We start from the raw sequence: 56581 nt of genomic DNA, 5'->3' as shown, positions 1-56581 counted from the left end.
CGCCGACAGCATCAGGACGCGGGCCTCGGCCTGCGCCTCGGCGGACAGCGGCAGGTGGACTGCCATCTGGTCACCGTCGAAGTCGGCGTTGAACGCTTCACAGACCAGCGGGTGCAGCTGGATGGCCTTGCCCTCGACCAGCTGGGGCTCGAAGGCCTGGATGCCGAGGCGGTGCAGCGTAGGTGCACGGTTGAGCAGCACCGGGTGCTCGGTGATGACCTCTTCCAGCACGTCCCACACGGCCGGGCGCGCACGCTCGACCATCCGCTTGGCGGACTTGATGTTCTGCGCGTGGTTGAGGTCCACGAGCCGCTTCATCACGAACGGCTTGAAGAGCTCCAGCGCCATCTGCTTGGGCAGACCGCACTGGTGCAGCTTGAGCTGCGGGCCGACCACGATGACCGAACGGCCGGAGTAGTCGACGCGCTTGCCGAGCAGGTTCTGACGGAACCGGCCCTGCTTGCCCTTCAGCAGGTCGGACAGCGACTTCAGCGGGCGGTTACCAGGACCGGTGACCGGGCGGCCGCGGCGGCCGTTGTCGAACAGCGCGTCGACGGCCTCCTGCAGCATCCGCTTCTCGTTGTTGACGATGATCTCGGGCGCGCCGAGGTCGATCAGTCGCTTCAACCGGTTGTTGCGGTTGATGACGCGGCGGTACAGGTCGTTCAGGTCGGACGTGGCGAAGCGGCCACCGTCGAGCTGCACCATCGGGCGCAGGTCCGGCGGGATGACCGGGACGCAGTCCAGGACCATGCCCTGCGGGTTGTTGCGGGTCGCCTGGAAGGCGGCAACGACCTTGAGGCGCTTGAGCGCACGGAGCTTCTTCTGGCCCTTACCGCTGCGGATCGTCTCGCGCAGGATGTCGGCCTCGGCGTCGACGTCGTAGTCACCCAGCAGCTTCTGGATGGCCTCCGCGCCCATGGCACCGGTGAAGTAGTCGCCGTAGCGGTCGTACAGCTCGCGGTAGAGCAGCTCGTCCGCGATCAGCTGAGCGCGCTCGAGCTTGGTGAAGGTGGACCAGATCTCGTCGAGGCGGTCCAGCTCGCGCTGGGCGCGGTCACGGAGCTGGCGCATCTCACGCTCGCCGCCCTCCTTGACCTTGCGGCGCACGTCGGACTTGGCACCCTCGGCCTCGAGCTCGGCCAGGTCGGCCTCGAGCTTCTGGGCGCGGGCCTCCACGTCGGCGTCACGGCGGTTCTCGACGCGCTTGCGCTCGACCTGCATCTCGCTCTCGAGCGTCGGCAGGTCGTTGTGGCGCAGCTCGGCGTTCACGCCCACGATGACGTAGGCGGCGAAGTAGATGATCTTCTCGAGGTCCTTGGGGGCCAGGTCGAGCAGGTAGCCCAACCGGCTGGGGACGCCCTTGAAGTACCAGATGTGCGTGACCGGAGCGGCGAGCTCGATGTGGCCCATGCGCTCACGACGCACCTTCGCGCGGGTCACCTCGACGCCGCAGCGCTCACAGATGATGCCCTTGAAGCGCACGCGCTTGTACTTGCCGCAGTAGCACTCCCAGTCCCTGGTGGGACCGAAGATCTTCTCGCAGAACAAGCCGTCCTTCTCAGGCTTGAGCGTGCGGTAGTTGATGGTCTCGGGCTTCTTGACCTCGCCAAAAGACCACTGGCGGATGTCGTCCGCGGTCGCGAGACCGATACGGAGCTCATCGAAGAAGTTGACGTCGAGCACGTCTACTCTCTTCCCCTTTTTAGATCGGTGGCAAAGGAGCTGGTCGGAGGGCCGGAGGAGGGCGACGCGGGAGGCATTGCCCTCCCCCGACCGGCGAGGTGACTAGTTGACGACGTCGTCCACGGAGGGCGACTCGGACCTCGACAGGTTGATGCCGAGGTTCGCGGCCGCGCGCTCCAGGTCCTCGTCGTCGCCGTCGCGCATCTCGATCGCGGCACCGTCCGAAGACAGGACCTCGACGTTGAGGCAGAGCGACTGCAGCTCCTTGAGCAGCACCTTGAAGGACTCCGGGATACCGGGTTCCGGGATGTTCTCGCCCTTGACGATGGCCTCGTAGACCTTCACGCGGCCGAGCACGTCGTCGGACTTGATCGTGAGCAGTTCCTGCAGGGTGTATGCGGCGCCGTACGCCTGCATCGCCCAGCACTCCATCTCACCGAAGCGCTGACCACCGAACTGCGCCTTACCACCCAGCGGCTGCTGCGTGATCATCGAGTACGGGCCGGTCGAACGCGCGTGGATCTTGTCGTCCACCAGGTGCAGCAGCTTCAGGATGTACATGTAGCCGACCGAAACCGGGAACGGGTACGGCTCACCAGAGCGACCGTCGAAGAGCTGCGCCTTGCCGTTCTCCTTGACCATCCGCTCACCGTCGCGGTTCGGGATGGTGGAGCCCAGCAGGCCCGTGATCTCTTCTTCCTTCGCACCGTCGAACACCGGGGTGGCGGTCTTGGTGCCGGGCTCGACCTCGTACAGCTCCTCGGACAGGTTCTTCGCCCAGTCCGGGTCGCCGTTGATGCTCCAGCCCTGCTTGGCGATCCACCCGAGGTGGGTCTCCAGCACCTGACCGATGTTCATACGACGCGGAACACCGTGGGTGTTCAGGATGATGTCGACCGGCGTGCCGTCCTCGAGGAACGGCATGTCCTCCGCGGGGAGGATCTTGCCGATGACGCCCTTGTTGCCGTGGCGGCCGGCGAGCTTGTCGCCGTCCTGGATCTTGCGCTTCTGGGCCACGTAGACGCGGACGAGCTCGTTCACGCCCGGAGGCAGCTCGTCGTCGTCCTCACGCGAGAAGACGCGGATGCCGATGACCTTGCCGTACTCACCGTGCGGCACCTTCAGCGACGTGTCGCGAACCTCGCGCGCCTTCTCACCGAAGATCGCGCGGAGCAGGCGCTCCTCGGGGGTCAGCTCGGTCTCGCCCTTGGGCGTGACCTTGCCGACGAGGATGTCGCCGGGCTGGACCTCGGCACCGATGCGGATGATGCCGCGCTCGTCCAGGTCGGCCAGGACCTCTTCGGAGACGTTCGGGATGTCCCGGGTGATCTCCTCGGCGCCGAGCTTCGTGTCGCGGGCGTCGATCTCGTGCTCCTCGATGTGGATCGAGGTGAGAACGTCGTCCTGCACGAGGCGCTGCGACAGGATGATCGCGTCCTCGTAGTTGTGGCCTTCCCACGGCATGATCGCCACGAGCAGGTTCTTGCCGAGCGCCATCTCGGCGTTCTCGGTGCAAGGACCGTCGGCCAGAACCTGACCCGCCTCGATCCGGTCGCCCTCGTTCACGATGGGCTTCTGGTTGATGCAGGTGCCCTGGTTCGAGCGGCGGAACTTGTGCAGCGCGTAGGTGTTGCGCGCACCGTCGTCGGCCATGACGGTGATGTAGTCGGCGGAGACCTCCTCGACCACACCCGTCTTCTTCGCGACGACGACGTCACCGGCGTCGACCGCGGCACGCAGCTCCATGCCGGTGCCGACCAGCGGCGACTCGGAACGCAGCAGCGGCACGGCCTGACGCTGCATGTTCGCACCCATCAGGGCGCGGTTCGCGTCGTCGTGCTCGAGGAACGGGATCATGGCGGTCGCGGCCGACACCATCTGGCGCGGCGAGACGTCCATGTAGTCGACGTCCATCGGGTCGATGAACTCGACCTCGCCGCCCTTCTTGCGGACCAGGACGCGGTCGTCGGTGAAGTTGCCCTCTTCGTCGGTCGGCGAGTTCGCCTGCGCCTTGACGAAGCGGTCTTCCTCGTCCGCGGTCAGGTAGTCGATCTGGTCGGTGACCCGGCCGTCGGTGACCTTGCGGTACGGCGTCTCGATGAAGCCGAACGGGTTGACCCGCGCGTACGACGAGAGCGAACCGATCAGGCCGATGTTCGGGCCTTCCGGCGTCTCGATCGGGCACATGCGGCCGTAGTGCGACGGGTGGACGTCGCGGACCTCCATGCCGGCCCGCTCACGGGACAGACCACCGGGACCCAGCGCCGACAGGCGGCGCTTGTGGGTCAGACCCGCGAGCGGGTTGGTCTGGTCCATGAACTGCGACAGCTGCGAGGTGCCGAAGAACTCCTTGATCGCCGCCACGACGGGACGGATGTTGATCAGGGTCTGCGGCGTGATCGCCTCGACGTCCTGCGTGGTCATGCGCTCGCGGACGACGCGCTCCATGCGGGACAGACCGACGCGGATCTGGTTCTGGATCAGCTCGCCGACCGTGCGGAGACGACGGTTGCCGAAGTGGTCGATGTCGTCGACCTCGACCGGCACGTCGCCGCCCGCGGCAGCGTCCATGACCGTCTCACCGGCGTGCAGACGGACGAGGTACTCGATCGTCGTGACGATGTCGTCCTCGGTCAGGACACCGGTGTTGATCTCGGTGTCCAGGCCCAGCTTCTTGTTGACCTTGTAGCGGCCAACCTTCGCCAGGTCGTAGCGCTTGTCCTTGAAGAACAGGTTCTCCAGCAGCGCCTGCGCCGACTCCTTCGTGGGCGGCTCGCCCGGACGGAGCTTGCGGTAGATGTCGAGCAACGCCTCGTCGGTACCCGCGGTGTGGTCCTTCTCGAGCGTGGTCAGCAACGTCTCGCTGAACGCGAACCGCTCGCGGATCTGCTCCGTGCTCCAGCCCAGAGCCTTCAACAGCACCGTCACCGGCTGGCGACGCTTGCGGTCGATGCGGACACCAACGGTGTCGCGCTTGTCGACGTCGAACTCCAGCCAGGCACCCCGGGACGGGATGATCTTGACGCTGAAGACGTCCTTGTCCGTCGTCTTGTCGACCGCGGTGTCGTAGTAGACACCAGGCGAACGCACGAGCTGCGAAACCACCACGCGCTCGGTGCCGTTGATGATGAACGTGCCCTTGTTCGTCATCATCGGGAAGTCACCCATGAACACCGTCTGGCTCTTGATCTCGCCAGTGGTGTGGTTGGTGAACTCCGCCGTGACGAACAGCGGTGCCGCGTACGTCATGTCCTTGTCCTTGCACTCTTCGGTCGAGGCCTTGACCTCGTCGAAGCGCGGGTCGGAGAAGGACAGTGACATGGAGCCGGAGAAGTCCTCGATCGGCGAGATCTCGTTGAGGACCTCTTCGAGGCCACCCGTCGGGGTCTCATCACCGGCGTCGACGCGGCGCTGGAACCACGCCTCATCGCCGGTCAACCATTCGAAGGACTGAATCTGCAGGTCAAGCAGGTTGGGCGTCGACAGCGGCTCGTGAATCTTCGCGAACGAGACCCGCTTCGGCGCTCCGGGGATCCCCGACGTGGAGTTGGTCGCAGCAGTGGCCTTGGTCGCGCGAGAGATCGCCAAGATGCGTCCTTCCAGGGACAAATAGCTGGCTAGAGCGAACTAGCACGGCTGTCAAGGGTGCGGCGCTGCTCGACTAATCCACGCTCTCGGCGAAGGGCAAGCGGAAAATGGGCAGCGCAAAGGGGCAGTCTAGCCACGCGCACGGCGACTGTCGAGAGGCACCTGGAAGGACCCTCCTCTTGCTCACCGACAGAGTGACCCTGCATGAGCGTGCAGTCAAGATGTCGGCGACCGATCCACCCTCTGGATGGAGCGCTCTTCACCGTCAGTCACCCATTTGACCTGCGTAAACACGCGTGCGGCCGATTTGGTGGGAAGTTGGCGGCTTCAAGCGGACTTACAGAGCGCCACGAGATTCGGTGTGACCGAGATCACGCGTGTCGGGGCTGGCGGAGGGCGTCTCGGCGGTGCTTTCGGGGCACTTCGAGGACCTCACGGCGGAGTTGATCTTAGGGCACGAAGATCGGGTTCCCGCCACCGGCCCGGGCCAAACGACTGAGCCGCAGCCACCTCCGCCGAGTGCACGCGGGGAGCTTTCGTTCGCCGGGAGCGAGCGGGAGGCCCCCGCGTGCGGTCAGCAGCCCTGCAGCTGGCGGTTCTGCTCCGCCGTCGCCCCGAACATCTCCATGTTGTCGATCTTCCAGCGGCCACCGTCGTCGACCGCGCTCACGCGGAGCATGGCGGTGCCGCCGCCGGACTGGTTGTCCGTGGTGCGGGTGGTGACCTGGTCGGCGAAGACCAGGACGGTGGCGTGGCCGTCTTTCAGGGACGACACGGCGGACGACACCACACGAACGGTCACGACCAGCTTCTGCTGGGGTGCCACTTCCTTGACCGGCCCGAACACGGCGTTGTACTGGCACAGGGCCTTGCCGGTGAGCAGCTCCTTGGCCGCCTTCTCGGTGGACTCGACGTCGGCGAAGTTGTACGAGAACGACTTCTCCACGGCCTCGCGGACCTGGCCGTTCACCGCCGAGGTGGTCGCTGAGTCGACCAGGGCCGCGTCGTAGGACACGGCGCGCGACCTGACCAGGAAGAACGTGCCCAGGCCGCCCAGCAGCACGGCGACCAGCAGCAACGCCGTCGGCAGCAGCCAGGCCTGCTTCGAGGCGGGGGCGGGCTTGGCCTTCTCAGCGGCCGGCTGCTTGGTGCCCGACTGCTTCGTACCGGACGGCTTGGTGTCTGACTGCTTCGTGGCCGACTGCTTGGCGGCCGGCTGCTTGGCGGCCGACTCCTTCGTGGTGGGCGGCGTCCACTCGTCCGGCGTCGGCGCCTTGAGCTCGTCCTGCTCCTCCACCTGCTCCGGAACGACCGGCGCGACGTCCTCCACCTCCGGCGCGCCGGGCTCGGCGGCGCGGCGGTGCAGGCCGGCGACCTTGGGACGGCCTCCGGCGGGTGTCGTGGGGATGGGGCGGCGGCGGGATGGGGGCACGGACACTCGTTCCAATCAGCTCAGACGCCAGCCCGCAGCGGGCCCAGCTGGCTCAGCTTCCAGCCGTCCTCGGTGCGGGTGAGCTTGGTCAGGTACCGGTTGATCTTGGTGACCTTCTGGCCGGTCTCCGGGGTCACGGTGCTCTCGACGACGGCGATCATCGACGCGGTGCCGGCGCGGTCGTCCAGCTCGGTGATCGCCGAGTCCAGGACCTTCGACGACGTCACGGACTTGGCGTCGACCAGCTGCTTCTTGCGCGAGTCCTTGTCCTTGTCGATCTCGGCGCGCAGGTCCCCGGTCGACGAGTTGAGCCAGCGCTGCAGGTCCTCGTCGACCTTCTTGTAGTCGAGCGTCAGGAAGTTCGTGATGCCGACCTGACCGGACCGCAGGGCGTCGTCGCGAGTGGCGGCGAACGACGACTCCGAGGAGTGCGACGCCGAGTACCAGGCCACGCCGAAGTACGCGGCGTACCCGAACGTCAGGACGGCCAGCACCGCGGCGACCACCGTGAAGATCCGCACTACTTCTTCTCCTCCGAAGGCAGACCGAGCAGCTGGCCCAGCGACGTCAGCAACGGCAGCTCGGCGGCTGCCTGCTGCCCGGTCGGCTCCTGGCCCGGCTGCGTCGTCGCGTTGCCGACCGGCGTCGTCGGCGTTCCACCGTACGGCGCATTCTGTGAGCCTCGCACCGAGGTCGCCGATCCGCGCGCGAGAGCGCAGTACGCCTGCGTGTTGAGCGGCGCAGCAGAGGTGTCAGAACCTGGTCGCACGGTCGTGCCCTCATAACCGACCGTGCACGGCATCGGGTCGAACACGTTCAGCGCGAGTCCGAAGTGCGCGGAACCGTCACCCGGCGCCACGCTGAAACCGCCACCGACGGCGATGGGGTACGTCACCGCGATCTGTTCCAAACCATCGCGCCTGGTCACGAGGATGTTCGAGGTCGTCAGCAGGTTCGCGAAGACCACCCCGAGGTTCGGCCCGCTCTCCTTCAGCAACGCCGACACCTGCTCGGACGCCGGCGGCACCGCGACGATCAACCGCCGCAGGTCGCCGTCGGACGCCTTCAGCTGTTCCGCGAGCAACCGCAGGTCACCGCTGAACGACCGAATGGCACCGCCCTGCGCGGCCTGCGTCGCCAGCACGATGCGGCCGTCCTTCAACAGCTGCGTCGTCTGCGGCAGGTGCTCCTGGGCGGCCTGGGTGAACGCCGCGGTGTTGTCGATCAACACCTGCAGGTCGCCACCGGTGCCGCTGAACGCGGTGTGCAGCTCGTCGACGACGGTCTTCAGGGAGTCGGTCGGCACCGACGACGCGAACGCGTCCAGGTTCGACAGCAGGCCGTCGACCGGCGGCGGCGTCTTGGTCGCCGAGCGCGGGATGACCGACCCGGCCTCCAGGTACGGCGCCCCGTCGCTCTTCGGCCGCAGGTCCACGTACTGCTCGCCCACCGCCGACCGGTTGGCCACCACGGCCTCGGTCGACGCGGGCACGCGCGGCGCGTCCGCGTCCAGCTCCAGGTCCACCTCGACGCCGTCGGAGGTCAGCCGCAGCTGCCCGACCCGGCCGATCGTGACACCGCGGTACGTGACCTCGGCGTTGGAGAAGATGCCGCCCGAGTCGGCGAGCTGCATCGTCACGACCGTCGACGACGACTTGAACAGACCGACGTAATTGGCACTCACGTACGAAATGCCCAGCAACGCGACCAGCACGAACGCGCCGATCTTGACCTTCGTTCCCCGCGTGATCACTTGCGGCCACCTCCCAGCAGCCCGCCGAGCAGGTCACCCAGCCCGGACCCGGTGCCCTGCCCGAGGTTCGGCAGCGGGATGTTCGGCATCGGCAACGGCGTGCCCTGGGTCGGCAGCAACGAGTCCAGCGGGGACTGCCGCGACCGCCCGAGGTTGTCGAGAATCGTGCCGAGGTTCAGGTCCAGGTCGATGAACGCGTTGGTGTAGTCGCCCTTGATGCCGTCGACCGCCTCGTCCGGGAACGGGTAGGTCAGCAGCAGCTCCAGCGACTTCGGCAGGTTCTGCCCCGACTCCGCGAGCTTGGTCAGCGTCGGCTGCAACGCCTTCAGGTCCGCCACGATGTCGTCCCGGCTCTTGTTCACGGTGTCGGTCGCGACGTCGGACAGGGCGTTCAGCGACTTCAGCAACGTCACCAGCTGCGTGCGCTGTTCCGCGAGCACCTTCAGGCCGGGCTCCAGGTCCGTGAGCGCGACCGCGATCTTCTCGCGCTGCTGGGCCAACGTTCCCGCGAGCCGGTTGATCGAGTCGAGCGCGCGGACGATCTCCGCCTTGTGCTTGTCGAGCTCCCCGACGAACGTGTTCAGGTTGCCCAGCAGCGAGCGGATCTCCTGCTCGTTGCCCTCCATCGCGGCGTTGAGCTCCTTGGTGATGTTCTGCAGCTGCGCGACACCACCACCGTTGAGCAACATCGACAACGCCCCGAAGACCTCTTCGACCTCGGGGTTGCGGTTCGTCTTCGCCAACGGGATCACCGCGTTGTCCGCGAGCTTTCCAGCGGCGTCCTTCGGCTTGCCCAGCTCGACGAACTTCTCGCCCAGCAGCGCGGACTGCCGCAGGTTCGCGAACGCGTTGGCCGGCAGCTGCACGTCACCGTTGACCAGCATGGTGACCTCGGCGGTCCACCCGTCGGAGCCGAGGTCGATCTTCTCGACCCGGCCGACCGGCACGTCGTTGACCTTCACGCCCGCCTGCGGCACCAGGTCCAGCACGTCCTTGAACTGCGCCTTGACCCGGTACGGGTGATCACCGACGTCGGCGCCACCCGGCAGCGGCATGTTGTAGACGCCGTCGAACCCACCGGACCCGCAACCCGAGACCAGCAAACCCATCGACAAAACGCCGATCAGAAGCTTCTTCACTGCGCCTGTCTTCACTGGGGCACCCCCGCGAGCGGCAGGGGCAGCGGCAGCTTGCCCGCGTTCAGGTCACCGAGCACCTCGGCGGGCGACTTCAGCGGAATCGCCCCGGTCAGGATCGGTTCCAGCGACTTGCAGGTCTGCGTGAGCACCGGCGGCACGTTGTTCGGCGTCGCCTGCTGGATCAGCTTGCAGATCAGCACGATCGGCGGCTGGTTCAGCTCGTTGATGTTCGCGCGGGTGTCGAGCGTGCCGGACGCCGCGTTGTAGGAGTTCTGCAGGTTGCCCAGCGCCAGCGGTGCGACGTCGAGCGTCTCCGCCAGCGCGGCCCGCTGGTTCACCAGCACCTGCGTGATCGAGGCGAGTTTGTCCACATTGGACTTGAGCACCTCGCGGTTGTCCTTGATGAAGCCCTGCACCTGTCCCAGCGCGGTCGCCAGTTCCGACAGCGCGGCACCGAGGTCGCCGCGTTCGTCGGCGAGCATCTTCGACACGTCCGCGAGCTGCTTGTTGAAGTCGCGCACCTGGCTGTCGTTCGCCGCCAGCATCGCGGTGAACTTCTGCAGGTTGTCGACAGTGGCGAACAGGTCCTCTTTGGACCCGGACAACGTGCGGGTGGCCTGGCCGAGGTTCTTCAACGTGTCGTTGAGCGCCTGGCCGTTGCCTTCGAGGTTCTTCGCGGCCGCGTTCAGCAGATCCGCCAGGGCTCCGTCGGCGTTCGCACCGTTGGGACCCAACGCGGTCGTGAGCTTGTCCAGTGACGAATACAGGTCGTCCAGTTCAACGGGCGTTGCCGTGCGCTCGCGCGGGATCACGGCGTCGTCGCCCAGCGTCGGCCCACCGGTGTAGGCGGGTGCGAGCTGCACGTACCGGTCGCTGACCACGCTCGGCGCGACCACGACGGCCTGCGCGTTCTCGGGCACCCGCACATCGCGGTCGACGGTGAAGACGACCTTGACGGTCTTGCCCTCTGGCGTGACCTCGTCGATGGTGCCGACCTTCACGCCCAGCACCCGCACGTCACCGCCGGGGTAGACACCGACGGCCGCGGCGAAGTGCGCGGTGACCTTGCGTCCGTTCATGGTGCCGAAGACCCACCACAACGCGGCGGTCAGGACCAGCGCCAGCACACACGCGATCGCGATGAAACGGCCGGTCTTGCTCTGAACAGCTGAGGTCATCGCTGCACCCCCGGAGGCAGGCAGCCTTCCTCGTTGAACCCGACGACGCCGAGGTTCACCGAGGGCGGCAGCAGACCGCAGATGTAGGTGTCGAACCAACGGCCGTTGCCCAGGGTGTTCGCGAACACCCGGTAGAACGGGGCCATCAGCGCGAGGCTGCGGTCGAGGTTGTCCTGGTTGCGCTGCAGGATCGTGGTGACCCTGCCGAGCTGTTCCAGCGCGGGCTTGAGCTGGTTCTGGTTGTCCTGCACCAGACCGCTCAGCTCCCTGGCGAGATCACGGGTCCCGGTCAGCAACGCGCTGATCGACTCGCGGCGCTTGCGCAGCTCGCCGAGCAGCAGGTTGCCGTCCGAGAGCAGCTTCTCGAACTCCGCGTTGCGGTCGGCCAGCGTCTTGGACAGCGTCCTGGTGTTGTCCAGGAGCTTGGCCAGCTGCTCGTCGCGCGAGGAGATCGTCTTGGACAGCGCGGACAGGCCGTCCAGCGCGCCCCGCACGTGCTCCGGCGAGTTCTTGAAGGTGTCCGACAGGACCGTGAAGCTGTCCGCGAGCTGCTTGGTGTCGATCTGGCCGACGGTCGTCGCGAGCCCGTTGAACGCCTCGTTCACGTCGTACGGCGCGAGCGTGCGTTCCTTCGGGATCGGGTCACCGGGCGACAGCGGCGCGCTGCCCTGCGGGTCGAGCGCCAGGAACTTCTGGCCCAGCAACGTCTTGATGCGGATCATCGCGGTCGTCCGGTCGCCCACCCAGGCGTCCTTGACCTTGAACGTCACCCGCACCCGGTCGCCGTTGAGCTTGACCTTGGTGACCTTGCCGACCTTCACGCCGGCGACGCGGACCTCGTTGCCCGGCACCAGCCCCGCGGCCTCGCTGAAGTCCGCGGCATAGCTCGTACCGCCACCGACGATCGGCAGGTCGTCGGAGTAGAACGCGGCCAGCAACAGCAGGGCGATCAGTGTCAGGCTGATCGCGCCGGTCCTGATCGGGTTGCTCGTCTTCATCGGCGGCACCTCTGCTGTGTCACCGGCAACGCCGTGATCGGAATCGGGTTGGAGATGACCGGCGGCACGGCGATCTGACCGCTGGCCTCGCACAGGTAGAAGTTGAACCACGAGCCGTAGGTCGCGGTCCGCGTGATCGTCTCCAGCTTGTTCGGCAGGCGCTGCAGCATGCGGTCGACGAGCACCTCGTTGTCCGCCAGGTTCTTCGACACGAGACCGAGCTGCGCGATGTCGTTCTTCAACGGCTCGCGGCCCTGCTCCAGCAGCCCGGACGTGGCCTGCGTCAGGTCGCCGAGCGCGGTGATCGCGTCACCGATCGGCTGGCGGTCCTGCGCGAGCCCGGAGACCAGCGACTGCAACGTGATCACGAGGTTGTTGAAGTCCTCGTCGCGCGAGTTCACGGTGTCCAGCGCGGTGTTGAGGTTGTCGACGACCTCGCCGATCACCTTGTCCTTGCTCGCCAGCGTGCTGGTCAGCGAAGCCGTGTGCTGCAGCAGGCTGTCGATCGTGCTGCCTTCTCCCTGCAGCACCTGGATGATCTCGAACGACAGCTTGTTGACGTCCTCCGGCGACAGCGCCTGGAAGAGCGGCTTGAAGCCGTTGAACAGGACGGTGAGGTCGAGCGCGGCCTTGGTGCGCTCCAACGGGATGGTGCCGCCCTCGGGCAGCACCGCCTTGGTGTCACCCGTGCCGGCTTCCAGCGCGATGTACCGCTGTCCCACCAGGTTGCGGTACTTGATCGTCGCGGTGACGGCCTCCGGCAGCTTGCGGTCACCGTCGATCGAGAACTCGACCTCGGCGGTCTTGCGGTCGACGACCTTGATGCCGTCCACCTGCCCGACGCGGACGCCGGCGATGCGAATGTCGTCGCCCTCGTTCAGCGCGGTGACGTCGGTGAACCGCGCCTTGTACTCGGTGGCGCTGGCCAGGTTCACGTTGGCGATGGTGACCGCGAGCAGCGAGGTGGCGAGGATCGTGACCACCGCGAAGGCGATCAGCTTGAGCAGCGGGGCGAGCACGCCTTTCACTTGACCGTCACCTCCGTCCCCCGCACGAGCGGTCCGAGCAGCAGGCTCGACCAGCCGGGCATGTCCTGCGGATCCACGCCGATGCGCGGGCCGAACAGCGCCGCGATCAACCTGGCCTCCTCCGGCGAGTTGGCGAGCCTGAGCACGTTGTCCTGCGCCGACGACGTCGAGGTGTTGCCGGCGTTGGCGGGCGGCAGGGTCCCGTCGTTGGCGACGCGGGCGGGCGGCGGCGAACTGGAACCGTCCTGCACCGGACCCTCCGGCGGGTACTGCGGGAACGGGTTCGGCCGCGGCACGATGTCGTAGCAGCGGGGCCCGCGCTTGTCCTTGTACTCGGGCTCGTCGAGGTTCGGCTTGTACTTGCCGCGGTTCTGCGTGATCTCCAGCGTGATGTGCAGGCCGGGCTCGTTCGTGCCCTCGCCGAACGCCTTGCTGATGATCGGTTCGAACTCCGCGAGTCCCTTGAGCAGGCAGGGGTACTCGGGGGCGTACTTGGCCAGCAGGTCCAGCGTCGGGCGGCTGGTGTCGGCGAGCCCGATGATGTTGTTCTTGTTGACCGTGACGAAGCTGGTGACGTCCTGCGAGGTCGTGGTCAGCGACCCGTACAGCGCGAGGAGGTTGTCGCGCTGCTCGACGACGGTCTTGGTCGTCGTGGTCATGTCGTTGAGGGCCTGCAACAGGTCCGGCGCGGCGTCCGCGTAGACGTTCGAGACGTCCGCAAGCTTGGAGATGTCGTCCTTCAGCGCCGGCAGCTGCGGGTTGAGCTCGCCGAGGTACTTGTCCAGCGACACCAGGGTTTCGCCGAGCGGCTTGCCGCGGCCGTCGAGCGCCTGCGACAACGCGGTGAGCGTGGTGGCGAGCTTCTCCGGCTGGATCGCCTGCAGCACCGGCATCAGGTTGTCGAGCACGCGTTCCAGCTCGATCGCGCTGCTGGTCCGGTCCTGCTCGATGACGGCACCGGCCTTGATCGCGCCGCTCTTCTGCTGCGGCAGCACGAGGTTCACGTACCGCTCACCGAACAACGTCTTGGGCAGCAGGCGCGCGCTGACGTTGCCGGGGATCTGCTCGACCTTGTCCGGCAGCAGCGCGAGCTCCAGCTCGGCGCCGTCCCCGCTGGTGCGCACGGCCTTCACCGAGCCGACGATCAGGCCGCGGACCTTGACGTCGCTGGCCGTCTGCAGCTGGTTGCCGATGTGGTCGGTCTTGAGCGTGACCTTCACGTACTCGCCGAAGGCGTCCTTGTACAACGCCACCGTGAGCGACAGGAACATGGCGATCGCGAGAAGAAAGGCGATGCCCAGCACGCGTTTCTTCATCCCGCGATCCTCACCGTCGTCGTCGCTCCCCAGATCGCGAGGCTCAGGAAGAAGTCGAGCAGCGCCGTCGTGACGATCGCGGTCCGCACCGCGCGTCCGACCGCCACACCGACACCCGCGGGGCCGCCGCTCGCGCGGTAGCCGTAGTAGCAGTGGGTCATGATGATCACGACCGCGAAGACCAGCACCTTGCCGAACGACCAGAGCACGTCGATCGGAGGTAGGAACAGGTTGAAGTAGTGGTCATATGTGCCCGCCGACTGCCCGTAGAACTCGACCGTGATCGTTCTGGCGGCCAGATAGCTCGTCAGCAGACCGATCACGTACAGCGGGATGATCGCGACGAAGCCCGCGATGATCCGCGTGGTGACCAGGAACGGCAGGCTGGGAATGCCCATGACCTCCAGCGCGTCGATCTCCTCGGAGATCCGCATGGCGCCGAGCTGTGCCGTGAAGCCGGACCCGACCGTCGCACTCAGTGCGAGACCGGCGACCAACGGCGCGATCTCGCGGGTGTTGAAGTAGGCGGACACGAAGCCGGCGAACGCACTTGTGCCGATCTGGTTGAGGGCGGTGAAGCCCTGCAGACCGACGACCGTGCCCGTGAAAACACTGAGCCCGACCATCACACCGATCGTGCCGCCGATGACCGCGAGCGCGCCGGAACCGAAGCTGACCTCGGCCAGCAGCCGCATCGTCTCCTTCGAGTACCGCTTGAGCGCACGAGGCGTCCAGGCCAGCGCCTTGATGTAGAACGCCAACTGGTCGCCGAATCCGTCCAGAGTGGACAGGGCCTTGTTCGCCATCAGCTCCCCTTCGCGGGCACGACCTGCAGGTAGATCGTGGTGAGGACGAAGTTGACGAAGAACAGCAGCAGGAACGTGATGACCACGGCCTGGTTCACCGCGTCACCCACGCCCTTCGGCCCACCGGCCGGGTTGAGCCCCCGGTAGGCGGCGACGATGCCCGCGATGAACCCGAAGATCAGCGCCTTGAGCTCGCTGATCCACAGGTCCGGCAGCTGAGCCAACGCGCTGAAGCTGGCCAGGTAAGCACCGGGCGTGCCGTCCTGCATGATCACGTTGAAGAAGTACCCGCCGAGCACACCGACAACGCTCACCATGCCGTTGAGCAGCACGGACACCAGCATCGTGGCGAGCACGCGGGGCACGACCAGGCGATGGATCGGACTGACGCCGAGCACTTCCATGGCGTCGATCTCTTCGCGGATCTTGCGAGAACCGATGTCCGCACAGATCGCGCTACCGCCCGCACCCGCGATCAGCAGCGCCGTCACGATCGGACTGGCCTGCTGGATGATCGCGAGCACGCTGGCCGCACCGGTGAACGACTGCGCACCGATCTGCCGGGTGAGACTCCCCAGCTGCAACGCGATGACCGCGCCGAACGGGATGGAGACCAGCGCCGTCGGCAACACCGTCACGCTGACGATGAACCAGCTCTGCTGAATGAACTCGCGCAGCTGGAACGGCCGCCGGAACGAGGTCCGCACAACGTCGATACCGAGCTGGCACAACTTCCCGGTCTCCCGCAGCGCACCAGCGCCGGGGAACGTCGTCTGCGTGGTCACAGCACACCACCCTGCCGAGGCCACGGGCTGGGCGTAGGCGCGGCAGCATGCACCCGATACCGAGCCTGCTCCTCAGGCGTGAGGCTGGCGATGATCCCCTGCTGCGCCTCGTGCGGCAGCTGGTGAATGATCGACATGACCCGGTCCTTCCGCCGCCGCACCGCATCGCGGAACGGCAACCCGGGCGTCGGCTCCAACTGCGGCACGATCCCCCGCACATCACCCTCAGGCGACCCGTCCGAATGCCCGGCATCAGCGTGCGCCTGCTCGGCCGCCATCGTCGCCGTGTCCTTCTCCTCGGACATGCCGATGGGCCCAAGCCGACGCCCGTTCAAAAACTGCTCGACAACGGGCTCGTCACTGGTCAACAACACCTCACGCGGCCCGAACATGATCAGCTCGCGCCGGAACAACATCCCGAGGTTGTCCGGCACGGTCCGGGCAATGTTGATGTTGTGCGTGACAATGAGAATCGTCGCGTCGATCTGCGCGTTCAAGTCGATCAACAACTGGCTCAGATACGCCGTGCGCACCGGGTCGAGCCCGGAGTCCGGCTCGTCGCACAAAATGATCTCGGGGTCCAGCACCAGCGCCCGAGCAAGCCCAGCCCGCTTGCGCATACCACCGGAGATCTCACCGGGGAGCTTCTTCTCCGCGCCGACGAGACCGACCATCTCCATCTTCTCGAGGACGATGCGCCTGACCTCGGCCTCGGTCTTGCGAGTGTGCTCCCGCAACGGGAAGGCGATGTTGTCGTACAGGTTCATCGACCCGAACAACGCACCGTCCTGGAACAGCACCCCGAACATCTTCCGGATCTCGTACAACCGGTGCTCGGAGCACTTCACCAAATCAGTGCCATTAATGATGATCTTGCCTTTTTCCGGCTTGAGCAGCCCCACCAACGACTTCAGGAACACGCTCTTGCCGGTACCGGAAGGCCCGAGCATCACGCTGACCTCACCAGGCGGCAACGTGAGCGTCACGTCCTGCCAGATGGTCTGCTTGCCGAAGGACTTGGTCAGACCTTCGACGACCACCTCGACGCCCATCCGCACCTCCGCACACGCCCGACGACGCCGTGGCGATCGGCGTCACACCTGGGCAACGAGTTCGTTCGCGGCAGGTTACTCACCAGTTGGCCTAACGGCGGTTGCGTTCCGATAACGCCGCCGGTTCGTAAAGCACAAAACACCCACTTCCGTGCGTTTCAGACGGCACGCGGGGACCCTGCGTACCCACATGCGGTACGCGGGGTCCCCGCGTACCGCTCGCAAACACGTTTGGGTGATGTGTGCCACACGTCGGGCGGGTACGCAAAAACGGGCGTGCACCCCCGTTGAAAGGTGCACGCCCGTTTCAGGCACTGCGAGGCAAAGCGCAGACCCCCGAAGGGGCCCAGATCACTTGAGGGTGATCTTGGCGCCGGCAGCCTCGAGCTTCTCCTTGGCGGCGTCGGCGACGTCCTTCGCCACGTTCTCGAGGAGCGGCTTCGGAGCGGACTCGACCAGCTCCTTGGCCTCCTTCAGGCCCAGGCCCGAGACGACCTCGCGGACGACCTTGATGACCTGGATCTTCTTGTCGCCAGCGCCCTCGAGGACGACGGTGAACTCGTCCTTCTCCTCGGGAGCCTCAGCGGCGGCACCGGGGCCCGCAACAGCGGCAACGGCGACGGGCGCGGCGGCGGTGACCTCGAAGGTCTCCTCGAACTGCTTCACGAACTCGGACAGCTCCAGGAGGGTCATCTCCTTGAAAGCGTCGAGCAGCTCGTCGGTGCTGAGCTTCGCCATGATCGGCGTTCCTTTCTATGTCCCGCGCGAAAGCGTCGGGTGTGTCTTCGGGTGATCAGCTTTCGGCGGGAGCGTCGGCCTCGGCGGCGGGAGCCGCGGCAGCCTTCTTCTCCTGCAGGGCAGCAGCCAGGCGAGCGACCTGGGAAGCCGGGGCGTTGAACAGACCCGCGGCCTTGGCCAGGTTGCCCTTCATCGCGCCCGCGAGCTTCGCGAGCAGCACCTCACGGCTTTCGAGGTCCGCGATAGCGGTGACCTCGTCGACCGAGAGCGGACGGCCATCCATGTAGCCGCCCTTGATGACCAGGGCCTTGTTGTCCTTCGCGAAGTCACGGATCGCCTTGGCGGCGTCGACGGGCTCGCCCTCGACAAACGCGATGGCGGTCGGACCGGACAGGAGAGCCTCGAGGCCCTCGACGCCGGCGTCCGCAGCGGCCAGCTTGACCAGCGTGTTCTTCGCGACGGTGTACTTGGTGCCCGCGCCGAGAGCGCGACGCAGCGTGGTGAGCTGCGCCATGGAGAGGCCACGGTACTCAGTGACAACCGCTGCCGAGCTGGTGCGGAACTGATCCGCAAGCTCAGCGACCGCCGTAACCTTCGTGGGCTTCGCCATGATCGCCTCCTCTCTGGGCTGGGTTAGACCGCCAGCCGAGAAGGCTCCGAAACAACAAAAACGCCCACGCGCACAAGCAGCACGGGGCGTTGCAAGAGCTAGCCTCGTCCTCCCTGCGCGGGCCGCCCGTGTTGCAACGGGGCCTTCGTTCTCCTCGCGGAGAAAACCAGCGGTCTTCGGTAGAACCGTTGAAAACAGTACTCGACTGTGTACTGCCGGACCAAATCGGCATGATGTGACCTGTGACAGACGAGCCCGGCAAGGACCTCGCGCCCCGCCAGCCGCAGCCTCCGGCCCCGCAGATGGACCCGGAGCAGCTCAGGCAGTTCCAGGAGTTCCAGCGCTTCCAGGAGTACCAGCGCTACCAGGAAGCGACGGGCCAGGCACCCCAGCCGCCCAGGCAGCAGGGCAACCGCTGGTGGCTCGTCGTCCTGGGCAGCCGGATCTTCTGGCGCGCGCTGTTCTTCGTCCTGGTCGTCGGCTCCGTGATCTGGGCCTACAACCACTTCTTCGGCGTGGACGACCCCGGCGACATCGCGCAGGACAGCGGCGGCGTCACCGGTCCGGCGCAGGGCCTCGCCGCCCCGGCCGGCCTGCAGGGCACCGTGGGCATGTTCTACAAGCACGTCTCGTTCGCCGACACCACCCGCGCCTGCACCCTGTTCCTCCGCGACGACACGCGCCAGAAGTTCGCGAACGCCTACGGCGCAAGCGATTGCGCTGCCGCGGTCAAGGACCTCAAGACCAAGGTGACCAGCGTCGACAAGTACCAGCAGGTCATGTTCCCGCCGGAGATGCTCAAGACGCCGACCAGCGACAAGGTCACCATCGACTCCTGCTCGCTGACCGTGGAGGGCGGCCCGCGCCTGGGCACGTTCGTCGTGGAAAAGGTCAAGAACGGCTGGGTCATCACCGACTGGTCCCCCAGCACCTGTGGTTGATTGGGGTGCATGGCAGATGCACTGGGGGTGCCGAGCCCCGACAAGGCCGCGTACATGGACAACGTCGCCGCCGTCGCCGTCGACTACAAACGGCAGCTGCTCGACCTGCTCCAGCTCGAACCCGGCCTGAAGGTCCTCGATCTGGGTTGCGGCCCCGGCGCGGATCTCACGGCGATGGCCGACGAGGTCGGGACGTCCGGCCGGGTCGTCGGCGTCGACATCGACCCGAAGATGGTCGAGGCCGCGAACACCCGGTTCCACGACCAGCCGCACGTCGAGATCCGCCTCGGTGACGGCCACGCGCTGCCGTTCGAGGAGGCCACCTTCGACCGCGCGAGGATGGACCGCGCGCTGCAGCACGTGGCAGATCCCGCCGCCGTCCTCGCCGAACTCCTCCGGGTGCTGAAGCCCGGCGGTCTGCTGCGGATCGGCGAACCCGACTGGGATTCGCTGGTGGTCGACGGCGACCTGGAGATGAACCGCGCGTTCAACCGTTTCACCTGTTCGACGATGGTCCGCAACGCCACCGTCGGCCGTCAGCTCGCGCGGCTGGCGCGGGTGGCCGGCTTCGAAATCGACGAAGTCCGCACCGCGTCGCAGGTGTTCCACGACTTCGCCCAGGCGGACAAGATCTTCGCCTTCACCCGCAACACCGAACGGGCGATCCGAGCCGGCGCGATCGAGCGCGCGGACGGTGAACGATGGCTGACGGAACTGCGGACCGGCGACTTCCTGGCCGCACCACTGATGTTCCTGCTAGCCGCGCGCAAACCCTTGTGACACAAAGGACTCGACCGCACGGGCGAGGCTCAGCGCACCGTGCCCTTCGTCGACCTGCCGGTCCACCAGCGCCTTGAGCGAGCCGAGCGCCGCGAAGGGAACACCCTGTGCCTCGCTCGCCCGGATGAGCGTGGCCAGTCCCGACTGGTTCATGGCGAGGCTCGACTCCGCGTTGTCGTAGTTCCCGCCGTCGATCTCCTCGGCGAACGTGACCAGCGCCGGGTGCATGTCCGTCAGCCAGGACAACAGCATCGGCGTCAGCTCGGTGGCCTTGATGCCATCGGCTCGCGCCAGCGCGGCCGCGTGCAGGAAGCCGCCGATCAGGCCGTACATCCCGGAGAGGATCGCCACGTCGAGCGCCGAGGCTCGGCCGGCGTCCGCACCGACGAAAACGACCTTTCCCAGTAATGCCAACTGGTTCTGCCAGCGTTCGACCACGGCCGAGGAGCCGCTGTAGTTGATGGAGGACTCGGCCGTGCCGATCGTCTGGGGCACCGCGTACACCGCGCCGTGCAGATACTCGGCTCCGGCGGCCGCCGCCCAGCGTGCGAGCTCGCGGGCCTCGGCGGGAGTGCCGGAGGTGAGGTTCACCAAGGCCCGGCCGCGCACGTCCACACCGCGCAGAACCTGTTGTGCCGCTTGGTGGTCGAGCACGGCGACCACGACGAGCTCACTCGCCGCGACGGCCTCGGCCGCCGTGGTCGCGACGGTCGCCACAAGCCCCGCGGCCTTTGCGGCAGAACGGTTCCAGACCGTGGTGGGGTGGCCTGCTCGCACGAACGTCTCGGCCAGCGCGCGTCCGAGGTTGCCGAGGCCCAGCACGGTGATCGCTTCAGGTGTCATGCGTCCAGCTTCGCCGCGGTTGATCAACTCAACCAGTGACCGGAATGACCCCTGTCACCAAATTCCTGCCATAGGCTGGATCCCATGAGCGCTGGATCCGTCGCCCTGATCGTTCCCAGCGACTTCGGTGTCCTGGACCTCTACGAGCTGGGCATCCCCGCAGCCATCTTCGGCACGCCGCAACCCGACCTCGCCGACCCCTGGTACGAGTTGTGGTTGTGCGGCACCGAGACCCGCACGCGCGGCACCGATCCGGGATTCTCCCTGCGCAGCACTCGCGGACTCGATGACATCGTGAACGCGGACACCGTCATGGTGTCGTGGGTGCCGGACGAGGTCATCGAGGAGAACGCACCTGTCCCGCCCGAGCTGGTCTCGGCGCTGCGCAAGGCTCACGACAACGGCGCGCGGATCGTGTCGGCGTGCGTGGGGGCGTACGCGCTGGCCGAAGCCGGTCTGCTCGACGGACGAAGGGCCACCGCGCACTGGATGCACACCGCCCTGCTCGCCGAGCGCTACCCGAAGGTCCAGGTCGACGACTCCCAGCTGTACATCGACGAGGGCGACGTGCTGACCAGCGCCGGCATGTCCGCCGGACTCGACATCTGCCTGCACCTGGTCCGCCGCGACCTGGGCGCCCACGTCGCGAACCAGCTCGCTCGCCGGATGGTGGTGCCGGGACATCGCCCCGGCCACCTCGGCCAGTACGTCGACCTCCCGCTCCCCGCCGGCGACGACGAGGGCCTGGAGCCGGTCCTGGACTGGGCTCGTGCCCGTCTCGACGAGCCGCTCACCATCGACGACCTGGCTCGTCGCGCCGCCGTGAGCCCGCGGACGTTCTACCGCCGGCTCCACGCCGCCACCGGTACGACGCCGTTGCAGTGGCTGCTCGGCGAACGCATCGCCAGGGCACAGGCCCTGCTGGAGACCACGAACCTTCCGGTGGAGAGGATCGCGGGGTTGAGCGGCATCGGCACGGCGAACAACCTCCGCCACCACTTCCTCAAGCAGGTGGGCGTTTCGCCGAGCGACTACCGGCAGCAAAAGGCCCCGGTGCCGAAGCACCGGGGCCTTTCAGAAAGCTAGAACCGCGAGGCTCAGGCCTCGTCCACCAGCATGTTGCGGGTGCGGTTCGGGTCGACCGGGATGCCAGGGCCCATCGTCGTGGAGACGGTGACCTTCTTGACGTACCGGCCCTTGGCGGCGGACGGCTTCGCACGAAGAACCTCGTCCAGAGCGGCCGCGTAGTTCTCGACCAGCTTCTCCGAGTCGAACGACACCTTGCCGATGACGAAGTGCAGGTTGGCCTGCTTGTCAACGCGGAAGTTGATCTTTCCGCCCTTGATGTCGTTCACGGCCTTCGAGACCTCGGGGGTCACGGTGCCGGTCTTCGGGTTCGGCATCAGGCCACGCGGGCCCAGGATGCGGGCGATGCGGCCGACCTTCGCCATCTGGTCGGGGGTCGCGATCGCGGCGTCGAAGTCGAGCCAGCCACCCTGGATGCGCTCGATCAGGTCCTCGGAGCCAACGGCGTCCGCACCGGCGGCCTCGGCCTCAGCGGCCTTGTCACCGGTTGCGAAGACGATCACGCGGGCGGTCTTGCCCGTACCGTGCGGCAGGTTCACGGTGCCGCGGACCATCTGGTCGGCCTTGCGAGGGTCGACGCCGAGGCGGATTGCAACCTCGACGGTGGCGTCCAGCTTCACCTTGGACGTTTCCTTGGCGAGCTTGGCGGCCTCCAGCGGCGAGTACAGCCGCTCCCGGTCCACCAGCTCGGCGGCGGCCTTGTAGGCCTTGCTGCGCTTCATAACTTCTGTCCTTACCGTGGATCAGTTCGTGGTGAATGAGCCGCGCTCGGCTCTCCCACGCTTGCTAGTAAAGGGTGCGATCAGCCTTCGACCGTGATGCCCATGGAACGGGCGGTGCCTGCGATGATCTTCGCGGCCTGGTCGATGTCGTTCGCGTTCAGGTCGACCATCTTGACCTGGGCGATGCTGCGCACCTGCTCCATGGTCACCTTGGCGACCTTGACGCGGTGCGGCTCGCCCGATCCCTTGTCGACACCAGCGGCGGCGAGGATGAGTCGCGCGGCCGGCGGGGTCTTCAGCTTGAAGTCGAACGAGCGGTCTTCGTACACGGAGATCTCAACCGGCACGACCTGACCACGCTGCGACTCGGTCGCGGCGTTGTAGGCCTTGCAGAACTCCATGATGTTGACGCCGTGCTGACCAAGCGCGGGACCGACGGGCGGCGCCGGGTTGGCGGCACCAGCCTTGATCTGCAGCTTGATGATCGCTGACAGCTTCTTCTTCTTGGGTGGCATTGTCCGTACTTCCTGTTATTGCGGTGTCCGCGCGCGGCCCTGCCAGCCGCAGCGTGGCCGATCGGTCCCCTCGCGAGAGGGAACCGCTCAGATCTTGGAGACCTGGCTGAACGACAGCTCGACCGGCGTCTCCCGGCCGAAGATCGACACCAGGACCTTCAGCTTCTGGCCGTCCGCGTTGACCTCGCTGATCGTTGCGGGCAGCGTGGCGAACGGGCCATCCATGACGGTGACCGACTCGCCGACCTCGAAGTCGACCTCGATGGTCGGCTTCGGCGCACTGGTGGAGGCGGCCTTCTTGCCCTCGGCCGGCTTCTGCTCGCCCTGGGGGAGCAGGAACTTCAGCACCTCGTCGATCGTGAGGGGCGAGGGCTTCGAGGTGGCTCCGACGAACCCGGTCACGCCCGGCGTGTTGCGGACGGCGCTCCAGGACGCGTCGGTGAGCTCCATGCGGACCAGGATGTAGCCGGGCAGCACCTTGCGCTGCACCAGCTTGCGCTGGCCGTTCTTGATCTCGGTGACCTCTTCGGTCGGCACCTCGACCTGGAAGATGTAGTCCTCCATGTCGAGCGTGTGGATACGCGTCTCGAGGTTCGCCTTGACCTTGTTCTCGTAACCGGCGTACGAGTGCACGACGTACCAGTCGCCGGGCGCGTGGCGCAGGGCCTGACGCAGCTCTTCGGCGGGGTCGGCGATCTCTTCGTCGATCGGGGTCTCGTCGATGGCGAGAACGTCAACGTCCTCGTCGGCCTCGACGGCGTCCTCTTCGGAGTCCACAGCCTCCGACTCGACCGTCTCGTCCGTCGCGGTGTCTTCCGACACCTCGTCGTCGATGAGGTCGGTCTTCTCCTGGGCGTCGACGCCGTTATCGGAGGTCACTGTGGATCTCGCTTCCTGATTGCAGCGGCAGCTGTCCGGCTCAGCCGAACAACTCGAAAACAGCCGCGCCGAAGCCGAGGTCGAGAGCCCACACCAGCGCAACCATGAACACCACGAACACCAGGACGACGCCGGTGTACGTGACGAGCTGCTTGCGCGTCGGCCAGATCACCTTGCGGAGCTCGCCGACGACCTCGCGGATGTAGCGGAAGAACCGCCCGATCAGCGAGGGACGCTTCTCCTGTCCTTCACGGGTCTTGGTCGGGCGACCCTTCTTCGCGTCCTCGTCCGACTCGTCGGACTTGACGACGCTCTTCTTCGACTCAGCGCTGCTGCCGTCCTTGCGGGCGGCCGGGCGTGAGGAGGCACGACGTTCACGTCGCGCCGCAGCAGTGGACGGCCGGACAGCGCCTTCGCGCTCCTCCGGCTGGTCCTGCTCGCGGCCCTCGCTCATGCCGTGCCTCCACTCCACCCATGACGCGCTTCGACAGCAGGGGCGACAGGACTTGAACCTGCAACCTGCGGTTTTGGAGACCGCTGCTCTGCCAGTTGAGCTACACCCCTTTGAGATCCACGCGAGATCCCCTGGCCAAGCAGGAAGTGTACGGGAGCCTGTCCCGTCCATTCCAACCAGACCGCTCAAGCACTTGCCGAGCGGCCTGTCGCACAGCCTACCCACACGCGAGCCGAGAAGACGAATCAGGGTCGGGCAACTGAGCCCGACCCCGTGTGTCAAGAAACACGTACGCGCGCAAAAGCGCCGGTCAGGACCGACTTGCCGGCAAAAGCCGCGTTGATGTTGACCTTCACAGTTCCGTCTTCGAAGTCCTTGGTGACCTTCGCGGTCACCTCGACCAGCGCGCCCTCGCCGTCGTTGGGCACCACGACGGGCCGGCCGAACCGGCAGCCGTACTCGACGATCGCGCCGGGGTCGCCGATCCACTCCGCGACGATCCGCGAGGCCACGGCCATGGTCAGCATGCCGTGCGCGATGACGTCCGGCAGGCCGACGTCCTTCGCGGTCTTCTCGTTCCAGTGGATGGGGTTGAAGTCCAGCGAGGCGCCCGCGTAGCGCACCAGGTCGTCACGCGTGAGGCGGACGGACAGCGCCGGCAGCTCGGTACCAACTTCGACGGTCACGCGTCTTCTCCCCTCACGACGAGCATCGACTTGGCGGTGGTGACGAGCTCGCCGTCGACCGTGCTGATCTCGGTCCGCACGGTCACCATGTCGTTGCCCATGCGGGCCGTGATGGCGTCGATGTGCGCCACGCTGACGAGCTGGTCGCCCGCGGTGATGGGGCGGTGGTGGGTGAAGTTCTGGTCGCCGTGCACGACGCGGCTGTAGTCGAGCTTCAGCTCCGGGTCGAACATGACCGTCTCGTTGGTCTTCATCGACACCACGATCGCGAACGTCGGTGGCGCGATGACGTCCCTGTGCCCCAACGCCTTGGCGGCTTCGGCGTCGCGGTAGGCCGGGCTGGTCGCACCGATGGCGTCGGCGAACTCGCGGATCTTCTCGCGGCTCACGTCGTACGGCTGCGACGGCGGATAACTACGTCCGATGAAGCTGGGGTCGAGAGGCACCCGAAGAGCCTATATGCGACGAGGCCCGCCCCAGGTGTGGGACGGGCCTCGTGCGGAAGCTGCTACGCGCTCAGCGGGTTTCCTTGTGCGCGCGGTGCGTCTTGCAGTTCGGGCAGAACTTCTTGATCTCCAGGCGGTCCGGGTCGTTGCGCCGGTTCTTCCTGGTGATGTAGTTCCGGTGCTTGCACTCCTCGCACGCGAGGGTGATCTTCGGGCGTACGTCGGTTGCAGCCACGGTCCTTGCCTTCCTGAGAGCGCACTTGCCCCGGCCCCAGAGTGAGGCACCCGGTGCGGGCTTACCGCCCGGCGGGGATCTTGCTGAGTAGCGGTGGCCGGACTTGAACCGGCGACACAGCGATTATGAGCCGCTTGCTCTACCAACTGAGCTACACCGCTTTACACAACTCAAGCCGCAGCGCTCAGCACTGCGGCCAGTTGTAGAGCCCCTTTACGGAATCGAACCGTAGACCTTCTCCTTACCATGGAGACGCTCTGCCGACTGAGCTAAAGGGGCCAGCTCTTCGTTCCTGCTGACACGCAGAACTCTACAACACGCCTCAACCAAGAACGAAATCCGGGGGTGCCATTAGTGCACCAGCGTGAGCACCGTCTCATCGCGAGCACCCCTGACCTGCACCGTTCGGGCGCGCAGCCACGCCTCGAAGCGGTCCTCGGACAGCGGCCTGGAGATCAGGTACCCCTGGGCGACATCGCAGCCCATGCCCACGAGTTGATCGCGAGCGGCGTCGTCCTCGACGCCCTCCGCGACGACCACGAGACCGAGCGAATGGCCGAGCTCCACGATCGACCGGACCACGGCCATGTCGCCGAGATCCGTGCCCATCCCGAGCACGAACGACTTGTCGATCTTCACCTCGTCGACCGGCAGCTGCCGCAGGTACGCGAGCGACGAGTAGCCGGTGCCGAAGTCGTCGACCGCCAGCACGACACCGATCGCGTGCAGGCGCCGCAGCACCGGCAGAGCGCGCTCGGGATCGGCCATGACGCCCGACTCGGTGAGCTCGAAGGTCAGCAGCCCGGACGGCACGTCGTGGCGTTCAAGAGCGGCCGACACGCGATTCGGGAAGTCCTCGTCGCCCAGCGTCCGCACGGACAGGTTGACCGCGATGGACATCCGCAGCCCGCGGTCGAGCCAGCGGCGCACGCGTTCCAACGCCCGGTCCATCACGAAGTCCGTCAGCACGTCCACCAGCCCGGTGGCCTCGACGGCCGGCACGAACTCGTCCGGATCGACGCGGCCGAACTCCGGATGTGTCCAGCGCACCAACGCTTCCGCGCCCACCACCTGGCGGGACGGCAGCGCCACCTTCGGCTGGTAGTGCACGGAGATCTGCCCGGTCTCGACGGCCTGGCGGAACTGCGTCACGAGCTGGAAGCGGCGCAGGAACAGGTGCCCCATCGAAGGCGCGTAGGCCTTCACCGGCGTGCCTTCCGACGTCGCGCGCACGGCGACGTCCGCCCGCTGCAGCAACGCGTCCGGGTCCGGGTCCTCGGTCTCGGAGTCCGCTTTGGACGCGTATCCGACGACCGCGGAGGCCTCGACCGTGAGCCGATCAACGGGATAGGGCACGGAAAGCCCGGCGCGCAGTCGTTCGGCGATCGTGTGGGCCTCACCGACACGCGAGTCGTCGAGGAACGCGGCGAACGCGCCACCCTCCAGGCGTGCCAGCGGCACGTCGGCTCCGAGGGCATCGCGCAGCCGGCGTCCGGCCGCGACGACCATGCGGTTTCCCCAGGCCTGGCCGAGCGCGTCAGAAACCGTCGACAAGATGTCGAGGTCGATTCGCAGCACCACTCCCTTCTGGGAGTCGCGCAACGGCTCGGCGCACGCTTCGCGCAGGCCAGGGCGGTTCAGCAGACCGGTCAGCGGGTCGTGGTAGGCGTCGTGGCGCAGGCGGGCCAGCAGACGCCGGTTGTCGACGGCCGTCGCGAGGTGTGAGGCCAGCGTGCGCAGGAGCTGGATGTCCGCCTTGCCGAAACCACGCCAGCGCGAGAGCCGGTCGTGCGCCTCGACCGCGCCGAGCAGCTGGGTCGCGCCGCGCAACGGGACGACCAGCGCTTCTTGCGCATCACGGCGCAGCAAGGCCTCCGTGACGTCCTCGGTCGCGTCGGCCACGCGGTAGTAGCGGACGTGCGTGCCGGGCAGCTGCAGGACCGGGTCCTCGCGCACGGCCCGCGGGTCGGTCGCGGTCATCTCGTCGGGCAGCGGTTCGCCGGCGACGAGGGTGATCATGGCTTCCTGCGGGTCGGTGCGCAGGCGCAGCACGACCCTGTTCGCGTTGAGCTGCTCGCGGATGCGTTCCGCGATGAGCTGCCACTCGTCCTCTTCCACGCCCGTGGTGAGGTCGTCATCGGGCTGGCGCGGTCCGGTGCCGTGCTGTCCCGACCTCGCGACACGGAGGCTGACCTCGCTCAACGCCTCGAGGTCGCGCTGTTCGCGCAGCAGTCCCGAGTAGGCGAGGTAGGTGGCCACGATGCCCGCGAGCACCAGGATGATCAGGACGCCGCCCCACTCGGTGGTGGAGACGATCTGGTAGCCGACGAGGCCGGCCGAGGTGTTCAGCAGCGCCACGACGAGCGTCTGCAGGACGAGACGAAGGCTGTTGCCGACGCGCATCGACTTGCCCATGAGCCGCAACGCGCAGAGGCCCAGCACGCTCGCGAGCATCGGCACGGTGATCGTGCCGACGAAGGCGCCCGCCCAGAACGGCCCGCCCGGGCCGATCATCCGCTTCACGGCCTCCGCGGCCGCGAACGCCACGGAGATCTCCATGAACATGAGGCCCGCGTTGTAGACGGCGCGGTCCAGGATCCGCCTGCCGAGCAACGTGCCCACGCCCGCGACCACGTGCGCGGCGAGCACGACCTCGAACGGGGCCACCAGAAGACCCAGCACCAGCGGGATCTCGGTGAAGGAGATCGTCCACGCGACGCCGCTGCGGACGTCGACGTTGATGGCGAGCTGTTCCGCCAGCAGGAAGCCGACGACGAGAAGGGGGCCGATCCAGAAGAGGGAGGTGGTCTCCTTCTCCGGAAGCCACGCCGCGACCATGCCGGCGCAGACGACACCGGCCACCAGGAGGGTGACGGCGAACGCGCTGAACGCTCGGTTGGTCGACTTGGCCGACCAGGCGGCCGAGTCCGACACGGGGGCCGACGCTCGGTCGGACATCCAGCCTCCTCGTCGGCCTGGGGTGAGGGAAACCTCTAGGCGTGACTGAGGGGTCCCGCACTTGGCGATCAGGACCCCTCCAGGGGCACCAATGTACCCCGCTCGGGGGACGAAATGGCAGGTCGAGCACCCCGTGTGACTTCGATTCACCCAGACGTGGCTACCCGCTCAGGTGCCCCCGGAGCACCGTCACGGCTTGCCCGGAGAGCAGTACGCGATCTTGGGCGAGGGTGGTCCTGACGAACCCGCCGCGCGGCGACGCCTGCTCCGCCAGCAGGTCAGCGCGCTGGAGCCGAGGCACCCAATAGGACGCCAGCGTGCAGTGGGCCGATCCGGTGACGGGGTCCTCCGGGATGCCGACAGCCGGATAAAAACAGCGACTCACGACGTCTGCTTCACCGTCGCCAGTCGCCGTCACGATTACTCCGCGTGACGGGATCTGTGTCAGTCCTTGGACGTCAGGTCGCAAGGAACGGACTTCCGCCGCGCTTCCCAACTCGATCAGGTAGTCGAAGCGCCCACGTGAGACGGACTTGATCGTCGCATGTGGCAGCGCCTCTGCTAGACCGATTGGCGGGTCAGTCAACTCTGGAGGGTCGGCCGGGAAGTCCATCCGGACCCATCCATCGTCATTTGCGCATGTGAGCACGCCACTACGCGTGGTGAACTCCTGCTCGCCGCCTAGCACATGAGCGGTGGCGAGGGTGGCGTGTCCGCACAAGTCGACCTCGGCCTCCGGCGTGAACCAGCGCAGGTGGTTGTCCGGGGTGACGAAGGCCGTGTCGGCGTGCTTCATCTCGGCGGCGACCTGTTGCATCCAGGTGTCGTCGCGCGGTTCGGTCAGGAGCACGACAGCGGCGGGGTTGCCCGCGAAGGGCTTGTCGGTGAACGCGTCCACGACATGGATCTCCACAGCCCGACCCTGCCATGTTCAGATGTGGCGTGACCGAGATTTTCTCTTACCGCGAGACAGATCCGGACTCCCTCATGCCCACGTGGGGAGCGTTGCGCACGCACGGCCTCAGTTGGCAATCCGGCTGGGACCTGCCCGCGCTGCTCGACGAGTGGGAGACCCGCCTCACCGGCCTCGACGACCCGGACACCGCGGCGATCGTGACGTTGCCGAGCCACGAGACCGGCGACGCACTTCCGTTGATACGGCACGGTTTCGCGCCGCTGGTCGTGATCGCCGAACGCCTCGCCCAGCGCGTGACGCCGCAACGGCCGTCCGATGTGCACGTCCGGCCCGCGACGCACGCCGATCTGGACGTCGCGATCGCGTTGAACTTGGAGACCATCAGGTACGACGCCGCGTTCGGGATGGTCAGCGAACGCCCGAACAGCGCACGCCACCTGCGCACAGCGCTCACCGAGGTGCTCGATCGCGACGACGAGGCGATGTGGCTCGCCGTTCGTGACGACACGCCCGTCGGCATGGTTTACGTCGACATGCCGACGGACGCGGGGTGGATGGAGCGGTACGCGGAAGCGCGCCCGTTCGCCTACCTCGGCCATCTCGGCGTGCGTCCGGACGTCCGCGGCAGCGGTGCGGGCAGCGCGCTCGTGGCGCACGTGCACGACGTGCTGGACCGGGCCGGCGTGGCATCGACGCTGCTCCACCACGCCCTGCCGAACCCGCGCTCGACGCCGTTCTGGTATTCGCACGGCTATCGGCCGCGCTGGACGATGTGGGTTCGGCGCCCGGCTCTGCGCTCATCCTCCGGCGTGTCTTCGTGACCCGAACGGCCTAGTGGGACATGATCTACCCGTTCACACAAGCGAAGAAGCCAAACGAACCCGTACTTGTGGAACGAATCCGGCCTCTATTTCGACAAAGGGGTAGCGGATTCGGACACCACACCTGGGGGGTCGAAATGGAACTCAGCGGAAGAGCGAGAGCGATGCTGCGGGCGGTCGCCGCAGGACGTGCCGAGGTCACCGGCGGCACGGAGCCCGAACTGTACGTCGACGGACTGCCTTGCTGCGACCAGATGGCGACGCACGACCTCGTGCACGCGGGCTTGCTGCGCCCCACGCAGCCGACAAGCTTCGGTCTGCGCGTCTGCGCGGAACTGACCGACGACGGCCGGGCAGCGCTCGCCGCCAGTTGACCGGCGTGTTGATCGCCCAATGATCGAACATCTGTTCGATATGGGGTATGCTCCGCGCTGAGGCCGGCACGCAAGAGAGAGGAAGCTCTTGCGCGCCGGCTTCAACCTTGTCGCAGGCCTTGCTCAGGCCACCTTCTGCTGCGTGGCCACGTTCATCCGGTTCCACAGGTTGATCGCGCCGATGGCGATCACGAGACCCGCGAGCTGCTCCTCGGTGTAGTGCCTCGCGGCCTCGTCCCACACGGCGTCGCTGACGTGCACGCGCGTGACCTCCTCGGCGAGCGCGAACCCGGCCTTCTCCGCCTCGGTGTAGTACGGGACGTCCCTCCAGCCGGCCACCGCGTAGACCTTCTCGTCCGCCACGTTCGCCTTGCGCAACAACTTGGTGTGGTAGTCGATGCACGCGCCGCAGCCGTTCATGATGCTGACCCGCAGGCAGATCAACTCGACGTAGTCCGCGTCCAGGCCCGTCTTCCCGGCGGCCGCGGACAGGTCCAGCAGCGCCTTCATCGCGCCGGGCACGGACATGATCGGGTTGGCGATCCTCATCTTCGTTCTCCCTGTCTCTCTTCGTCTTCTGCTTGGTCGACCCGGCAGGCGACGGATGTGTGACAGGTAGTTCGAAGATTTTTCCTACGCGGTCAGCCCCTGGCCGAGGCCGCCGTCGACCGCGAGCCGAGCGTCACCGTTCGAGATAAACGACGGTCGCGTCGTCGGAAACCTTCTTGCGCGGCCATTCGACGGCCTTGACGTCTTCTTTCTCGACCGCGCGCATTTTGCGGATCAGATCGTCCGGCCCGTTCGCCGCCATCAGTTCGAGCGCCTTGGGCCAGTCGAAGAGACCGAACAGGTCGACGGCCCGCGCGGCGCCGTCGGAGAGGATCGCGACGCGGCGCACGTCCGACAACGGAATCTCACCCGTGAGCGCGTGCTCGACGTCCGCGGGGTTCGCACCGGCCGTGCGGCTCGTCCGCGTGTCGCTCACGACGTGCAGCTCGCGCTTGGTGTCGACCACGACCGTGGCGTCGCCCAACACCAGGTACCGCAGCACGTCGTCCTTGATCTGCACCAACCCGACCGCCGCACTGGGGCTGTCCGGGTGGGCGAGGTCGCAGGTGCCGGAGTGCAGCTCAGCAGCCTGCTCGATGGCCTCCGCCAGCGCCGGAGCCGGCCCGAGGTGCGCGAACCGCAGCAGCTCCGCGGCCAGCTGGTCGGCAAACCAGCCGACGCTGTGCTCGCAGCCGTTCTCGGGCTTGGCCGTGACGCCGTCGAGCACGGCGAGCAGATTCGGGCCAACCAACGCCCGGTCCTCGCTCGGCGCCGTGGATCTTCCCGCCTCGGTTGCCATCTGCGTGCGCACAGCGTCCCCTTCGTCCATGCCTCCAGGCCCACCGAACTTTGGCACGCCCCCGGCACGAACCGCGATACAGGCCTGGTTCGAGTCGCACACAACCTGAGAACACTACAAAGGCCCTGTGACCAGTCACCTGGTCACAGGGCCTTATGTCCTGCTGTGGCGGGTAGAGGATTCGAACCTCTGTAGCTTTCGCGACGGATTTACAGTCCGCTCCCATTGGCCGCTCGGGCAACCCGCCCCACACCGCCGTAACGGTGCAAGCGGAACAATACATAACCCCTTCGGGAGGCCCCAAATCGGGGTACCCCAGTAGCATCGACGCTGGCTGTGACCCCGAGATCGTTGAGGAGTGAAGTCGTGGCGGACCCGTCGTTCGACGTGGTGAGCAAGGTGGACCGGCAGGAGGTCGACAACGCGCTCAACCAGGCGGCCAAGGAACTGAGCACGCGCTTCGACTTCCGCGGGACCAACACCACCGTGGCCTGGGCCGGCGAGGAGGCGATCACCTTCACCTCCGAGACCGAGGAGCGCTGCAAGGCTGCGATCGACGTCTTCCAGGAGAAGCTGGTCAAGCGCAACATCTCGATGAAGGCGTTCGAGGTGGGCGAGCCCGCGGTGTCCGGAAAGGTGTTCAAGGTCACGGGAAATCTCGTGCAGGGCATCACGTCCGAGAAGGCCAAGGAGATCGCCAAGAAGATTCGTGACGAGGCGCCCAAGGGTGTGCAGGCGCAGATCCAGGGCGACCAGCTGCGGGTGTCCGGCAAGAAGAAGGACCACCTGCAGGACGTCATCGCCCTGTTGAAGGGCTCTGACTTCGGCATCGCCCTCCAGTTCACCAACTACCGGTGAAGGGCATCGTCCTCGCCGGTGGCAGCGGGACGCGCCTGCACCCGATCACACAGGCCGTCTCCAAGCAGCTGCTGCCGGTGTACGACAAGCCGATGATCTACTACCCGCTGTCGGTGCTCATGCTGGCCGGCATTCGCGAGGTGTTGATCATCTCCACGCCGACGGACTTACCGCTGTTCCGCCGCCTGCTGGGCGACGGGTCGCAGTGGGGCATGGCGTTCTCCTACGCGGAGCAGGCCATGCCGAACGGGCTCGCGGAGGCGTTCGTCATCGGTGCGGACTTCGTCGGTGACGACGACGTGGCGCTGGTGCTGGGCGACAACATCTTCTACGGCCAGGGCTTCTCCACGACTCTGACGCACCACGTGTCCACTTTGGACGGTTGCGTGCTGTTCGGGTACCAGGTGAAGGACCCCGAGCGGTACGGCGTGGGTGAGGTCGACGCGACCGGGAAGCTGCTGTCCATCGAGGAGAAGCCGGCGAAGCCGAAGTCGAACCGGGCGATCACCGGGCTCTACTTCTACGACAACGGTGTGGTCGACATCGCGCGGAACCTCAAGCCGTCGCCGCGTGGCGAGCTGGAGATCACCGACGTCAACCTGCACTACCTGCGCGAGGGCCGGGCGCAGCTGGTGGACCTGAGCCGCGGGTTCGCGTGGCTCGACACCGGCACGCACGACTCGTTGCTCGAGGCCGGGCAATTCGTGCAGGTGTTGGAGCACCGGACCGGCGTGCGCATCGCGTGTCCTGAGGAGATCGCGCTGCGCATGGGCTTCATCTCCGCCGAGGAGTGCTACGCGCTCGGCGAGAAGCTCGGCAAGTCCGGATACGGCGAGTACCTCATGGCCGTGGCGAAGGTCGGGCGCTAACGCCTGGCCATCTCTTCGAGCCGGCGGATGCGGTCGGCGATCGGCGGATGGGTCGAGAACCACTTCGCGTACTGCTCCCCCGAGCGGAACGGGTTCGCGATCATCAGGTGGCTCTGCGACACCACCTCCGGCTCCGGTGCGAGCGGCGCCGCCCGCGTCCCCAGCTCGATCTTGCGCAACGCGCTCGCCAGTGCCAGCGGGTCGCCGGTGAGTTCGGCGCTGGACTCGTCGGCCTGAAACTCGCGTGAGCGGCTCACGGCCAGGCGCACCACGGTGGCCGCGATCGGACCGAGCAGTGCGATCAGCAACAGGCCGAGCGGGCCGGGGCCGTCGTCGTCCCCGTCACCGCCGAAGATGCCGGCGAGCAGGGCGAGGTTCGCGAGCATCGTGATCACGCCGGCCAGCGCGCCGGCCACGCAGCTGATCAGGATGTCGCGGTTGTAGACGTGCGAGAGCTCGTGGCCGAGCACGGCGCGCAGTTCGCGTTCGTCGAGCAGGTCCAGGATGCCCGTGGTGCAGCACACGGCGGCGTTGCGCGGGTTGCGGCCCGTCGCGAACGCGTTCGGTGCGATGGTCGGGCTGAGGTACAGCCTCGGCATGGGCTGGCGCGCCTTCTGCGACAGCTCCCGCACGATCGCGTACAGGAGAGGTTGCTCCACCTGCGACACCTGCTGGGCACGCATCGCACGCAGCGCGAGCTTGTCGGAGTTGAAGTACGCGTAGGCGTTCACGCCCAAGGCCAACACCAGGCCGATGAGCAGTGCGGTCCGGCCGAACAAGCTGCTGATCAGCACGATCAGCGCGCTCATCCCGCCGAGCAGCACGGCCGTCTTCAACCCGTTGAAGTGCTTGTGCACGGTTCCGCCTCCGGGTCTTTACGTCCTACCTCTCAACGAACCAGGCCGCCTGCCGGTTCCGGTGGCCGTTTCCGGCGCGGCTTCCGCGGCCGGGTCGAGCGGTGGCGGCGGTGGCACCTTCTCGACCCACGTGGCGAGCACGTCCCGTTCGTGCACGAGTTCCGCGACGGCGCCCTCGCCCTCGATCGAGCCCGTTCCCGGATAGCCGAACTCCGGTGCCCAGTGCAGGGCGTCGAACGGGCAGACCTCGACGCAGATGCCGCAGTAGAGACATTGGCCGTAGTCGATCGCGAACCGGTCGAGCACGTTGCGGCTGCGCGGCCTCGCTGAGCCGGGCTGCTGCTCGACCTCGGTGTGGCTCGTGATGTGGATGCACCAGTCAGGACACTCGCGCGCGCAGATCATGCAGACCGTGCAGTTGGCGTCCAACAGCGCGATGACACCCCTCGTGCGTGGGGGAAGGTTCGTCACGACTGCTCCTCTTCACTGGCACGTTCTCTGCGCGGGCCCCACGACGGGTCGGGCACGCCAGGTGGTGCGGTGCGGCGGCGGCTCGGGGCGCTCGTGTTGTCCTCACCCGGTTCGAGCGCGCCCGGCCAGGGACGCACGACGCGCGAGGCCAGCACGAAGTCCTTGCGCAGCGGGTGGCCCTGGAAGCTTTCGGGCAGCAGCAGGTGCTCGGGTTCGCTGTCTACGGTGATGCCGAACATCTCCGCGGCCTCGCGCTCGTGCCAGCGCGCGCCCTTCCAGAGGTGGGCGATGCTCGGCAACGCGTCGGCCTGGCCCAGTTCGGTCCGCAGCATCACGCCTTCGCGCGTCCGCGGGTTGATGACGTGCAGGAACACCGCGTGGCGTTGCCCGGCGGCTCCCGGCCGGCCGGCGTCCTCGACGCCGAGCCAGTCGAACATCACGCAGCCGTTCGCGTGGTGGTCCGCGGCCGTGGTGAGCCAGTCGGTGAGTTCGACGTGGTGGACCGTCTGGCCGAACGCGGTCTTCGCGGTCATGCGCTCACCAGCCGGTGCAGGGCTTTGAGACCTTCGAGCAGCGCTTCCGGCCGCGGCGGGCAGCCGGGAACGGCGACGTGGACCGGCAGGGCCTGGTCGATCCCCTTGGTGACGCTGTAGGAATCCCAGTACGGGCCGCCGGTGTTGCTGCAGGCGCCCACGGAGATCACGTAGCGGGGTTCGGGCATGGCCTCGTAACTGCGGATCACAGCAGGCAACATGGCGTCCGTGACGGTGCCGGAGACCACGAGAACGTGTGCCTCGCCCGCGCCGTCGACCGGCGTGACGCCGAGGCCGGGAAGGCGGTCGAGAGCTGCCATCACCTCGACTCCACAGCAGGCGAGCCCGAGTTCGAGGACGGTGACCCGGTAGGTGGTGCCCCAGTTCAGGACAACACTGTCCGGGCGAGCGGAAACGGTCACAACCAGCGAGGGTAATACTTGGGGGCCCGCCGGCTTGCGCCTGGCGGACCCCCACCCCCCAATGATTCCCCCCGGAATCGGCTCCCACGCGTGGTCGCCGCAGATAGCTTTGTACACCGCACGATATGTGTCCAGGGATTTGCCAACAGGATCTGCAGATAATTTGTCAGCGAAATGCGGTCAAGTTCAGTTCAACTGATCGGTAGAACACCAGAGAGGGTCTCGATGTCCGGCTCGTCCCAGTTGGTGCTTCCCACCAGCACCTCGCTGCACCGTCTGCTGAACATGCCCGGCGCACTCCTGGATACCACAATGGACCAGCTCAGGACGCTCCTGACGGTGCACGAGACCCGTTCGGCCCTGCGGGCGGCGCGGGCGCTGGGACGTGAGCAGTCGAGCGTTCAGAAGCAGATCGACACGTTGAACAGGAACTTCCAGCAACTGTGCGGCGAACCGCTCGTGGTGAAGCAGGGACGCGGAAAAGACGTGCTGTTCACGCCTACTGGTGAGTCGCTCGTCGAATTGGCGCGGGAGACACTCGCGGAGTGGCTCGACGGAATTCACGAGTGCCGCCGCAAGCTCGGCACGACCGTCACCGTCGGCACCACCCGATACATGCTCGACACGCTCGCGAAGGCGTGGCACCACGTCGCGGACGAGTTCCGGGAGCGCGACGTGGACCTCAAGGTCGTGCACATCCGCACCAAGGACATCTGGACGAAGCTCGAGACGCAGGAGGTCGACATCGTCTGCGGCAGCGTCGTGACGCGGGCGGGCGCGGGCTGGGAGCGTCCCGAGTTCGACGTGATCGAGTGGCGGCGCGGCGGGCTGGCGTTGCTGACGAACCTGCCGACGACCGTCGTCGGAGATCGCGTGCGCGTGCCGTCGTTGCGCTCGGTGCCGTTGGTGGTGCCGGGGGCCGGGTTGATCGCGGAGTTCCTGCGCGGCTGGTTCGGGCCGGACTACCGGCAGGGGCTCGACATCGCGGCCGAGATCGACGAGATCCAGTACGGCATCTCGTTGCTGCGCTCGAACCTGGTCCAGGGAGCCATGATCGTGACGTCTGGTTTGGGCGTGGTGGCGTCGAACAACGAACTCCGGGAGGGCGGAGGGCTTCGCGTCGTCGAGCTCTCAGATGACTCGCTGGAGCGGCTGGTGGGCGTTTTCGCCCGAACGGACGAGCTGTCGAAGCATCCGGCGGACCATCCGTTGAACCTGCTGTGGTCGGCCTTCAAAGCAGAAGCGCCCCGGCCGTAGCCGAGGCGCTCCCTGTTGGGGTGCTGCTGTCCTTACTTCTTCGCGGGTGTCATGGCGTCGTGCTCAGGCCTCCGCTGTTCGACTTTGGGACGTTGCTGGGCTTTGGCCATCTTGGCCAGCCAACTCGTCGCCTCCGAGCGGATCTTCGCCAGCTCGTCGTCGCGTGCCTGTTGCTCGTTCATCGGCCACTCCCTGCGTTCGGGAAATCGCTTCGATGGGAGCACTACCGGGCGTGCGCCCGCTAGGGCCGCCATGCTTGTGGGTGAACCTGTTTGACAGCATCGCTCGCCGATGGGTTTCGCGCACCCCGACACGGCGTGATTGGCCTCTTTAGTACCCCCGGTACCCGCCACCCAGGCCAATGGAGACCAGGCCGGGGTGGTTCTGGAAGCCGCCGTAGCGCGCGTAGGTGTAGCGAACGCCCGCGATGATGTTGTCGACCGGCGCGAGGATGTTGTCGTAGCCGGGCAGCTTGTAGGCGCGGAACGTCGGGTCGATGCACTGCATCAGGCCCTTGGAAGGCGTGCCCCTCATCGCGTTGGAGTCCCAGTTGTTCACGGCGTTGGGGTTGCCGTTCGACTCCTTCATGATGATCGTGTAGATCTCATCGACGCTGTTGTTGTCGATGTTCGTGCCGTTGGCCTGCAGGACCTTGATGGCTTCCTTGATCCAGCCCTCGACCTCGCGCTGCTTGGCCGGCTTGCGCATCTCGATCTGACGCTCGGCCTCGGCCTTGGCGGCCGCCTCGCGCTGAGCATGGGCGTCCGCGGCGACCTTGGTGGCCTGCTCGAACGTCTGCTGCGCGTACATCTGCTGGAACTGCAGGAGCCTGCCGACCTGGTTGCCAGGATTGACGTCGTGAACCGTCTGGATCGACTTGGCCTGCTGGTCCGGGAGGGCTCCCAGCTCGGCGGCGCCAGCGGCCAGTTCGGTGGACGACCCGCTGGTAGCGGCGTTGGCGATGGCGGCGGTGCCGGCGGCGACACCTGCTGCGACGACGATCGCGCTCACGCGGTGAGCGAGCGGAACCTTGTCGTCCTCGACGCGGTGAGCGCCGGGTTTCGTTTCAGCTGTGGGCACGACCGTGTACACGGTTCGGCCGGCGGCCTTGCTGTGCCGGGCCAAGGGGGAGCCTCCTGCGTCGGGGAGCTTGGCCACCGGACTTGCTCGGCGGGGGATTCCGGACCGGACTTAGGACCCTATGCACTGTGGTTCCTGTGTCCTGCCGGTGACCAAACCGTTATCGGCGGGCGAGAACGTAACCTCGCGTCACGAGCGCAGGCAAGCCTGAGCGCCCGCTGGGTGACTCTCGTCACGTTTCCGATGACTTGGGCCATGCGCTGCTAACAGACAGTCAGCGAGCCGCTTGCGTCCTGCTTAAGTTCATCGTTGCCTCCTGACGAACTGGCGGAGCTGTCTGTTAGTTCGGCGTAAGCCCGGCTCTCGTTATGGGTTAGGTCGACGACCACGCGATCGAGTGATGCAGTCACGCTTCGTAGTGTTGTTGGAGTGTGTGACGCTGACCTGCGCGGACTTGATCGCTGGACAGCGTTTAGTGCTGTTCTGAAGAGGGTTACGGATACGGGCCTCTGGGGGTTCACGGCACTATGAACCTCATGGGGGACCACGATCGTGAGGCAGCGCGTCGGGCCGTGCGTGAGGCACGGCTTGAGGCATCGCGCCCTTGGTGGCAGCGCCGATTCTTCGCATGGCTGTACTCGGCGCCATACCGCTTCTGGCGCTCGCTGAAGTGGTGGGGCCGTGAGGTCGGTGAGGGCGCGTTCGAGGTGCTGCTGGCGTGGGTCGTGCTGGGGGTGCTGTTCGGCCTGGGGCTGCTGGCTTGGTGGGCCTGGCGGACCGTGTTCTAGTGCCGTTGTTCGAGCGCCTTGAGCGCCCAGTCCGCACTGTCGGTCGGACCGCTGTTGAACGCGATGGCGGCCTGCGGCTGGTGGCGGTGCACGAGGTTGACGATGGTCTGGAAGAGGCCGAGCAGCTCCGGCGGCTTGCGGATGCCGCCGCCGACCACCACGACGTCGTACTGCTTCTTCTGCAGCCGTTCGACGATCACGGTTTCAACGCCGTCCAGTTCGCCGAAGCCGATCAGGCACCGCTCTTCCACCATCCCCAGCTCCGCGAACCGCCTGCTGCCCTCGTCGAGTTGCGCGGCGACGGCTCCGGGCTCGAAGCCGGGGATGGTGTCGGGGTCGAATCCGATGACGAGAACGTTTGGCACGCTCTCGAAACTATCGCCCGGCGCTAGCGATTTCGCCGCTGCTCCAGCGCCTTGAGCACCCAGTCCGGGCTGTCGCCGGCGCTGTCGTTGAAGGTGATCGCCGCGTCCGGCTGGTGCCAGTGCACGAGGTTGACCACGGTTTGGAAGAGCTCCAACAGGCCGGGGCCCTTGCGGATGCCACCGCCGACCACCACTGCGTCGTACTGACTCTGGCCGAGCTTCTCGACGAGCTTGGCCTGGGCGCGGCCGTCCAGTTCGGCGAAGTCGATGAGGAAGAGGTCTTCGGCGAGGCCCAGCTCGGCGAACGCCTTGCTGCTTTGTTCGATGGCGGCCGCGACCGGGGCCGCGTCGAAGCCGGGGATGGTGTGCGGGTCGAAGCCGATCACGAGAATGTTGGGCACTCCCCCAACGCTACTGCGCTCAGCTCCGTTCCTTACGCTTCTCGTGCGCATGTATTGCTGAGCGGAACCAACGTATGGAGCCGTTGCGCGTGACGAGCCGTGCCGGGTTTCGCATCGCTGCGCGGCACGAGACAAGACCGACGAAGGCCCCCGCGTCGACGAGGGCCTTCGAAGATCCGAGGGCGCGCACCTCAGCCGAGGAGCTCCACGGCGAACATCTGCGCCGGACCGACGTTCACGCCGGGGAACTCGAGCTGGACTCCCTTCCAGACCACGAACGCGAGCACCACGACGCCGAGCAGGGTGAGACCTGCGGCGAGGACGAGGCTCCGGATGACACCGGGCCACGTGGACGGGCCTTCGCGCAGGAAGCGCCAGAGGTTCTCAGGCTTTGAGTCGTCCGGCTTCGAGTCATCCGGCTCGTCGTGCTTCGGCGGCTGGCCTTGTGACACACTGATCTCCTCTGAATAGACAACTTGACGGCAGCGTTTCCTGCGACTCCTCGCTTGGAATTGCGCAGGTAACGCCTGTTGAGAGCGCTAACGGAGATCACAGCGGCTCCCTCTGCCTGCATGCGGAGGGAGCCGCTCTCGTCTTGCGAGAGATGTCCGTTATCTCGCGCGATAACGTTCCTCTGCGAGATGCGGCACATTAGCATGATGATCACACACGCCCATACGCGACACCCTGATCGTGGATCTCTCACTCGAGCGACCTGGATGGCACCAAAAAGTTGAACTCGAGTACGCTTCTCGCTCACTCGAGCTGTCGGTCACACCGCGAACGACAAGGGCATGCATGCGTGCGTGCTCCAAAGCATCGCGAGCCACGAGCCGCCGCATCAGAGCGCCAAGATCAACAGATGACGAGGGAAGCGGACCAGAGTGCTCATCCCCAAGACGATTACCGGGATTCGCCGCAGCGAGTTCCACTTCACCACCGTTGTTCCGTTCCAGTGGGTTCTCGACAACCACATCTCAGGGCTGGTGCTCGAGGAAGCGATGCGCGATTTGGCCGACGGCAAGTCCGTCGACCCGCGCGCTGAGGTGCTCGCTCCCATGCGCGGAATGATGCAGCGGCCGTTCCTCAAGGCGAACCTGGAACGTCGCAGCGTTGGCGGTAAGTCCGTGCCGGTGACCAGGCTCGTGCCGACCGCGAAGATGAAGAACACGACGGGCGCCCTGCGCGAGTACCTGCTGAAACAATTCGCGGTCAGCCCGACCGAGGCGTTCGGCGTTCTGCCGGGTTTCGTGGCCGTGTGGCCGGAGTCGTTCGAAGAGCGAGACGCCAACATCTCGATCGACGGCGTCCCGAGCCCGTGGACCATCTACGACTACGGCCACCTGGGACGCGGCGCCCTCGCCGACGGTGAATGCCGGCACCAGGCCGGAATCCTCATCAACGCCGACCCCAGCGTTCCCGCGGCGCTCAAGGACAAACTGCTAAACCAGCTGGTCACCATCGAGATCTACCACGGGATTACCACGAACCACGCAGCACAGATGTTCGTGGATCTCAACTTCGAGGGGACGCCGGTCGACACGATCACAAAGGCGAACCTGGACCCGCGCAACAAGTGGATCAGTGCCACCAAGAAGATCTTCGACGAGCTGAAGATCGGCGTCGCTACGACTGGCAGGCAGCTGACCAGTACTCACCAGTCGCAGAACGAGTGGATCCTGCTGACGCACGCTGAGCAGATGGTGAAGTCCATCGCCATCGGCCCGCAGAAGGCTCTCGCCAAGACGAAGAGCATCGCCCGCAAGGGACAGGAGGAGTGGGAAGGCGTCGACTTCGACAAGCTCCACACCGCCGCCGTCACATGGTTCGGTGAGATCTTCGGGCACTTCGGCGGCGCACAGGTCCTCGCGGACAAGTCGCGGGTGATCCGCACCATCGCGGTCCGCGTGGCACTGGCGAGCCTGGGAGCAGCGTTCTACCGCGACGACGCCGAGGGGATCGCCCAGGCTCGAGCAACGCTCAAGGACGTCAACTGGATCGTCTCCTCCGCCTGGAACGGCATCGGCGGCAAAGTCGTAGTCACCGATGCCGGCGCTTCGATGTCAGCGGGTTCCGGCAAGGAGTCACTCCCCAGGGCCGTCCAGGCTCTGACCAAGCCGGAGACCAAGGCCGGACAGGCCGTACGAAGCACCAGCCCGGCCGCGTAGCGACCAGTTGGAACTGACGAGTGCCCTGGCGGGAATCCGCCGAGGGCACGACGAAGGCCCCCGGCGTCGTTGACGGGGGCCTTCGAAGCAGACTGCGTGGGCGAGGTCTAGCCGCGCAGTTCCATCGTGCGGAGCTTGGAACCAAGTCACTCAGATCCCTGACCTGCACAAGGTCTACCGAACGCGACCCGTGTCCCGCAGCTGTCCCGCACGAACCGGCATCGCGATCATGCAGCAAACGAGCGAGCGGATGGTGCCGTCTGCGGCACGCCTTGGCATCACCGTCGCAGCGCGGCCAATCCACTGTCCTGCTACTGCATCCGTGTTGAGCGCAGCGCGTTGCCCAGCCATCTTCGCGATCGACGGTAACTGGGTCTGCCCAATCAGCGATCTGAGTGGTTGCAGACTGATGGGCGGTGGCGGGTGGCTGATGACAGCGGGTGGGACTTCTTCGTGTCCTACACCCAGGACGATCGGGCATGGGCTGAGTGGATCGCATGGGAGCTGGAAAAACGTGGGCACCGGGTATTGGTGCAGGCGTGGGACATGGTGCCGGGGACCAACTGGGTCGCACGCATAGATGAGGGCGTGAGACGGACTGCGCGAACGATCGCAGTACTGTCGACGGCATACATATCTTCCCTATACGGGGCCGTGGAGTGGCAGGCGGCGTGGCGAGACGATCCGCTCGGGGAGGACCGCAAGCTGCTGGTACTGCGGGTACAGGACTGTGAACGGCCGGGTCTACTGGGGTCGGTCGTCTCGGCGGACTTGTTCGGTGTCGGGGAAGCGATAGCCCGCAAGCGGCTCCACCAGATCGTCCGAGGTGCTGTCGGCGGCCGGATGAAGCCTGAGGCTCGCCCTGGCTTTCCTGGCGGGAGCCGGGCTTTGGCATCGGCACCGCGGTTTCCGGGTGCTTTGCCAGCAGTCTGGAACGTGCCTGCACGTAATCCGAACTTCACCGGGCGCTCCGAGTCGATAGCACGGCTGCGCGATGCGATGCACTCGTCAGGAACTGTCGCGGTGCACTCACTGCGTGGTCTGGGCGGAGTGGGCAAGTCCCAGATTGCCATCGAGTATGCGCACCGCTTCGCCAGTGACTTCGACGTGGTGTGGTGGATCCCGTCAGCGCAACCTGCACTGATTCCTGATCACCTGGCTCAGCTGGCAAGAGTGATGGGAACGGATACCGATCCAGCGTCGGTCGTCGCAGTGGTATTGGCCGCCCTGCGTGGTGAACAGCGGTGGTTGCTGGTGTTCGACAACGCCGAAGACCCCAACGACATACGTCCCTATATTCCCTCTGGCGCAGGACAGGTGCTGATCACGACTCGCAGGGCTCTATTCGGCGCTCTCGGCACGGTGCTAGACGTGGACGTCTTGGACCGCGCTGAGAGCATCAGCCTGCTTCGGCGCAGGGTACCTGCTATCACCCAGGAGACGGCGGAGGAGTTGTCGGAGCTGCTCGGCGATCTCCCACTAGCGATCGAACAAGCGTCCGCTTATCTGGAAGTCACGGGACTTTGGCCGACGGACTATGTGTCGCTGCTGCGCACCCACACTGTCGACATGATCAGCCGCGGGGTGGTTGACGGACGTCAAGAGACACTGGCGACCCTGTGGAGCCTGTCGCTCGCAACTCTGACCGAGCAACATCCCGCTGCCGTCCAATTGCTCGATCTACTGGCATGGCTCGCGCCCGAACCTATTCCGCTTGATCTGTTCACCAATCACCCCGATGTACTCCCACAGCCCTTGGCCGGCGCGGCGGCCGACCCTCTGAGCTGGGCAGACACGGTCGGAAGGCTCGTCGATTGGTTCCTGGTCCGGCGGGACTCCGCTGACGTGACGATCGCACATCGGATGCTCCAGCACTCACTACGCAACCGAACAAGAACGGAGCCAGCCACAGAAGACTTAGAGGCTGCCAGGGTCGTCAGCCAAGCGCTGCTCACGGCAGACCTGCCCGCCGAGATCATCGCAACGCCAAAGAATTGGCCCCGATGGCGTGCCCTACTTCCTCATGCCCTCGCGGTGCATCACGATCTGAGCGACGGATCGACTGTAACCACCCCGCACAGTGCTTGGCTGCTCGATCGGACCGCCACGTACCTACAAACTCATGGCCGCCCAGACGATGCCCGACCACTTTTCGAGCGCGCTCTCGCCCTCTACGAAGACGACTACGGCCCCAACCACCCACAAATCGCCACTTGTCTCAGCAACCTTGGCAGTGCACTGACCGCACTCGGCCGTCCAGACGACGCCCGACCGCTGTTCAAACGCGCCCTCGCCATCGACGAGGCTGCCTACGGTCCACACCACCCCCACGTTGCCATCCGTCTGAGCAACCTCGGCAGCGCTCTAAGCGCCCTGGGCTTGCCGTCCGACGCCCGCCCGCTATTCGAACGCGCCCTCGCCATCGACATGGCCGCCTACGGTCCCAAACACCCCCACGTCGCCACCTGCCTGAGCAACCTTGGCAGCGCGTTGAACGCTCTAGGCCGCCACGACGACGCACGGCCGCTGTTCGAGCGTGCGCTCGCCATCTATGAGGCCACTTACGGCCCCAAACACCCTGAGGTCGCCGCCTGTCTGAGCAACCTCGGCAGCGCTCTAAGCGCCCTGGGCTTGCCGTCCGACGCACGGCCGCTATTCGAACGCGCCCTCGCCATCGACGAGGCCGCCTACGGCCCACATCACCCAGACGTCGCCACATGCCTGACCAACCTCGGCCTCGCACTGAATAACCTGGGCCGGCCCGACGCCGCTCGGCCGCTGTTCGAACGCGCCATTGGCATCTACGAGGCTGCCTACGGCCCTAATCACCCCCATGTCGCCACCTGCCTGAGCAGCCTCGGCCTTGCTCTGAACGCTCTAGGCCGCCACGACGATGTCCGACCATGGTTTGAGCGAGCGCAAAAGATGCGTAAGAAGAACGCAGATTCTTGAACGCCACGCAGAGATCGACAAGATTTTCTGGGAGACCAAGCTGGGCTGAGGTCCGAGCCTTGCAAGCGACGCTGACCAGCGAAAACCTCTCTCGTCGGTCAGCGTCGTTTGTCGTCTCATAGCGTTGCTTCACGGCCCCAGGACGGCCCAAGTCAGTCCAGTTTGGACACTCTTCCACCGGTCGCCGGGACTATTCACGACCGAACGAAGGTTGACCTTCATTCGAACGCGTGTGCGATGGTATCCAGGTGCGGATGACGTGGCAGCAAGCAGCGCACTTCGACGCTCAGGTGGATCTTCTGCGCAAGCTCGCCAATACCTCCACGCGGTTCGGCGTCGGCAGGGATGTCGACGGCCACCCCGTGATCGTTGATGACCGCTTGCCGAACGGCGAGTGCGTGCGAGTCGACGGCCCGGCGGCCCAGGACCTGATGCGGCATCTGTTCCACCTCAACCACTACGCGCTTCTATCCCTGGTCGGCCTACTTGAAGCAGCCCGCGGGACCAAGGCCGAATCGAACGCGGTCGAACTCCTCAGGCGCCTGAAGCTTGACCAGAACCCGATCTAGGCGCACAAAGCCGACATGAAGCCTCTGTTTTGGAGCGGACGCCGATGGCGGGGCAGATCCGACACAGACTCGCGACGGTGCGACAACCGACGAGTCTCTAAACGAAGGCTGCGGCCCGACAGCCAACCTGAACATGACGCCGGCTGGCGGGAACGCGGCGGCTCATCAGCTAGACGCTGGCTGACCCAACCCCGAGTAACACAGCGAGCCAACTGAGTGAACTTCGTTCCGCTGTGTAACAGGAACCTCTGACTGTCTGATATGAGGGTGCTGAAGATGTTGATGTAGGGATGACCAGAGAGCCCTGGGGGGATAGATGGCGGACCCCATCGAAACCACAGCACCGGACGACTCGGGCTCTGGAACACTGGAACGTTTCGTATACCAAGTGCATGCGGCACTGCGCCCCGTCATACAAATGCTTGCCGGTGGTCCTGTACTTCATGTCACATGCGAACATATCGAAGATATCGTCGTCGCAAACAAGGCCCTAACCGATCCCGAAAGCGGTGTCGCATGGGACTTCCAGCAAGTGAAAACCCGCGATGCAGTTGAACCGTGGTCACTCACCGACCTAATAGCCTCCAAGGCATTGAAGAGTCTCTGGCGAACTGAAAAGACACTGCAGGAGAGCTCATCAAGAGACATCAACTATCGCCTTACGGCCTGCCTTGAAGGCTATCTAGACCCCGGTGACGAGAATCTAAAAGAACTCTCACGAGGCGAAGGCGGAAATCGCCCGGAGTGCGTCAAGCGAGTAGCGCGCCACTTGAGCATTTCCGAGGAAGAGGCTGCCTTATTTCTTAAGCGGATTCAAGTTCGACAGCTTCCACGACGTGACGACATTGAGGTGCGCAACATCTCAGCGCTTTCGGAGCTAGGAGATCAACTTACAAACAAAGAGACAAAAGCACTTTACGACGAACTTTGCCGCCGCACACAACTCGCAATGCAAGGCAAACTTGGACAGCGTTGGCCGCTCCTCGTAACCACTCCCGACGCTTCTGATCGGGTCGACCGGAAGCGCGTAACGAATCTAAGCCTTTCGGACATCAAGCAACGCTTGATACGACCTGACCATATACTTCTGCAAGATATCACCCAAGATCTACAAGGCTTGCAAACTTCCTTGGTGCGCAAGCTACGGACAGGACTTGCAGCGCGTGAAACCATCGAGGACGCACAGTATTTGCGAGCACAAGCGGATAGTCATCGCCTGAGTGAACAGGCACTGGGCACATGGCCAGCGAACACAGACATCGAACGCGACCTAGATAGGCGCCTGATTCTCACCGCTCGCCGAATAGTGATACAGCTACGCAGCGAAACGCCCAGCCCGGCGAATGCGATCTTCAGTGAGCTACACAAAACGTTTTCTTCCGACGCTCAATCAATCGACCGGGTGCCGTTGTATGCCCGAGACACTTTTCTTCTCGTAGGCCGCGCATGCGCGCTCTCAGATGAATGCCACTTCAATTGGGGTGGCACAGATGAATAGCACCACAATTTCATCAGCAGACGACCAAGCTCGCTTGCTCATTCTTATCGATACTTTCTCCGGATCTGAGCTCAATGATGCCCTACAAGGGAGGATGAAGCTAGCAAAGCTGGACTTCCTTTTGCGATATCCGGATCGACTTAAGACCCTGCTCGAAGCGCGTAAGGTTCAAGCCGACCTAAGCGAAGATCCCTGGCTGACAGGCGCTATTGAACAAAGAATGATCAGGTATAGATACGGCCCTTGGGACCCCTCCTACTACACACTACTTGGGGCTCTTACAGGCAAACAGCTAATACAGCCTCTGCATACTAAAGTCGGGGCAGCATACCGAGCCACAGAGCGAGGGAGACAGGTGTCCGTTGAACTGGCTAAAACTCCTAGCTGGAAGCCGGTAAAAGATCGGACGCGAGTACTACGCCGCCACCTAGATCTAAGTGGCCCCAAACTAAAAGATATTATCTACGAGACCTTTCCCGACATCGTGGACGCTGAGCTAGGGACGCTGCTGTGAGAGTGCAGATAGAGGAAATTACGCTTCTTGGCACCTCGCGCACCGTCAGATTTACCTCTGGGGTTAACGCCATCATCGGCGGAATGAGCGGGGGGAAGACCGCCACTGTAAGTTGTCTCCGAGCGCTTCTGGGTGCCGACGTTAATGTTGTTCCGGAGCTGTCTGGTCGGAGCATTTCTGGGACCGTGCGCGTAGGCGAGCGCAGATTCCGGATCATCCGCCGACTTGTGACGACTACAACCGCTAAAGTAGACATCGCAGAAATTGGTACAGAGAATGCCTGGCGCCTACCTGCATCTGAACTGCAGCCTGGATACGACAAAACTTTTCGCAGCTGGTGGCTTGAAATACTCGGCCTTCCCAGCATTCGCGTGCCGCAGGCTCCAACCAAGGAGTCAAGCCCTCTAGTTCCGGTAACGATCAATGACTACCTGATGTACTGTGTTCTTCGACAGCATGAGATCGATTCCTCGGTTTTTGGAACTCCCGAAAACAACGACAAGAACATCAAACGTCGCTACGTTTTCGAGATTCTGTACGGAATCTACTCCCCGGAAGCCGCAGGACTGCGAGAGCGCCTGCGCCAGGTCACGGCCGAGCTTAGTATGTTATCCGCTGACACCACCACGCTTGAGCGAATTCTAGCCGACACGCCTTTTGCCTCCCAAGCGCAACTCGAACTGGAACGAGATACCACCGCCACTCGACTAGAAACCGTCGATAGGGAAATAGAACGCCAGGCCACGGTTGACCTTCCTTCAACTGCAATAGAACTCAGAGAACGCGTTGCGGAGACAGAGAACAGGATTTCCGCAGTTCAGGCGGAAGTGCACGCAGAGACCGTCTCATCAGAGTCGTTGACGCGTCTGCACGACCAGCTAATTGCGCAAAGTCGCCGCTTGACCCGAGCGCTGATCGCCGAACGTTACCTCAATGACTTTGAGTTCTATATTTGCCCTCGTTGCGGAACTGACGTACCTGATCGTGGCGATGATGATACATGTCGACTTTGCTTGCAGACCCCACCACCTGCGGAAACTCCCGCCTTCCTGGCATCCGAGCAAGATCGCGTGATCGAGCAGGTAGCGGAAACGGAACAGCTCATCACACGCAGCAAACAACGGCTCGAAAATCTAAACCGCCAGCGCGATGAATTGCTAGCGATGCGTAGCGTCCTAGCACTGGAACTTGATCGCGAAACTCAGTCATATATCAGCGATCACGTCGAAAGGATTCGCAGCGAAGCTGCCGAACAGGCAACTCTCCGCGAGCATTTGGCACGCATCGAAGATGCACTGAAGCTATATCAGCATATGAACGACCGAACTGTGCGAATCGCCTCGCTAGAACGAGAGCGAGAAGATCTGATAGCACAGATCGACGCATCTCGCCATAGTGATCCAGCAGTAAGCCGCAGGCTGTCCAATCTTGATGAAGCCTTTGATGCAATTCTTCGTGAGTTTGACGCTCCACGCTTCGACGACGAAACGGGCTCTCGTCTTGACCGCCGAACCTACCTACCGGTGGTAGATGGGCGGCCATTTACTAGATTGCAGTCACAGGGGGTAGGCGTACTGGTTAACGTCGCCCACGTGCTCGCTCACCAGGTCGTCGCTCTAGGAGACCATTCAGTCGCTCTACCAAACATTCTCATCATCGACGGCGTCAGCAGCAACGTGGGACATGAGGGCGTCGACCTCGCACGCTTGCGCAACATGTACCAAACAATCTTGCGTATCGCCACTGAACATATCGAGGATCTGCAGGTGATCGTCACAGACAACGACCCGCCACCTGTAAGCGGTATCAATATCGCCCTGAGGTTGTCGGATACCGATCGCTTTGTCCCTCCTGATGCCAAGTTGGATAATTGATCGCCTTCTAAGCGATCGACATTATCGAGGGCAAGGTGTTGGTTGTCCTCGAACCATATGTGGTTCGAGGACAACCAACACCGCGGCAGCCGAGCGCCATGACCAGCCGCGCCAAGCCGACCACACGGCGCTCGTTCCTAGCCGGTAGGCCGGGAGCAATCACCTGAGTTATCCAGAGTCGATTCGCTCTGCGGCGTCGTGCGGGGGCCGCTGGTCGTGGCCTCGTCCGTCGCGGACAGCCCCGGTTGCCTCGCCGGCGCCGACGCGGGCCGCCAGGCCCGCTTGGAGGCGCCGAACAACACCTCCGGGGCTGAACTCCGCGATGGACTAGGGCACGAACGACCAGCGGCCCCCGCAGGGGGCCGCCTTGATGAAGAAAAGAAACTCTGAACACGACGTTCACACGTATTCGACGTCCAGGGCTGATCGGCATCCTAGTCCCGCCATGTCCGCGGCAAGTCACCTACTTCGTGCGGTGCACCGAATCCGTGAACGCGCCACCCTCCGAGCTCAGGCCTAAGCACGAGACTTATCGTGCGACCTTCTACGAGAGCGCTGCCGTCAACTACAGTGTGTAAAGTTTCTTGATCTTCAACGTCAGATATGACGCGAACATATGCCACGTCGTAACATGGTTTTGTTACACCACTCGCAATGCCGCCGTTCGAGGTCGACTGATCGACAACGGTCAAGTCCCAGTGTCCGTACGATTCAGGCGTTACGAGAATATCTAGCGCACTATAGTCGGCTTTCATCGCCGCATACCAGAATGCAAATGCGACCGCGAATGGGTTGTCCGGAGTCATCGGTCCCATCACCTGTCGAGGACCCTCAGGGTCAACAGGAACTAGGCGACCAGGAAACGGCTGCGGTTCTGTTGGAGCTTCAGAAGCCGGAAAATTTGGCGGCACAGGTGGCTTACGTCGTCCTTGCCGCACCGCAGCAAGGAGCCTCGACCTCGCGACCTCCTCACTGACATCGAAGAGATCGTCAGAGACCAATTGTGCCAACAGTCCTGGACGTTCGCAGTCCTCAACACGGAACACCAACAGCTTCCGCTCATCTCCTCCAGGATCAGCTCGCCAGGCTTCTTCCCACTCAGGCGCGGCAAACCTTGACTGCGCGTAGGCGCCGCTCAAAACAGCGATCGTCCTGCGCCCCATCTGAACCGCACGCTGCATTTCGTGAACGAACCGAGAACCGGACGTAAAGTCCCAGGCTTGAAGAAAGACAGTGTAGTTGGCCTGTTCTAGCTCCCAAGCGATCCACTGCGCCCATGTCTCGTCGACAGCGGTATAGCTGATAAAGAAGTCTCGCTGAGACTCGCCTGCTTCAGAAACACGCGTCATCGAAGCTGATTCCCCCGACTGCCTATGACTTCGGCCCCATGGCGGGCAGTAGTGCGCCGGAGACATCGAGGAAGTCCCTGACAGCTGGCGACTCACCGTGGCTACGGAGTCGTACACGCAGGTCTGCAACCGCCTCGACGGACCGGGAAGACTTCACCGTAGCCGCGAGCTTCGCCGCCGCCATGCCTGCGGACGCTGCGGCTTCGAGATCGTGCGAGTCGATCGCGGCACGAGCAAGTGCGGCCTGCGCCATCGATCCGCGCCGTGCCCGGTTCTGGCGCTCGGACTCCACGATGGACAAGCTGGCAAAGTGGGCTGCCTCGTCTGGACGCTCCAGGTCACGGAACGTGTGAGCGTGCTCGCCGTTGAGGTACGCGGGGTCGATGAACCGCGCCCACTCCGGCTCGTCCACCGCGGAGACGTTTTCGAACGCCGTCTCAGACAGGTGCACGCTCTTCGCAGCGGCCTTCCCGTCCCCCATCGCCGCTTCAGCGCGAGCCTGGAGCGCATAGAGGTCTGCGAGACATGCGGTCGAGCTGCCCTTGGCGAGAAGTCCGGCACGTCCAGCTTTCGCGAGCTGCACCGCCTGCTCCGGCTCGCCGGTGAGCGTCGCCTGGTCGGAAAGGCCGGCCAGGACATGCGCGCCAAGGTCCGGGCTCGCAGCGGCTTCCGCCAGGCGGAGCGACTGGATGAGGTAGCGCTGGGCCAAGGCGTGCTCGCCGTTGTCGAACGCCATCCACCCGAGGAGGTAGAGCTGTTCCGCGGCTGCCTCGTAGAGCGCGGCGCCGTTCGGCGTCTCGGGGTCGTTCGACTTCAGCAGCGGCACAACATGCGAGGTCAGGTACGACGCGAGTTGCTCGCGGGCATGGCCACCGCCGCGCATCACGTCGAGCTCCTGAAACACGCCGAAGGTCCGGCGGATCGCCTGGACCTGCTCCGTGCTGATCTTGCCGGTGGCCGTGGTCGCCTCGTCCAGCGTGGCGAGCAACCAGTCTCGGCTCGGTGCGACCGATGCGGCGACGGAGAACAACGCGCTGGACAGGAAGGTGCGGCGTTCCATGTCGTGCCTCCCAAGCTCGGCTACGACTTCCACCGTAGTCGGGAGAGAGGCCGCGTAGGCAAGACCAAGGTCGGAAAGTGATTTCTCTTGCGGCGCTTGGGTTTCCGCATCGCGATAACCCGCACGGAACCACCGGTGTTCGTGCGGTACGCGCAAGGCGTTGCACCAACGCTCAAGGCGTTCGAGGTCGGTGACCGGCCGGCGTCCTCGCTCGATCACGCTGACCTGGCCTTGCGTGATGTCGAGCCACGCCGCGAGGGTCGATTGCGGCAACGTCGGGCTGTGGGCCTGGCGGTACGCGCGGAAGAGCTGGCCGATGTTGAAGGTGTGCAGGGCGTCCTGGATCGACGGCTGAAGCCAGAACTCTGGCCGCTGCACGGGCGCGTGAGTGGCGTGGGCGGCTTCGCAACGGCCGCACAAGGTGCCCTTGCGGTCGCTCGCCAAGATCGTGTCGCAGGTGCGGCAGCGCTGCTTGGACGAACTCACGCGCGACCCCTCCCCTGCTGGTCAACCCCCAAAACCTGAGCCGAGTGTAGCGGGTCGATTACGCCCTTAACCTGGACTTATCGATACCAGCGATACGGCCATCGGTAGTTGATATTGGATCGATGCTCCGTGCGGGCGACTGTGGTTCTACAAGACCCAGGCGCAAACGGAGGTGGATCACATGGGCTTCTACGTACTGGTGCAGCCAGAAGAGGACGCAGAAGCATCGCTGGTCGAACACGCACAAGGCCACCCGTCGCTCGTCGTGATGTGCGGCGACTCCCAGATCACCGTGCAGTTGGCGGGGCGACAGGACGCGGCTGAGCTCGCGATCGGTTTCGCGCGGAACCTTTCGCGCGCCGCGACGGCCTTCGCCGATCGAGTCGACGCACTCACGGCGAACTGGCCGAAGCTCAACTTCGAGGATCTCGCCGCAAAGGTCGGCACTACGCCCGAGGAGCTGCCGGATCAGCTCGCCGGGCGGCACGCGCTGACGGTCGACGCCGAGTGGTTCGGAGAAACCGGCCCGGGCGGACCGGAAAGGCCGGCGTGATCGGTCGAGCGGCGGAAGCTCTGACGTCCTTCGTCGTGGTCTACGCGGGCATCGTCGCCTGGCAACGGTTCACCGCTCGGAGGGCAGAACCGCCAACACACCAGAAGAACAACCGGTAGCAGCGAAGGAGGGCAAGGTGTCAGAGACCGGATGGACCGCAGAGACGTGGCGTGATCTGTACTCCTTGGCCTCCAAGTTGGATTCCAAGGTGGACGAACTCAGCGATCGTCTGACCCGGATCGAGGACCACCTGAAGGAGAGCCGAACACCTCCGCCTCAACGGCGGAAACGCGCTCGCTGAGGTTGTCCAGCGTGCCGCTGATCTTCTCCAGGATTGCCCGAAGCTCATGCGGGGAGCCAACTTCCGGCTCCTCCGTGTGGGCTTCTGGCTTCTTCACCACGATGGTGCCCTCGCCCTGGCGGGACATGACGAGCCCGGCGGTGCGCAGCACGTCCAGTGCCTTCTGCAAGGTCATGACGGCGCGGCCGTACTTCGTCTGCAACTCAGCCAGCGACGGCAGCTTGTCCCCCACCTGTACGGCGTCGGACGCGATGTATCGCCGCAGGTCATCAGCGATCTGCTGATACGCCGGCCGCGGGTCCGCGGGATCAAGTGCCATGCACACACTGTAGCGACAAAGCTAGCAAAGCTGAATATCACCCGATTGGACCAGTGACTCTTCTAGCTCTACTAGCTATGTTGGTTGTAGTGATAGAGCAAGGCCTACTACGAGAGGTACCAACGTGGCCCTGAACGACATCCCGGTGATCCTGTCCCACTACAAGCTCATGATCACCGAAACGCCCTGCGTGAAGATGCGCGAACTTGACGGTGGGCAACTGGTGCCCGTGATCGACCGCCACACGAACGAAGAGCAGTTCGTGGTGGTGCTGTTCGCCAAGCCCCGACCGACCGAGGGCCGCCGTAAGGCGAAGGGCGAAGAGATCCGCGTCAACCTCCCTCGCGACCCCGGCGCGGGGTTCGAGGAGGGCGACTACATCGAGCTGGTCAACCCCGTGATCAACACGTACGAGATGCGCGGGGACGACGGGAAGATCACCGCGTCCGGCCTGTGGTTCAAGGCTGATGGCCTTACCCCGGCGGCCCAGGTCGTGGTGGCTCCCGCGGCTTAGTCCCGTGAGCCCTGCCCGGCAGGCCGGTAGCCCGCTTCGAGTCGGGCCAGGGCGCTCATTTTTGTTCTTTGAGAATTCCACAGTGAGTCGAACCATGCCTAAATCCGGAGCATTTCGTGCGCTCCGGGAGATTCGGTGAACCCAGGTACGCCTTCGTTCCTGGGTTTGCCGTGCCTCCCGAAAGGAGTTTCGGCATGGAAGAGCGCTCGTACCCGATCGAACTCGCCGATCCGGACGGCGATGACCCGCGCTTCACGTTCGGCTTCGTCCACGAGGTTGGCGAAGTCCTTGCGAAGCACGGCTTTCCGGGCGTCGGCCAGAGCTGGCGAGACCACCTGGAGTTGCAGCAGGCGCTGTACCGCTTCATCTACGTGGGAGACACCAGAACTGAGAGGTTGGCCAGTTGATCCAAGAGATGTTGAACGAGCGGGCGCAGCAGCGGTACGGCTCGTTCGTTGGCGCGATGGACTTCGTTGAGGAACTGCTCGTGCCGCTGGAAAAGCTCATCAACAAGATGAGTGAGAAGCCGGGAAAGGCTGGCAGTTGGAGGGTCGCCACGCCAGACGAACTCAAGGGCTACCTGCGGACCGCGCGGAACGACCTCAGTGCGCTTCGGGAGCAAGCCAAGCGGCATGAGATCAATTTGAAGGCCAAAGAGTGGGGAGCCTGATCGATGTCTCACCAGCTCGACAACGCCGTGTCCAACGTGGACCAGGCGATGAAGCAACTCCGCACGGCAATGGATCGCCGGGAGGGCTTCACGGACCTGCGGCGCCGGTTCGTCCGCTCGGTCAGCGTGCTGACCACGGAAGCGTCCTACGCCCGCGGACAACTGCCCAAGGACTAGATCCGCACTGATCAACGCGACGGCCGATCTTCGACACATTCGAGGGTCGGCCGTCGTGCATCTACCAAGGAGTTCAGCAGTGGGTTGGAAGTGGAACGCAAGCAAGCGCGTTGTGGCCGCCGAGTTCCGCGCGGCGCGGTGGCTGGCCAGGAACCCGGAATGGATGCTCGCACCGTCGGCTGTCGCTGCCGGTGCATGCACACTCGGCCCTACGACCACCGGCTACGTCCTCGGCGGCGCGGCCGGAGCGACCGGGCTTTGGTACCGGGGTCACCCGGACTCGTTCGACACGCTGGCTGCGCCGGTCTTGAGGGCCTGGCAGCGCCGGTGGTTCGGGGCCTACTCCGGTGGACGTTGGCGAGACCTGATGGACGTCCACAAGCTCACGACCGAGCACCGCCGGAAGAAGGTCACGAACTACCCGCGTGTGGTGCGTGTCCGGTCGTACTCGCCGTCGATCGACACCGTGTTGGTGAAGCTGGCCAAGGGCCAGTCACCGATGCACTTCGCCCGGCAGGCCGAGGAGCTGGCGCACTCGATCGAGGCTGAACGCGTTGCGATCGAGCTGATGAAGCCCGGCTACGTGGCGCTCGTGGTCCAGCGTGACGAACCGTTCACGGAGGTCATCCCGGCGCCGGACATGCCCGAGCACTCCGAGGATGTAAACCTGCGGGCGGTGCTGCTGGGTGAGGACGAGTACGGCGGCGACTGGACCGAACCCATCCAGGGCACGCACACCCTGACGGCTGGTGGCACGGGGTCGGGCAAGAACTCGGTCGCGTTCGCCAAGCTTCGCTCGATGGCCCCGCTGATCAGGGACGGCATCGTCCGCTTGTGGGTCTGCGACCCGAAGTACCTGGAGTTCGCGGCCATCAAACCGATCACGGAGAACCGCTACGCCGATGACGCGGGCGATTGCCTGGAGCTGATCGAGATGTGGGTGAACGACATGGAGCGCACCCAGAAGCGGATGCAGCGGGCGGGGCTTCGGTCGGTCCAACCCTCGCGTGAGTACCCGCTCAACCTCCTGATCGTGGACGAGATCGGTTCTCTGGTCGCTTACCGGCCGGAGTACGCCCGAGAGATCACGGCTCTGCTGGCTCGGGGAACGTCGATGGGCCGCGCGACGCTGCACGCCGCTGACGCGTACATCCAGGAGCCGGACAAGGACACGCTGAAGATCCGGGACCTGTTCCCGAACCGCGTGTGCCTGCGCGCGACCTCACCAACGCACCCGGACATGGTGCTGGGTGAGGGCGCTCGGGAGCGGGGCGCGATCGCCGACCAGATTCCCGCCGTGCCAGAGACCGCTGGCATCGGCTACCGCACGGACGAACGCTCACGAGTGCCCCGCCGGGTCCGCGCGGCGTACACGACGGACGAGAACATCCGCGAGCTCGTGGAGTTCGTCCGCAACGGACAGACCGGCTCCATTCGCTCGATCGCCTGAGCTTCTTTCACCCCAACACTTTTCGCCACTAATCGTGGAGGTCTTGTCATGCCCGAAAACAGCGCACCTCGTCGCCTGGACGGCCTTCTCCGCTCGATCCGCGGCCACATCCG

The 56581-nt window shown here is 65.3% G+C and carries 59 protein-coding genes, 4 tRNA genes and 1 pseudogene (2 of these 64 cut by a window edge); 21 read left to right on the top strand and 43 right to left on the bottom strand.

Annotated elements, in window-relative coordinates; genetic code table 11:
* The 15 genes from B0F77_RS30495 to rplJ form a co-directional block, all read right to left on the bottom strand.
* Positions 1-1686, bottom strand: the 5' end (the start) of a protein-coding gene (locus tag B0F77_RS30495; RefSeq protein ID WP_086666443.1) for a DNA-directed RNA polymerase subunit beta'. Its footprint begins 2211 nt before the window's first position; only the first 1686 of its 3897 coding nucleotides appear in the window; the start codon lies at positions 1684-1686; the stop codon falls past the left edge of the window.
* Positions 1687-1788: 102 nt separating this feature from the next.
* Positions 1789-5274 (bottom strand): DNA-directed RNA polymerase subunit beta, encoded by a 3486-nt coding sequence (rpoB, locus tag B0F77_RS30490; RefSeq protein ID WP_086666442.1) that lies wholly within the window; start codon positions 5272-5274, stop codon positions 1789-1791.
* Positions 5275-5848: 574 nt separating this feature from the next.
* Positions 5849-6706, bottom strand: a complete 858-nt coding sequence (locus B0F77_RS30485; RefSeq protein ID WP_143466973.1) for a hypothetical protein — start codon at positions 6704-6706, stop codon at positions 5849-5851.
* Positions 6707-6726: 20 nt separating this feature from the next.
* A complete protein-coding gene (locus B0F77_RS30480; RefSeq protein ID WP_086666440.1) occupies positions 6727-7227 on the bottom strand; it encodes a hypothetical protein in 501 nt (166 codons plus the stop codon).
* Positions 7227-8459 carry an MCE family protein gene (locus B0F77_RS30475; protein ID WP_086666439.1) on the bottom strand — a complete coding sequence of 411 codons (1233 nt, stop codon included), beginning with the start codon at positions 8457-8459 and terminating at the stop codon, positions 7227-7229. Before B0F77_RS30475 ends, B0F77_RS30480 begins: the two co-directional genes overlap by 1 nt.
* Positions 8456-9568, bottom strand: coding sequence for an MCE family protein (locus B0F77_RS30470; RefSeq protein WP_086666458.1), 1113 nt, complete (start codon positions 9566-9568; stop codon positions 8456-8458). Before B0F77_RS30470 ends, B0F77_RS30475 begins: the two co-directional genes overlap by 4 nt.
* Positions 9569-9609: 41 nt before the next feature.
* Positions 9610-10776 (bottom strand): MCE family protein, encoded by a 1167-nt coding sequence (locus B0F77_RS30465; protein WP_086666438.1) that lies wholly within the window; start codon positions 10774-10776, stop codon positions 9610-9612.
* Entirely contained in the window at positions 10773-11774 is a 1002-nt protein-coding gene (locus B0F77_RS30460) for an MCE family protein (RefSeq protein ID WP_086666457.1), read from the bottom strand. Before B0F77_RS30460 ends, B0F77_RS30465 begins: the two co-directional genes overlap by 4 nt.
* A complete protein-coding gene (locus tag B0F77_RS30455; RefSeq protein WP_086666437.1) occupies positions 11771-12802 on the bottom strand; it encodes an MCE family protein in 1032 nt (343 codons plus the stop codon). Before B0F77_RS30455 ends, B0F77_RS30460 begins: the two co-directional genes overlap by 4 nt.
* Complete coding sequence (locus B0F77_RS30450; protein ID WP_086666436.1) at positions 12799-14118, bottom strand: MCE family protein; 1320 nt, start codon at positions 14116-14118, stop codon at positions 12799-12801. Before B0F77_RS30450 ends, B0F77_RS30455 begins: the two co-directional genes overlap by 4 nt.
* A complete protein-coding gene (locus B0F77_RS30445; protein ID WP_086666435.1) occupies positions 14115-14924 on the bottom strand; it encodes an MlaE family ABC transporter permease in 810 nt (269 codons plus the stop codon). Before B0F77_RS30445 ends, B0F77_RS30450 begins: the two co-directional genes overlap by 4 nt.
* Positions 14924-15709, bottom strand: coding sequence for an MlaE family ABC transporter permease (locus B0F77_RS30440; protein ID WP_086666434.1), 786 nt, complete (start codon positions 15707-15709; stop codon positions 14924-14926). The genes B0F77_RS30445 and B0F77_RS30440 overlap by 1 nt, the downstream gene beginning before the upstream one ends.
* Positions 15706-16761, bottom strand: a complete 1056-nt coding sequence (locus B0F77_RS30435; protein WP_086666433.1) for an ABC transporter ATP-binding protein — start codon at positions 16759-16761, stop codon at positions 15706-15708. Before B0F77_RS30435 ends, B0F77_RS30440 begins: the two co-directional genes overlap by 4 nt.
* 351 nt (positions 16762-17112) lie before the next feature.
* Positions 17113-17499 (bottom strand): 50S ribosomal protein L7/L12, encoded by a 387-nt coding sequence (gene rplL / locus B0F77_RS30430; RefSeq protein WP_086666432.1) that lies wholly within the window; start codon positions 17497-17499, stop codon positions 17113-17115.
* 55 nt (positions 17500-17554) lie between these two features.
* A complete protein-coding gene (rplJ, locus tag B0F77_RS30425) occupies positions 17555-18109 on the bottom strand; it encodes a 50S ribosomal protein L10 (protein WP_086666431.1) in 555 nt (184 codons plus the stop codon).
* 242 nt (positions 18110-18351) lie between these two features.
* Between rplJ and B0F77_RS30420 the strand changes: the two genes are divergently transcribed.
* Both B0F77_RS30420 and B0F77_RS30415 read left to right on the top strand, forming a co-directional pair.
* On the top strand, positions 18352-19050 hold the full coding sequence (locus B0F77_RS30420) for a hypothetical protein (RefSeq protein WP_086666430.1): 699 nt from the start codon (positions 18352-18354) through the stop codon (positions 19048-19050).
* Positions 19051-19059: 9 nt separating this feature from the next.
* Entirely contained in the window at positions 19060-19830 is a 771-nt protein-coding gene (locus tag B0F77_RS30415) for a methyltransferase domain-containing protein (RefSeq protein WP_086666429.1), read from the top strand.
* Here B0F77_RS30415 and B0F77_RS30410 read toward each other — a convergent pair.
* The gene (locus B0F77_RS30410) at positions 19807-20673 is read right to left on the bottom strand and encodes an NAD(P)-dependent oxidoreductase (RefSeq protein ID WP_086666428.1); all 867 of its coding nucleotides are present in this window, start codon (positions 20671-20673) and stop codon (positions 19807-19809) included. The genes B0F77_RS30415 and B0F77_RS30410 overlap by 24 nt on opposite strands.
* An 84-nt stretch (positions 20674-20757) precedes the next feature.
* Between B0F77_RS30410 and B0F77_RS30405 the strand changes: the two genes are divergently transcribed.
* Entirely contained in the window at positions 20758-21759 is a 1002-nt protein-coding gene (locus B0F77_RS30405) for a GlxA family transcriptional regulator (RefSeq protein WP_086666427.1), read from the top strand.
* Between the two features lie 11 nt (positions 21760-21770).
* Here B0F77_RS30405 and rplA read toward each other — a convergent pair whose 3' ends face one another.
* The 12 genes from rplA to B0F77_RS30345 all read right to left on the bottom strand — a co-directional run bounded on the left by rplA (position 21771) and on the right by B0F77_RS30345 (position 29567).
* Positions 21771-22481, bottom strand: coding sequence for a 50S ribosomal protein L1 (rplA, locus tag B0F77_RS30400; RefSeq protein WP_086666426.1), 711 nt, complete (start codon positions 22479-22481; stop codon positions 21771-21773).
* Positions 22482-22561: 80 nt separating this feature from the next.
* The gene (gene rplK, locus B0F77_RS30395; protein WP_030478269.1) at positions 22562-22996 is read right to left on the bottom strand and encodes a 50S ribosomal protein L11; all 435 of its coding nucleotides are present in this window, start codon (positions 22994-22996) and stop codon (positions 22562-22564) included.
* 87 nt (positions 22997-23083) lie between these two features.
* Positions 23084-23875: a transcription termination/antitermination protein NusG gene (gene nusG, locus B0F77_RS30390; RefSeq protein WP_086666425.1), complete on the bottom strand. Its 792-nt coding sequence runs from the start codon at positions 23873-23875 to the stop codon at positions 23084-23086.
* 40 nt (positions 23876-23915) lie between these two features.
* A complete protein-coding gene (gene secE, locus B0F77_RS30385) occupies positions 23916-24329 on the bottom strand; it encodes a preprotein translocase subunit SecE (protein WP_086666424.1) in 414 nt (137 codons plus the stop codon).
* A gap of 37 nt (positions 24330-24366) precedes the next feature.
* A tRNA-Trp gene (locus tag B0F77_RS30380) sits at positions 24367-24439 on the bottom strand.
* 168 nt (positions 24440-24607) lie between these two features.
* Positions 24608-25015: a MaoC/PaaZ C-terminal domain-containing protein gene (locus B0F77_RS30375; RefSeq protein WP_086666423.1), complete on the bottom strand. Its 408-nt coding sequence runs from the start codon at positions 25013-25015 to the stop codon at positions 24608-24610.
* Positions 25012-25461: a MaoC family dehydratase N-terminal domain-containing protein gene (locus tag B0F77_RS30370; RefSeq protein ID WP_086666422.1), complete on the bottom strand. Its 450-nt coding sequence runs from the start codon at positions 25459-25461 to the stop codon at positions 25012-25014. Before B0F77_RS30370 ends, B0F77_RS30375 begins: the two co-directional genes overlap by 4 nt.
* A 70-nt stretch (positions 25462-25531) precedes the next feature.
* A complete protein-coding gene (gene rpmG / locus B0F77_RS30365) occupies positions 25532-25696 on the bottom strand; it encodes a 50S ribosomal protein L33 (protein ID WP_015105301.1) in 165 nt (54 codons plus the stop codon).
* 88 nt (positions 25697-25784) lie between these two features.
* Positions 25785-25857: transfer RNA gene (locus tag B0F77_RS30360), tRNA-Met, on the bottom strand.
* A gap of 45 nt (positions 25858-25902) precedes the next feature.
* A tRNA-Thr gene (locus tag B0F77_RS30355) sits at positions 25903-25975 on the bottom strand.
* Between the two features lie 72 nt (positions 25976-26047).
* A complete protein-coding gene (locus B0F77_RS30350) occupies positions 26048-28654 on the bottom strand; it encodes a putative bifunctional diguanylate cyclase/phosphodiesterase (RefSeq protein WP_086666421.1) in 2607 nt (868 codons plus the stop codon).
* A gap of 160 nt (positions 28655-28814) precedes the next feature.
* Positions 28815-29567, bottom strand: coding sequence for a PhzF family phenazine biosynthesis protein (locus B0F77_RS30345; protein WP_086666420.1), 753 nt, complete (start codon positions 29565-29567; stop codon positions 28815-28817).
* Positions 29568-29641: 74 nt separating this feature from the next.
* On the opposite strand from B0F77_RS30345, the gene B0F77_RS30340 reads away from it, so the two are divergent.
* Entirely contained in the window at positions 29642-30391 is a 750-nt protein-coding gene (locus B0F77_RS30340) for a GNAT family N-acetyltransferase (RefSeq protein WP_158102859.1), read from the top strand.
* 164 nt (positions 30392-30555) lie between these two features.
* Positions 30556-30765 carry a hypothetical protein gene (locus B0F77_RS30335; protein ID WP_245848832.1) on the top strand — a complete coding sequence of 70 codons (210 nt, stop codon included), beginning with the start codon at positions 30556-30558 and terminating at the stop codon, positions 30763-30765.
* Positions 30766-30888: 123 nt separating this feature from the next.
* Here B0F77_RS30335 and B0F77_RS30330 read toward each other — a convergent pair whose 3' ends face one another.
* The 3 genes from B0F77_RS30330 to B0F77_RS30320 form a co-directional block, all read right to left on the bottom strand.
* Positions 30889-31314 (bottom strand): carboxymuconolactone decarboxylase family protein, encoded by a 426-nt coding sequence (locus B0F77_RS30330; protein ID WP_086666417.1) that lies wholly within the window; start codon positions 31312-31314, stop codon positions 30889-30891.
* Between the two features lie 133 nt (positions 31315-31447).
* Positions 31448-32143 (bottom strand): protein phosphatase 2C domain-containing protein, encoded by a 696-nt coding sequence (locus B0F77_RS30325; protein ID WP_086666416.1) that lies wholly within the window; start codon positions 32141-32143, stop codon positions 31448-31450.
* A 136-nt stretch (positions 32144-32279) separates the two neighbouring features.
* Positions 32280-32360 (bottom strand) — tRNA-Tyr (locus tag B0F77_RS30320).
* A gap of 119 nt (positions 32361-32479) precedes the next feature.
* Between B0F77_RS30320 and B0F77_RS30315 the strand changes: the two genes are divergently transcribed.
* Positions 32480-32971: a YajQ family cyclic di-GMP-binding protein gene (locus B0F77_RS30315; RefSeq protein WP_086666415.1), complete on the top strand. Its 492-nt coding sequence runs from the start codon at positions 32480-32482 to the stop codon at positions 32969-32971.
* A complete protein-coding gene (gene rfbA / locus B0F77_RS30310) occupies positions 32968-33840 on the top strand; it encodes a glucose-1-phosphate thymidylyltransferase RfbA (RefSeq protein ID WP_086666414.1) in 873 nt (290 codons plus the stop codon). The genes B0F77_RS30315 and rfbA overlap by 4 nt, the downstream gene beginning before the upstream one ends.
* Here rfbA and htpX read toward each other — a convergent pair.
* The 4 genes from htpX to B0F77_RS30290 are packed head-to-tail and all read right to left on the bottom strand — an operon-like array spanning position 33837 to position 36123.
* Positions 33837-34697, bottom strand: a complete 861-nt coding sequence (gene htpX, locus B0F77_RS30305) for a zinc metalloprotease HtpX (RefSeq protein ID WP_086666413.1) — start codon at positions 34695-34697, stop codon at positions 33837-33839. The two genes, rfbA and htpX, sit on opposite strands and share 4 nt — an antisense overlap.
* 18 nt (positions 34698-34715) lie before the next feature.
* A complete protein-coding gene (locus B0F77_RS30300) occupies positions 34716-35168 on the bottom strand; it encodes a 4Fe-4S binding protein (protein WP_086666412.1) in 453 nt (150 codons plus the stop codon).
* Positions 35165-35701 carry an NADH-quinone oxidoreductase subunit C gene (locus tag B0F77_RS30295; protein ID WP_086666411.1) on the bottom strand — a complete coding sequence of 179 codons (537 nt, stop codon included), beginning with the start codon at positions 35699-35701 and terminating at the stop codon, positions 35165-35167. Before B0F77_RS30295 ends, B0F77_RS30300 begins: the two co-directional genes overlap by 4 nt.
* Positions 35698-36123, bottom strand: a complete 426-nt coding sequence (locus B0F77_RS30290) for an NADH-quinone oxidoreductase subunit B (RefSeq protein ID WP_211294130.1) — start codon at positions 36121-36123, stop codon at positions 35698-35700. The genes B0F77_RS30295 and B0F77_RS30290 overlap by 4 nt, the downstream gene beginning before the upstream one ends.
* Positions 36124-36348: 225 nt before the next feature.
* On the opposite strand from B0F77_RS30290, the gene B0F77_RS30285 reads away from it, so the two are divergent.
* A complete protein-coding gene (locus B0F77_RS30285) occupies positions 36349-37380 on the top strand; it encodes a LysR family transcriptional regulator (RefSeq protein ID WP_086666410.1) in 1032 nt (343 codons plus the stop codon).
* A 32-nt stretch (positions 37381-37412) separates the two neighbouring features.
* Here B0F77_RS30285 and B0F77_RS48120 read toward each other — a convergent pair whose 3' ends face one another.
* Positions 37413-37562: a hypothetical protein gene (locus B0F77_RS48120; protein ID WP_158102858.1), complete on the bottom strand. Its 150-nt coding sequence runs from the start codon at positions 37560-37562 to the stop codon at positions 37413-37415.
* A gap of 148 nt (positions 37563-37710) precedes the next feature.
* Positions 37711-38061, bottom strand: a pseudogene (locus tag B0F77_RS50955) (transglycosylase SLT domain-containing protein); the annotation flags it as partial.
* 935 nt (positions 38062-38996) lie between these two features.
* On the opposite strand from B0F77_RS50955, the gene B0F77_RS30275 reads away from it, so the two are divergent.
* Positions 38997-39248, top strand: coding sequence for a hypothetical protein (locus B0F77_RS30275; RefSeq protein WP_143466972.1), 252 nt, complete (start codon positions 38997-38999; stop codon positions 39246-39248).
* Here the strand turns inward: B0F77_RS30275 and B0F77_RS30270 are convergent.
* From B0F77_RS30270 to B0F77_RS30260, 3 genes are all read right to left on the bottom strand, one after another.
* Positions 39245-39613, bottom strand: a complete 369-nt coding sequence (locus B0F77_RS30270) for a hypothetical protein (RefSeq protein WP_086666408.1) — start codon at positions 39611-39613, stop codon at positions 39245-39247. The genes B0F77_RS30275 and B0F77_RS30270 overlap by 4 nt on opposite strands.
* A gap of 23 nt (positions 39614-39636) precedes the next feature.
* On the bottom strand, positions 39637-40014 hold the full coding sequence (locus B0F77_RS30265; RefSeq protein WP_086666407.1) for a hypothetical protein: 378 nt from the start codon (positions 40012-40014) through the stop codon (positions 39637-39639).
* A gap of 191 nt (positions 40015-40205) precedes the next feature.
* Entirely contained in the window at positions 40206-40466 is a 261-nt protein-coding gene (locus B0F77_RS30260; RefSeq protein WP_086666406.1) for a hypothetical protein, read from the bottom strand.
* Positions 40467-40898: 432 nt separating this feature from the next.
* Between B0F77_RS30260 and B0F77_RS30255 the strand changes: the two genes are divergently transcribed.
* The 5 genes from B0F77_RS30255 to B0F77_RS47295 all read left to right on the top strand — a co-directional run bounded on the left by B0F77_RS30255 (position 40899) and on the right by B0F77_RS47295 (position 49589).
* A complete protein-coding gene (locus B0F77_RS30255; RefSeq protein WP_086666405.1) occupies positions 40899-42182 on the top strand; it encodes a ParB N-terminal domain-containing protein in 1284 nt (427 codons plus the stop codon).
* A gap of 423 nt (positions 42183-42605) precedes the next feature.
* Positions 42606-45134: an FxSxx-COOH system tetratricopeptide repeat protein gene (fxsT, locus tag B0F77_RS30250; RefSeq protein ID WP_143466971.1), complete on the top strand. Its 2529-nt coding sequence runs from the start codon at positions 42606-42608 to the stop codon at positions 45132-45134.
* Between the two features lie 254 nt (positions 45135-45388).
* Positions 45389-45703 carry a hypothetical protein gene (locus B0F77_RS30245; protein ID WP_143466970.1) on the top strand — a complete coding sequence of 105 codons (315 nt, stop codon included), beginning with the start codon at positions 45389-45391 and terminating at the stop codon, positions 45701-45703.
* Positions 45704-46019: 316 nt separating this feature from the next.
* Entirely contained in the window at positions 46020-47201 is a 1182-nt protein-coding gene (locus B0F77_RS30240; RefSeq protein ID WP_086666402.1) for a dsDNA nuclease domain-containing protein, read from the top strand.
* A 510-nt stretch (positions 47202-47711) separates the two neighbouring features.
* Positions 47712-49589 carry a hypothetical protein gene (locus tag B0F77_RS47295; RefSeq protein ID WP_143466969.1) on the top strand — a complete coding sequence of 626 codons (1878 nt, stop codon included), beginning with the start codon at positions 47712-47714 and terminating at the stop codon, positions 49587-49589.
* A 434-nt stretch (positions 49590-50023) separates the two neighbouring features.
* On the opposite strand, the gene B0F77_RS50950 is transcribed toward B0F77_RS47295, so the two are convergent.
* Positions 50024-50938: a toll/interleukin-1 receptor domain-containing protein gene (locus B0F77_RS50950; protein WP_086666401.1), complete on the bottom strand. Its 915-nt coding sequence runs from the start codon at positions 50936-50938 to the stop codon at positions 50024-50026.
* 22 nt (positions 50939-50960) lie between these two features.
* Positions 50961-52484, bottom strand: a complete 1524-nt coding sequence (locus tag B0F77_RS30230) for a helix-turn-helix domain-containing protein (protein WP_086666400.1) — start codon at positions 52482-52484, stop codon at positions 50961-50963.
* 181 nt (positions 52485-52665) lie between these two features.
* Here B0F77_RS30230 and B0F77_RS30225 point away from each other — a divergent pair, with 181 nt between their 5' ends.
* Positions 52666-53037: a hypothetical protein gene (locus B0F77_RS30225; RefSeq protein ID WP_086666399.1), complete on the top strand. Its 372-nt coding sequence runs from the start codon at positions 52666-52668 to the stop codon at positions 53035-53037.
* A 218-nt stretch (positions 53038-53255) separates the two neighbouring features.
* Here B0F77_RS30225 and B0F77_RS30220 read toward each other — a convergent pair whose 3' ends face one another.
* Positions 53256-53657: a GntR family transcriptional regulator gene (locus B0F77_RS30220; RefSeq protein WP_086666454.1), complete on the bottom strand. Its 402-nt coding sequence runs from the start codon at positions 53655-53657 to the stop codon at positions 53256-53258.
* A gap of 124 nt (positions 53658-53781) precedes the next feature.
* Here B0F77_RS30220 and B0F77_RS30215 point away from each other — a divergent pair, with 124 nt between their 5' ends.
* The 6 genes from B0F77_RS30215 to B0F77_RS30195 all read left to right on the top strand — a co-directional run.
* Positions 53782-54171, top strand: coding sequence for a hypothetical protein (locus tag B0F77_RS30215; RefSeq protein ID WP_086666398.1), 390 nt, complete (start codon positions 53782-53784; stop codon positions 54169-54171).
* A 194-nt stretch (positions 54172-54365) separates the two neighbouring features.
* Positions 54366-54578 carry a hypothetical protein gene (locus B0F77_RS30210; RefSeq protein ID WP_086666397.1) on the top strand — a complete coding sequence of 71 codons (213 nt, stop codon included), beginning with the start codon at positions 54366-54368 and terminating at the stop codon, positions 54576-54578.
* Positions 54575-54841, top strand: coding sequence for a hypothetical protein (locus B0F77_RS30205; protein ID WP_245848828.1), 267 nt, complete (start codon positions 54575-54577; stop codon positions 54839-54841). The genes B0F77_RS30210 and B0F77_RS30205 overlap by 4 nt, the downstream gene beginning before the upstream one ends.
* 3 nt (positions 54842-54844) lie before the next feature.
* Positions 54845-55018, top strand: coding sequence for a hypothetical protein (locus B0F77_RS48745; RefSeq protein ID WP_169731000.1), 174 nt, complete (start codon positions 54845-54847; stop codon positions 55016-55018).
* A 79-nt stretch (positions 55019-55097) separates the two neighbouring features.
* Positions 55098-56468: an FtsK/SpoIIIE domain-containing protein gene (locus B0F77_RS30200; protein WP_245848826.1), complete on the top strand. Its 1371-nt coding sequence runs from the start codon at positions 55098-55100 to the stop codon at positions 56466-56468.
* A gap of 48 nt (positions 56469-56516) precedes the next feature.
* Positions 56517-56581, top strand: the beginning of a protein-coding gene (locus tag B0F77_RS30195) for a hypothetical protein (protein ID WP_086666395.1). It continues 400 nt past the right edge of the window; the window shows 65 of its 465 coding nt (coding positions 1-65); its start codon is at positions 56517-56519; the stop codon falls past the right edge of the window.

The organism is Lentzea kentuckyensis, assembly GCF_002150765.1.
In the GTDB taxonomy this organism is placed as follows: domain Bacteria; phylum Actinomycetota; class Actinomycetes; order Mycobacteriales; family Pseudonocardiaceae; genus Lentzea; species Lentzea kentuckyensis.
The sequence above is the reverse complement of the archived record's forward strand: the minus strand, read 5'-3'. Positions and strand labels throughout refer to the sequence as shown.

Excerpts from the sequence above, each read along its gene's own strand:
- B0F77_RS30340 (WP_158102859.1), top strand. The coding sequence starts at position 29,642 with ATGCCCACGTGGGGAGCGTTGCGCACGCACGGCCTCAGTTGGCAATCC.
- B0F77_RS30415 (WP_086666429.1), top strand. The coding sequence starts at position 19,060 with ATGGCAGATGCACTGGGGGTGCCGAGCCCCGACAAGGCCGCGTACATG.
- rplK (WP_030478269.1), bottom strand. The coding sequence starts at position 22,996 with ATGCCACCCAAGAAGAAGAAGCTGTCAGCGATCATCAAGCTGCAGATC.
- B0F77_RS30240 (WP_086666402.1), top strand. The coding sequence starts at position 46,020 with ATGGCGGACCCCATCGAAACCACAGCACCGGACGACTCGGGCTCTGGA.
- B0F77_RS30325 (WP_086666416.1), bottom strand. The coding sequence starts at position 32,143 with ATGGACGAAGGGGACGCTGTGCGCACGCAGATGGCAACCGAGGCGGGA.
- rplJ (WP_086666431.1), bottom strand. The coding sequence starts at position 18,109 with ATGGCGAAGCCCACGAAGGTTACGGCGGTCGCTGAGCTTGCGGATCAG.
- B0F77_RS30245 (WP_143466970.1), top strand. The coding sequence starts at position 45,389 with ATGACGTGGCAGCAAGCAGCGCACTTCGACGCTCAGGTGGATCTTCTG.
- B0F77_RS30335 (WP_245848832.1), top strand. The coding sequence starts at position 30,556 with ATGCTGCGGGCGGTCGCCGCAGGACGTGCCGAGGTCACCGGCGGCACG.
- B0F77_RS30465 (WP_086666438.1), bottom strand. The coding sequence starts at position 10,776 with ATGACCTCAGCTGTTCAGAGCAAGACCGGCCGTTTCATCGCGATCGCG.
- B0F77_RS30225 (WP_086666399.1), top strand. The coding sequence starts at position 52,666 with ATGGGCTTCTACGTACTGGTGCAGCCAGAAGAGGACGCAGAAGCATCG.
- B0F77_RS30435 (WP_086666433.1), bottom strand. The coding sequence starts at position 16,761 with ATGGGCGTCGAGGTGGTCGTCGAAGGTCTGACCAAGTCCTTCGGCAAG.
- B0F77_RS30330 (WP_086666417.1), bottom strand. The coding sequence starts at position 31,314 with ATGAGGATCGCCAACCCGATCATGTCCGTGCCCGGCGCGATGAAGGCG.
- B0F77_RS30285 (WP_086666410.1), top strand. The coding sequence starts at position 36,349 with ATGTCCGGCTCGTCCCAGTTGGTGCTTCCCACCAGCACCTCGCTGCAC.
- B0F77_RS30210 (WP_086666397.1), top strand. The coding sequence starts at position 54,366 with ATGGAAGAGCGCTCGTACCCGATCGAACTCGCCGATCCGGACGGCGAT.
- B0F77_RS48120 (WP_158102858.1), bottom strand. The coding sequence starts at position 37,562 with ATGAACGAGCAACAGGCACGCGACGACGAGCTGGCGAAGATCCGCTCG.
- B0F77_RS50950 (WP_086666401.1), bottom strand. The coding sequence starts at position 50,938 with ATGACGCGTGTTTCTGAAGCAGGCGAGTCTCAGCGAGACTTCTTTATC.
- B0F77_RS30405 (WP_086666427.1), top strand. The coding sequence starts at position 20,758 with ATGAGCGCTGGATCCGTCGCCCTGATCGTTCCCAGCGACTTCGGTGTC.
- B0F77_RS30350 (WP_086666421.1), bottom strand. The coding sequence starts at position 28,654 with ATGTCCGACCGAGCGTCGGCCCCCGTGTCGGACTCGGCCGCCTGGTCG.
- rplL (WP_086666432.1), bottom strand. The coding sequence starts at position 17,499 with ATGGCGAAGCTCAGCACCGACGAGCTGCTCGACGCTTTCAAGGAGATG.
- B0F77_RS30470 (WP_086666458.1), bottom strand. The coding sequence starts at position 9,568 with ATGGGTTTGCTGGTCTCGGGTTGCGGGTCCGGTGGGTTCGACGGCGTC.
- B0F77_RS30450 (WP_086666436.1), bottom strand. The coding sequence starts at position 14,118 with ATGAAGAAACGCGTGCTGGGCATCGCCTTTCTTCTCGCGATCGCCATG.
- B0F77_RS48745 (WP_169731000.1), top strand. The coding sequence starts at position 54,845 with ATGTCTCACCAGCTCGACAACGCCGTGTCCAACGTGGACCAGGCGATG.
- B0F77_RS30275 (WP_143466972.1), top strand. The coding sequence starts at position 38,997 with ATGGGGGACCACGATCGTGAGGCAGCGCGTCGGGCCGTGCGTGAGGCA.
- B0F77_RS30295 (WP_086666411.1), bottom strand. The coding sequence starts at position 35,701 with ATGACCGCGAAGACCGCGTTCGGCCAGACGGTCCACCACGTCGAACTC.
- B0F77_RS30220 (WP_086666454.1), bottom strand. The coding sequence starts at position 53,657 with ATGGCACTTGATCCCGCGGACCCGCGGCCGGCGTATCAGCAGATCGCT.
- rplA (WP_086666426.1), bottom strand. The coding sequence starts at position 22,481 with ATGAAGCGCAGCAAGGCCTACAAGGCCGCCGCCGAGCTGGTGGACCGG.
- B0F77_RS30410 (WP_086666428.1), bottom strand. The coding sequence starts at position 20,673 with ATGACACCTGAAGCGATCACCGTGCTGGGCCTCGGCAACCTCGGACGC.
- B0F77_RS30460 (WP_086666457.1), bottom strand. The coding sequence starts at position 11,774 with ATGAAGACGAGCAACCCGATCAGGACCGGCGCGATCAGCCTGACACTG.
- B0F77_RS30445 (WP_086666435.1), bottom strand. The coding sequence starts at position 14,924 with ATGGCGAACAAGGCCCTGTCCACTCTGGACGGATTCGGCGACCAGTTG.
- secE (WP_086666424.1), bottom strand. The coding sequence starts at position 24,329 with ATGAGCGAGGGCCGCGAGCAGGACCAGCCGGAGGAGCGCGAAGGCGCT.